This window comes from Clostridium sp. AF27-5AA (assembly GCF_003478415.1).
Classification (GTDB): Bacteria; Bacillota; Clostridia; order Lachnospirales; family Lachnospiraceae; genus Otoolea; species Otoolea fessa.
The window spans coordinates 43,942-101,612 of the sequence record NZ_QUFH01000008.1; the positions used below are offsets into that span (position 1 = coordinate 43,942).

Here is a 57,671-nt window from a genome sequence, read left to right on the forward strand (position 1 = left end):
GATCGATAAAAATTACAATCCAAAACAGAATACAGGAAAAAGCAAAGAGATTATGCGATATGCACAGAAAAATATAATGAAAACATGCATTTTTAAATATGAAATAGTATTGACATAAAATGAAAAATATGCTAATATTTAGCCATAGAAATTCACTGATATGAAAATTGAAAATAAAAAATTAGATTTTACGAAAATGAAGTGAGAAAAAAATTCATATCATAATCACGAATGAGACAAAATGTCAAAAAGGAGAGATGAACAATGAGCAATGGATATTTCAAAGTAGAGATGCCGAAAAATGAGCCGGTAAAAGCATATCTTCCAGGAAGCCCGGAGAGAGCCAGCTTAAAGAAAGAACTGGAGCGCCAGTCCGCACAGGTTGTTCAGGTTCCGATGATCATCGGTGGTAAGGAAGTTTGGACAGAGAGAAAAACCAAAGCAGTTATGCCGCATGACCATGCTCATGTAATCGCAGAAGCAGCTTCCGGCGGTGAGAAAGAGTTAAAGGATGCAATCGCAGCGGCTCTGGCAGCTAGAAAAGCATGGACTGAGATGCCGATGGAACACCGCGTATCTATCTTCTTAAAAGCAGCTGATTTAATCGCTGGTCCGATGAGAGATAAAGTAAATGCAGCTACCATGTTAGGACAGAGCAAGACCGCATATCAGGCTGAGATTGATACCTGCGAGCTGATTGATTTCCTTCGTTTTAACGTATACTACTTACAGCAGATTTATGACAGACAGCCGAACAACACACCGAATGTTTGGAACCGCATCGAGTACCGTCCACTGGAAGGTTTCGTAACCGCGATTTCCCCATTCAACTTCACATCCATCGGTGCTAACCTTCCGACCGCTCCGGCGATCGCAGGTAACGTAGTTCTCTGGAAACCGGCTACCACAGCAGTTCTTTCCAACTACTATGTAATGCAGGCCCTGATGGCTGCAGGGCTTCCGGCAGGTGTTATCAACTTCGTACCGAGCCGTGGTTCTGACATGAGCAAGTACGTATTAAGCGATCCGAACCTGGCAGGATTCCATTTCACAGGTTCTACCGAAGTATTCAGTGGTGTTTACTCCTTAGTAGGCGAGAACATCAAGAAATACAAAACATATCCGCGTCTGGTTGGCGAGACTGGTGGAAAGGACTTCATCTTTGCTCACAATTCCGCAGACGTACCGGGCCTGGTAGCAGCTCTGACAAGAGCATCCTACGAGTATCAGGGACAGAAGTGCTCCGCAGCTTCCCGTGCATTTGTTCCGGCAAGCATCTGGCCGCAGGTTAAAGAGGGTATGCTGGCAGAGATTGAGAAGATTAAAATTGGCGATATAACCGATTTCAGAAACCTGATGGGCGCTGTTATCGATGCATCCGCATTCAAGACCAACAAAGAGTACATCGACTATGCAAAAGCATCCGAGGATGCAGACGTTATCTGCGGCGGATACGATGATTCCAAGGGATATTTCATATATCCGACCCTGATTGAGGCTAAGAAGCCAGATTTCAAGACTATGGTAGAGGAAATTTTTGGACCGGTTATGACCGTATATGTATATCCGGATGACAAACTGGATGAGACTCTGGCAAGCTGCGATACCGCAACGTCCTATGGTCTGTCCGGAGCAATCTTTGCAGATGACCGCGAAGCTATCGTTAAGATGGAAGATGCACTTAAAGGAACAGCCGGAAACTTCTACATCAACGACAAGCCGACCGGTGCAGTTATCGGCCAGCAGCCGTTCGGTGGTGCAAGAGCATCCGGAACCAACGACAAAGCCGGCAGCGAGATCAACATGTATCGCTGGTTAAGCCCGAGAACCATCAAAGAACTCAGAGTACCGTGCCTGGATGTAACATATCCGTACATGGTTGAGGCATAAGCAGTGCAAAGCAGGGCAGTAAGACAGGAACGTTGTGCTTGCACATAAGGAACTGTCTTGCTGGACTGATTTATAGGGCGCAGCCCGTCCAGCGAAGAAAAGCGCAGCTTTTTTGAGCTGGGGCACTGAGCACGCTGAAGCCACTGAGCATGCTGGGGTGCAGCTCTTCCCCATAATTTACTAAATTAAAACCAACCACCCAGAGGATCGGCGCTGATCCGGAATCTGTGTAACGAAACACACGATTTCATATCGGTGCCGATCCTTTTTATAATTTAGAAAATCTGTCCGAGTATCCCAGCCACACCCGCTCAGATATTGTTCCGTTTGTTTGGAATGAAATTGCGGCATTCTGTTATTAAAAATCCCATTATGTTACTGCTCACACATGTGTGCCCAGCAACGGGATTTTGCCGATGCTGCGCATTCCAAATCGGCAAAATCTGCTGCGAGAACTGTATCGTACAGAATTTTCAGTTCAGAAAATTCCTATTTGTGAACAGTTACCCTATTATTCCTTACATTCATCTGATTTGAACCAGTCCTTGTATTTTTCATAAAGATCCAGTAAAATCAAATACGAAATATGGATTTGAGGATTTGTTTTTGTTCAAATTTTCTCGGTTCGATTTTAAATTCAAACAAAAAGGATGAGAAAGCAATGACGGTGATTGATGTATCTGGCTGCGGAAGCGGTGCGGTGTTTTTGATAAAGGGAAAAGCCAATCTCCTGTTCGAGGCGGGGATGGCGTATGCTGCCGATCAGATGGTGGAAAATATAAAAAGAGAACTGGGCGATGCAGAGTTAGACGCGGTTCTTTTATCCCATTCCCATTATGATCATGTAGCGGGGCTTCCGGCGGTGCGGAAAGCATGGCCGGGGGTGAAAACATATGCTTCCGAGCGCGCAAAAGAAATTTTAGTGAAACCGGGCGCTTTGAAGACGATCCGGCGTCTAAGCGGCGAGGCGGCAGAAGCGGCAGGGCTTCCATGGGATTCGGAATATGACGATGCAGATTTACAGATTGATGTATCGCTGGAGGACGGCGAGACGATCGAACTGGGCGACCATACGATCTACGCGTTTGCGACGATCGGCCACACGAAATGTTCCATGTCTTACCTGATTGATGATGAGTTGATGCTGTGCAGTGAGACGGTAGGCGTCATGGGGCATGATGGGAGTTATATGCCGTCGTTTCTGGTAGACTATAAGGCGGCAGAAGAATCGATAGAGTATTCATCGGAATTGGATGCAAAAGAGATTATTTTAAACCACTATGGCTTTGTCAGTGAAGCGGATAAGGCGGCGATCTGGGATGTCCTGATGCAGAAGCTTCGTGACAGCCGTGATGTCATGATTGATATTATGAACCGGTTCCCGGAAGAAGAGGCGGCGCTTCGGGAGATGGAGCGCGTGTTCCATTCTCATGTAGATAAGAAAGAACAGCCAGACGAGGCATTCTATATCAATGCGGCGAGCATGATGAAGACACTCAAAAGACAGTTTCCGGAACGGTTTCCGAGACATTTTCAGCTGATTGCGGCAGTGGATCGGAACTGGGGTATCGGCAATAAAGGGCAGATGCTGACGGTGATCCCGGCGGATCAGAAATTATTCCGGCAGGAAACGATGGGAAAAATCATCGTGATGGGCTATAAAACGTTTCTGACCTTCCCGGCTCAGCGACCGCTGGATGGCAGAATCAACCTGATTTTGACAAAAAAGAAGGCTCTGAGCGTAAAGGGGGCAGAGATCTGCCACAGTGTCGAGGAGGCGCTGGTGCGGATTGACGAGCTGAAACAGGAAAAACATCTGACAGATGTAGATGTCGTCATCATCGGCGGCGAGTCGGTTTACCGGCAGTTCCTTCCGTTCTGCGACACAGCGCAGATCACCTGGATTGATTTTTCCTATGTGGCAGACACACACATGGTTGATCTGGAGAAAGAAGGCTGGGAACTGGTAAGACGAAGCGGCGAGCAGACATTTTTCAATTTATGCTATGAATTCAGGGAATATCGGAAGCTGGAAAAGGAATCGCTCTAAGGTTGTCAAAAATAGGACAAAGTGGTAAAATAATCGAGAATTCTGAAAAGTCAAACAATAAAATGTTCATATAACAGTAAGGAGGAATAGAATGTACCCGATTTTAAAAGCTGAAAAACTGGCAGATAAGATTTATCTGATGGTTGTAGAAGCACCGCGTGTAGCGCGTGCATGTGAGCCGGGCGAATTTGTCATCGTCAAGATGGGCGAAGAGGGCGAGAGAATCCCGCTGACTATCTGTGATTTTGACCGTCAGGCAGGAACGATCACGATCGTATTCCAGACCGTGGGAGCTTCTACCGAGAAGATGAGCACCCTCAAGGCTGGGGATGCATTCCATGATTTCGTAGGACCGCTTGGAAATCCGTCCGAGTTTATCCATGAGGATGTAGAAGAGCTGAAAAAGAAGAAATACCTCTTCGTAGCCGGCGGTGTCGGTGCGGCTCCGGTTTATCCGCAGGTAAAATGGATGCATGAGCACGGCATTGATGTAGATGTTATCGTAGGTTCTAAGACCAAAGATCTGCTGATCCTGACCGAGGAGATGGAGAAGGCAGCCGGAAACCTTTACATCACAACCGATGATGGCAGCTTTGGCATTAAAGGTATGGTTACAGGTGTCATCGAGGATTTAGTTGAAAAACAGGGACGCAAGTACGATGTCTGTGTTGCAATCGGACCGATGATCATGATGAAATTTGTCTGCCTGCTGACGAAAAAACTGGAGATTCCGACGATTGTCAGCCTGAACCCGATCATGGTAGATGGAACCGGTATGTGTGGTGCCTGTCGTGTCACCGTAGGCGACCAGGTCAAATTTGCCTGCGTAGACGGACCGGAGTTTGATGGACATCTTGTTAATTTTGACGAGGCGATGGAACGTCAGAGAATTTATAAGACTCAGGAAGGCAGAGCGATGCTGCGCCTGAAAGAGGGCGATACTCATCACGGCGGATGCGGACAGTGCGGAGGTGACAAATAATGGAAGCAAAGAGAGATATGATGAAAAAGGTGCCGGTCAGAGAGCAGGATCCGAAGGTACGTGCGACTAATTTTAAAGAGGTATGTCTCGGCTATAATATGGAAGAAGCAGTTGCGGAGTCTGAGAGATGTCTGAACTGTAAAAATGCAAAATGTATCGCTGGATGCCCGGTTTCCATCAATATTCCGGCGTTTATCCAGGAAGTAAAAGCGGGAAATATTGAGGAGGCAGCGAAAGTCATCGCACTTTCTTCGGCACTTCCGGCAGTCTGTGGACGTGTCTGCCCACAGGAATCCCAGTGTGAGGGACAGTGTGTGCGCGGTATCAAGGGCGAGGCGGTTTCCATTGGTAAACTTGAGCGCTTCGTGGCAGACTGGTCCCGTGAGCATGGTTTTGTACCGGCAGCGCCGGAGAAGACAAACGGAAAGAAAGTAGCAGTCATCGGTTCCGGTCCTGCAGGTCTGACCTGTGCAGGCGATCTGGCAAAACTGGGCTATGAAGTAACCATTTTCGAGGCACTTCATGAGCCGGGCGGAGTATTGACCTACGGCATTCCGGAGTTCCGTCTTCCGAAGGACGGCGTTGTACAGCCGGAGATCGAGAATGTCCGCAAGCTGGGCGTTAAGATTGAGACAAACGTAGTTATCGGAAAATCTATCACAATCGACGAACTGATGGATGAAGAAGGTTTCCAGGCAGTATTCATCGGTTCTGGCGCCGGACTTCCGAAGTTCATGGGTATTCCGGGTGAAAATGCCAACGGCGTATTTTCTGCGAATGAGTACCTGACCAGAAATAACCTGATGAAGGCATTCCGCGATGATTATGACACACCGATCATGGAATCAAAGAAGGTAGTCGTAGTCGGCGGCGGAAACGTAGCGATGGATGCGGCAAGAACGGCTCTGCGTCTCGGTGCAGAAGTTCATATTGTATATAGAAGAAGTGAGAAAGAGCTTCCGGCACGTGTGGAGGAAGTACATCACGCAAAAGAGGAGGGCATCCATTTTGACCTTCTGACCAACCCGGTTGAGATTCTCGAGGATGAGAACGGATGGGTCAAAGGCATCGTATGCCGCCGTATGGAGCTTGGCGAGCCGGATGAATCTGGAAGAAGACGTCCGGTTGAGGTGGTCGGTTCTGATTTCACGATCGATGCAGATACCGTTATCATGGCGCTGGGTACTTCCCCGAACCCGCTGATTTCCAATACAACCAAAGGTCTGGAGATCAACCGCTGGAGATGTATCGTGGCGGATGAGAGCAATGGAAAGACAACGAAAGAGGGCGTTTACGCCGGAGGCGACGCAGTGACTGGCGCGGCTACGGTTATTCTCGCGATGGAAGCCGGACGAGCAGGTGCAAGAGGCATCGACGAGTATCTTTCTGCAAAATAATGAAATCTCATCATGTAGATTTGCTGAATGAAGCAATCGCCCCGGCACTGACCCGACTGGCTCTTCCGATCATGGCGACTTCTCTGGTTCAGATGCTTTACAATCTGACCGATATGGCGTGGATCGGACGCCTCGGGGCAGGTGCCGTCACAGCGGTGGGATCGGCAGGTATGTATACCTGGTTTTCCCAGGGATTTGCGATTTTGGCGAGAACGGGCGGTCAGGTAAAGACCGCCCATTGTCTTGGTGCGGGAGAAAATGACAGTGCGGCGCAGTATGCGAGAGGTGCGCTGCAGCTGGGGATTTTGTTTGCCGTGCTGTATGGGCTGGTTTCGCTCTTTGGAGCCAGTCGGTTAATTGGATTTTTTAAATTAAACAGCCCGGAGGTGATTGCACAGGCAGAATGGTATGTGCGGATCGCCTGTGGGCTTGTGATCTTTTCTTATCTAAATGCGATCTTGACAGGACTTTTGACGGCGGCGGGAAACAGCCGGACACCGTTTATCGTCAATGTGGCGGGGCTTGTCTTCAATGTTGTGCTGGATCCGGTGCTGATCTTTGGAATCGGACCATTTCCGGAACTGGGAGTCAGCGGAGCAGCGGCTGCGACGGTCACGGCACAGGCGCTCGTAAGCCTCCTGTTTTTCAAGGCAGTCCTGCGGGAAAAGGTGCTGTTTCCGCATCTGCGTCTCTGGGTGCTGTTTCCAGTGAAGGTTTGGAGGGAGATCGTGCGGATCGGTGTGCCGTCGGCGGTTCAGAACCTGATTTACGCAGGAATTTCGATGATTCTGACCCGCCTTATCACCGGATGGGGTGATCTGGCAGTGGCGGCACAGCGTGTTGGCAGTCAGATTGAATCCGTTTCCTGGATGGTCGGAGATGGCTTTTCGGCGGCAGTCAATGCATTCCTCGGACAGAATTATGGGGCGAAGCGGTATGACCGTGTGCGCCGCGGCTATTTCTGTGCGATCGCGATGACGGCGGCGTGGGGACTCTGCACGACATTTTTGCTGATCGGAATGGCGCGTCCGCTGTTCTCGATCTTTTTGCAGGAAGAAGAGGTCATGGCGCTCGGCGTCAATTACCTGCGGATCGTGGGACTGAGCCAGATGTTTATGATGGTGGAACAGACCTCGATCGGTGCGTTTTCCGGTCTGGGGCGGACGCTGTATCCGTCGATCGTCAGCGTGACCTTTACCTCCGCGCGCATCCCAGTGGCGGTGTTGTTGTCCTCTGTGATGGGACTTAGCGGTATCTGGTGGGCGTTAAGTATTTCCAGCATGGTAAAGGGATGTATTCTGTTCGTTAGTTTTGTCGTGTTTTTGTATGTTTTTTTGGAGAGAAAGAAAGATGAGAAAACCGTCTGAAAAGTTACAAAAAACATATGGACGAATTGAGAATTTCGTGAGATAATAGGGACAGGATTGATGTGATAAAATTAACAAAGTACAAAATCCAATCATTTCGAAAGGAGTCTTACAATGATTTATTCACAAGAAGTAGAAAATATGTGTCCAGTAGCCCAGGGCGTAAATCACGGCGCTGCTCCGATCCCGGAGGAAGCAAAGTGGGTTAAGTCCAAAGAAGTAAAGGATATTTCCGGTTTAACACACGGTGTTGGCTGGTGTGCGCCGCAGCAGGGTGCTTGTAAGCTGACCCTGAATGTTAAGGAAGGTATCATTCAGGAAGCTCTGGTAGAGACGATAGGATGTTCTGGTATGACCCATTCTGCAGCGATGGCAGCAGAGATTCTTCCGGGAAGAACCGTACTGGAAGCATTAAATACAGACCTTGTCTGTGATGCAATCAACACCGCCATGCGTGAGCTGTTCCTCCAGATCGCATATGGCAGAACGCAGAGTGCGTTTTCTGAAGAGGGGCTTCCGATTGGTGCCGGCCTTGAAGACCTTGGAAAAGGACTCCGCTCTCAGGTAGGTACGATGTACGGAACTCTGAAAAAAGGTCCGCGTTACCTTGAGATGGCAGAAGGCTATGTGACAGGAATTGCACTGGATGAAGAAGATCAGATCATTGGTTACCAGTTTGTAAACTTAGGTAAGATGACCGACTTCATCAAGAAGGGCGACGATCCGACCACTGCATATGAGAAGGCAAAAGGTCAGTACGGCCGTGTAGACGATGCAGTTAAGATTATCGATCCGAGACAGGAATAATCACAGGGTACATAGTTAAGGAGGAACATCACAATGGCATTATTTGAATCATACGAGAGACGAATTGACAAGATCAATTCCGTATTAAATAGCTATGGCATTGCTTCGATCGAAGAAGCTGAGAAGATCACGAAGGATGCCGGACTGGATGTATACGATCAGGTAAAGAAGATCCAGCCAATCTGTTTTGAAAATGCGTGCTGGGCTTACACGGTAGGCGCGGCAATCGCAATCAAGAAAGGCTGCCGCAGAGCTGCCGATGCGGCGGCAGCGATCGGCGAGGGACTGCAGGCATTCTGTATTCCGGGTTCCGTAGCAGATCAGCGTAAAGTGGGTCTGGGACATGGAAACTTAGGTAAGATGCTTCTGGAAGAAGAGACCGACTGCTTCTGCTTCCTGGCAGGTCATGAGTCCTTTGCAGCCGCAGAGGGTGCGATCGGTATCGCAGAGAAAGCAAACAAAGTTCGTAAAAAACCGCTTCGCGTTATCTTAAACGGTCTTGGCAAAGATGCGGCTCAGATCATTTCCCGTATCAACGGCTTTACATATGTAGAGACAGAGATGGATTATTACACAGGCGAAGTGAAAGAACTGTGGAGAAAATCTTACTCCAAGGGACTTCGTGCGAAAGTAAACTGTTATGGTGCAAATGACGTTACCGAGGGTGTAGCGATCATGTGGAAAGAGGGCGTAGACGTTTCCATCACCGGTAACTCCACCAACCCGACCCGTTTCCAGCATCCGGTAGCAGGTACATATAAGAAGGAATGCGTAGAGAAAGGCAAGAAATACTTCTCCGTAGCATCCGGCGGCGGTACAGGACGTACCCTTCACCCGGATAACATGGCAGCAGGTCCGGCTTCTTACGGTATGACTGATACCATGGGACGTATGCACTCCGATGCACAGTTCGCAGGTTCTTCCTCTGTACCGGCTCATGTAGAGATGATGGGTCTGATCGGTATGGGTAATAACCCGATGGTTGGCGCTACTGTGGCGGTTGCAGTTTCGATTGAGGAAGCAGCTACAGCTGGAAAATTCTAAAAAATATTGATTTTTCAAGGGTTTTAAGGGTGGTTAGATGTGGTAAAAAGCAGTAAAAAGTACATCATTTGTTAATTACTTGTTAACTATTTGTTAACCATACTTGTTAACCTAAGAAGAGTGGGAAAAGGGGTCGATTTCGATCCCTTTTCTCGTGAGAGCGTTTGGTTCCTTTTACGATGTATTGTAATCCTACATATTTTATATGGTTCTGAGGAAGCGTAGCTTGTACCTTTCCTAAGAACATGGTATCATAAAACTAGTATATGGATGAAACTGCTTTTATCAGGGCAGTTTCGAAGAAAAGGGGAAACGATATAATGTATAAGGATGATACCATTTTGGTTGTCGGTCAGGCGAAGCCGAGCAAGGAGGACGCGATTTACAGCCTGCATGGCGAGTTTTACGTGAGTTTTGTGGTGGAACGGGCGACGGGAAAGATCTTGGACCTGGAGTGCAATACGATTTTGTCGGTGACGCGCAATTTTGTTGTGTCGATGCTGCTTGGAAAGAGTTTGAAAACGGATTTGGACGAGATGCAGCAGAGTATCCGGGAAAGGTATTTTGCACTGACTCAGAAGCCGCTCATTGCCTGTCTGAAGGACGCACATAACCGTTATATGATGGTGACAGGGCAGAAGTGATGTGGGTATTGGCGATGTGCTTGTATAAACTATAAAGGCACGGTGCTGATAAAACGATTGGCAGAGAATTAACAGAATAAAGATGGCAGCTCATCAGCAGAAATTGATGGGCTGCCATTTTGGTTATCATAGAAACGTATTCTACAATATTATTCTTTTCCGTTCCAGCAATACGTACACAGCTTGCACGGTTCCAGACCAATCGATTCGATTAAATCGTCGAGGCGGTGGAACTGCAGGGAGGTAAAGTTTAAGCGTTTACGGATTTCTTCGACCATTTCCTTATAATTCTGGCTGTCTGGGTTTGCGTAATCATCCAGAAGCTCCGGGGAAACATTGTCGCCCTCACGGTCGCGGATGATGCGGCGTGTGATGAGGTCCAGCTCGGAATTGGAGCGGGAGAAGTTCAGATATTTACATCCAAACAGCAGCGGCGGACAAGCCGGACGGATATGTACTGCTTTGGCACCGCTCTGATACAGGAATTCGGTTGTTTCGCCGAGCTGGGTGCCGCGGACGATGGAATCGTCGATTAAGAGCAGACTCTTGTCGCGGATCAGGGCGTCTACCGGGATCAGCTTCATACGTGCGATCAGGTTTCTCTGGCTCTGGGTGGTCGGCATGAAGGAACGCGGCCAGGTCGGGGTATATTTGATGAATGGACGGGCAAATGGAATGCCGGATTCATTGGCGTAGCCGACTGCATGCGCGATGCCGGAATCCGGGATGCCGGCTACCAGATCGGCGTCGGACTGATCGCGTTTGGCAAGCATACGACCGCAGTGGTACCGCATTTCCTCGACGTTGATTCCTTCGTAGCAGGAGGTCGGATAACCGTAGTAAACCCACAAGAAAGAACAGATTTTCATTTCCTTGCGAGCCGGGTTGAGTACCTCTACGCCGTCGGCGTTCATGCGGACGATCTCGCCCGGTCCCAGTTCTTTGTAGTCCGTGTATCCAAGGTTGATGTATGCAAAGCTTTCAAAGGAAACACAGAACGCACCATCTTTGCGTCCGATGATCGCCGGGGTACGTCCGAGGCGGTCACGGGAGATATAGATGCCCTCCGGGGTCAGCAGGAGAATGGTCATGGAACCCTTGATTTTTTCCTGTGCCAGTTTCAGACCTTCAACAAGGGAATCTGCCTGACTGATGATGGCGCCGACCAGCTCGGTTGCATTGATCTTGCCGCCGCTCATTTCCATGAAATGAATATGCCCTTTCTTAAATGCTTCCTGAATCAGCTCTTTTTCATTATTGATCTTGCCGACTGTGGTGATGGCATAGCTTCCTAAGTGCGACTGAATTAACAGAGGCTGCGGTTCCATATCTGAGATACAGCCGATGCCCATGTTACCCTGCATTTCATCGACATCGTGCTCAAATTTTGTACGGAACGGGGAATTCTCGATATTGTGGATAGAACGGCTGAAACCGTTTTCTCCATAAACCGCCATACCACCGCGTCGTGTTCCCAGATGGGAATGATAGTCCGTACCAAAAAAAAGATCCAGTGTACAGTTTGTTTTTGATGTGACACCAAAAAATCCGCCCATTTGTTACTTCCTTTCAACTCTTTTGTCAATAAACTCCATGTGTTACGTTGCACGCGTTGTGATGCGTAACGACATCATTTTTATCATAGCATATATTAGGTGTATTACACAATATGAAATATTTATTAAAAATACTTATGAATATTCTTTGGAACTGTTTACAGGCACATTTGGGATCGAAAGCGTCATAAGAGAACGTGGCGGCAGCAGGAATTTGCCGTATTTAATTGCGAAGCCACGGCAAATTCCGTTACCGGGCACGTATGCGTGAACACTAACCTTGTCAGAAAAATGTAAGAAGTAAAATGGGACGAAGTGTTCTTAATAAAGAAAGAGTGTGATATAATAAAACCATTGTACGTGAGTATGTCACATGGTCGGCTGTTCCGGATTGCATCGGAATGGCAGAAGAAAAAGAAAACGATTTGGAGGGTTTGGAGCGGTATGAGAAAAACATGGAAAATGAGAGCAGCAGCACTGTTACTTACGGCGGTCTGTACGGTAGGGGCGTCGTTTGCGGCGTATGCGGATGATGTGCCGTCCGGACCGGCATCGGATATGGAGCTGATTCAGAGGCGGGAGCAGGCGTCCGGTTCCCAGAATGAGGCGGGGGATGCACAGACGGCTGCTGGCAGCGAGAATCATGCTGGCGCAGCGGAAGGACAGCAGACAACAGAGAACCAGGAGACAGGAAATAACGGACAGACTGCTTCTGAGACACAGGGAACGGAGCAGGGGGACAGCCAGGTTCCGGATGGAATGGTAGCCAGCGGCGGTCGTTATATCGATCCGAATGCACCGATGGTGGCACTGACCTTTGATGATGGTCCGTATGCCCCGGTTGGAAACCGCATCATGGATTGCGCGGAACAGTACGGCGGCCGTGTGACCTTTTATGTGGTCGGAAACCGTGTGAATTCCTATAAGAGTGAGATTCAGCGGATGTATGCCAATGGGCATGAGATTGGAAATCACACGCAGGATCACAAGTATCTCCAGAAGTTAGGCGCACAGGAGATTCGTCAGCAGGTGGAGGCCTGCAATCAGGCGGTTGCCGCGATCACAGGCGAGCCACCGAAAACAGTCCGTCTTCCGGGCGGTGGAAAAAACAGCACTGTGCTTGCCAATATCAGCCAGCCGATCGTACTCTGGGATGTGGATACGCTGGACTGGAAGACGCGCAATGCGGCTTCATCGGTGCAGACCGTGTTAAACCAGGTAAAAGATGGCTCGGTGGTTCTGATGCATGAGCTTTACAATGCTTCCGGTGATGCGGCAGTCACGATCATTCCGGCGCTTGTGGAGCGTGGCTATCAGCTGGTGACGGTCAGTGAGCTGGCGCAGTTCCGCGGTGGACTGGCAGGCGGAACCGTCTATTACAGCTTCCACAAATAAGAGGCTGCATTCACATACGGCGAAAGCCCCCATATTCTAACAGTAAGGGAAGAATATGGGGGCTTTTTCCTGTGAACCGGGCGAGAGAATGGATTCATTGTAATGAGGCGTACAGACGAGGACTGACAGGAAAAGGCGTCGGAGTGGCGATCCTGGACACAGGGGTATTTCTGCATCCGGATTTGGAAAATTGCGTTTACGGATTTCGGGATTTCCTTAAGAAAAAACAGCAGCCGTATGATGACAATGGGCATGGAACGCATGTGGCAGGGATGATTGCCGGCAGCGGCACGGCGTCGGCGGGACGCTATCAGGGTGTGGCGCCGGGGGCGCAGCTGGTCTGCCTGAAAGTGCTGGATCAGAGGGGAAATGGGTATGTATCGGATGTGCTGGCAGGGCTTCGCTGGGTGCGCCAGAATGGCAGCCAGTACGGGATCCGGATTATCAATATATCGGTTGGTTCCTTTACACCGAAGGGAATGAGTGAGGATTCGGCGCTGGTGCGCGGTGTCGATGCGGCGTGGGATGCCGGGTATGTGGTCGTGGTGGCAGCGGGAAATAATGGTCCAGCCGCGCACACGATCACAACGCCGGGGATCAGCCGGAAGGTCATCACGGTGGGATGTGCGGATGATGACCGGGAGGTAGAGGTGGCAGGCAGCCGGATGGTGGACTATTCGGGGCGGGGTCCGACGGACGCCTGCATCTGCAAGCCGGACATTGTGGCGCCTGGATCACGGATTGTGAGCTGTAACCTGCGGCGGAACGGGTACCGTTTTAAAAGCGGGACGTCCATGTCTACGCCGCTTGTCGCGGGGGCGGCGGCGCTTCTGCTGGAGCAGAACCCGGACATGACGAACCGGGATGTGAAGCTTCGCTTTAAAGAGCGGGCAGTGGATCTGGGGCTGCCGCGCAACCAGCAGGGCTGGGGGGCGCTGGATATCGGGCGGCTGTTAGAGTAGAAGCGGGGCGGTGCCAGATGGCGTGTACAGGCAGGCATTTTTGCAACGGAAGGTTTTGTGTGAACAGTAATGGTGGCAGCGTAACTGTGTCGTACGGAATTTTCCGAACTGAAAATTCCGTACGACACAGTTCGGGTAGCAGCTTTTCTCGGCAAAATAATAGACAGAACCAGCCGGAAAATGATATAATTGTAGATACTTTGAATCGCAGAATCAGGTTATAGATCCGGCAGCATCCTGCAGTGCGTCCGGGGGAAAACCAAAAGAAAACAGTTGACATTTACAGCCGGATCCGCTATGATAGAACTAAGTTTAGAACGTTTGTTCGTGATTGGCCGCGGAGCGGCGTTTTGGAGGGAAAGATGAATAAAGAAGACAAGCTGAAAGCATTGGATGCTGCGTTGACACAGATTGAGAAAGCATACGGAAAAGGCTCAGTGATGAAGCTGGGTGATTCTGGTGCGAATATGAATATAGAGACGATTCCGACCGGCTCCCTGAGCCTGGATATTGCACTGGGACTGGGCGGTGTTCCGAAGGGACGAATCATCGAGGTATACGGACCTGAGTCCAGTGGTAAGACGACGGTTGCCCTGCATATGGTGGCAGAAGTACAGAAGAGAGGCGGTATCGCTGGATTTATCGATGCAGAGCACGCACTCGATCCGGCATATGCGAAGAAGATCGGTGTTGATATCGATAATCTGTATATCTCCCAGCCGGACAACGGCGAGCAGGCGCTTGAGATTACCGAGACGATGGTGCGCTCCGGTGCGATCGATATCGTGATTGTGGACTCGGTTGCCGCACTGGTTCCGAAGGCAGAGATTGACGGCGAGATGGGTGATTCCCACGTAGGTCTGCAGGCACGTCTGATGTCGCAGGCACTCAGAAAGCTGACCGCAGCAATCAGCCGTTCAAATTGTATCGTTATTTTTATCAACCAGCTGCGTGAGAAGGTTGGTATCATGTTCGGAAACCCGGAGGTTACGACCGGTGGACGGGCACTCAAGTTCTATTCTTCTGTCCGCATGGATGTCCGCCGGATTGAGTCTCTGAAGCAGGGCGGCGAAGTGATTGGAAACCGTGTCCGCATCAAGGTTGTGAAGAACAAGATTGCTCCGCCATTCCGTGAGGCAGAGTTTGATATCATGTTCGGAAAAGGTATTTCCCGTGAGGGCGATATCCTGGATCTGGCGGCGAAGGAGAACATCGTGGAGAAGAGCGGCGCCTGGTATGCTTATGAGGGCAGCAAGATCGGTCAGGGACGCGAGAACGCGAAGAATTTCCTGGCAGCAAATCCGGAAATCTGCCTTGAGATTGAGAACAAGGTACGGGTCAAATACGGACTTTCCGAAGACACGATGATGCCGGAGGCGTCCAAGGAAGCACCGACGGAGCTTCCGCCGGTAGGAGTGGACGCAGAGGACGAAAAATAGAGTAAAATCCTGTTACAGGGCGCATATGTGTGAACAGTAACAGGAAAAGTTACAGCTGGCAGCGTGTGAACTGTAGCTATGAAAAGGGGCTGTATATGCGGATTGAACGCGTAGAATCCCTGGATAAGAGAAAGTGCAAAGTTTTCACGGATGAGGACTTTGCCTTTCTTTTATATAATGGGGAATTAGAAAAATACGGTGTCTGTGAAGGCGCGGTTTTGGAAGAAAGAACGGAGAGGGAGCTTTTGGATCTTTTAAGCCGCCGGGCACATGAGCGGGCGCTGAATCTTTTGAAGGTGCAGGACCGGACGGAAGGAGAAATGTGCCGCCGCCTTTTTCAGGACGGGTATCCGGATTCGATCGTGAAGGAGACGATTGGATTTTTGCAGGAATATCATTTTGTGGACGATGCCAGATATGCGGCGAATTACCTGCAGGTTCATGGAAAGCGGAAAAGCCAGGCGGAATTGAAGCTTTACCTGCAGCGAAAAGGCATATCGCGCGAGATCATCCGGGAGCAGCTGGAAGAGACAGAACATGATTCGGGCGAGGCAATCCGCGTCTTGCTTGAGAAGAAGCATTACAGGGCGGGAGAGACAGCGCCGGAGGAGGAAAAAAAGATCATTGCCTATCTGATGAGGCGGGGATTTTCATGGGAAGATATCCGGAGAGAGATGAAGGAGCAGGAGGATGCACTTGGTTGACTTTCAGGCGCAGAGTCATTTACCAAAGATAATTTTGAATGGATTCTGTTTCATGATTGTGAACGTGCAAATGTATTATAAAACAGAACAGAACGCTGTCTAAAGGTGTCCCAGGAAGCTGGTTAGGAAGCGCTTATTCTGCTTGACATACTGTATAAAACCGTTTAAAATTATAGTATTGTATTTTCGTACAATGAAAACTAAATAAGGAGGTGCTCCTGTGTCACAAGTAATAATTGCGGTTATCGTTACAGGTGTTATTGTAGCAGCTATTACTTGGGTCGTTGCGAATCAGCATCGCCAGAAGACATATGAGGCGAAGATTGGAAGCGCAGAAGAACGATCCAGGGAAATAATAGATGAAGCATTGAAAATTGCTGAGACAAAGAAGCGAGAAGCTCTCCTTGAAGCGAAGGAAGAGTCGTTAAAGACAAAGAATGAGCTTGAGAAAGAAACAAAGGAAAGAAGAGCTGAGCTTCAGCGCTATGAAAGACGTGTACTGAGCAAAGAAGAAAACCTGGACAAAAAAGCAGAAGCGATGGAAAAGCGTGAAGCGGGTATGAATGTCAAGGAGGAGGCACTTAAGAGAAAGACTGCGGAGGCAGAGGCTCTCTATGAGAAAGGTATGCTGGAACTGGAGAAGATCTCCGGTTTAACCTCTGAACAGGCAAAGGAATATCTGCTGCGTTCCGTGGAAGAAGATGTAAAGCATGATACGGCGAAGCTGATCAAAGATCTCGAGGCGAAAGCGAAAGAGGAAGCAGAGAAGAAAGCCAAGGATTATGTGGTAACAGCGATTCAGCGCTGTGCTGCGGATCATGTGGCTGAGACAACCGTATCAGTCGTACAGCTTCCGAATGATGAGATGAAGGGACGAATTATCGGACGTGAGGGAAGAAATATTCGTACACTGGAGACTCTGACGGGCGTGGAACTGATCATCGACGATACGCCGGAGGCAGTTGTCCTGTCTGGCTTCGATCCAATCCGGAGAGAGGTAGCGCGTATTGCACTGGAACGTCTGATTGTGGATGGACGGATTCATCCAGCCAGAATCGAAGAGATGGTAGAGAAGGCACAGAAAGAAGTGGAAAACATGATGCGCGAGGAGGGCGAAGCGGCTCTTCTGGAAGTTGGCATTCATGGTATCCATCCGGAACTTGTCAAGCTGCTTGGTAAGATGAAATTCCGGACAAGTTACGGTCAGAATGCATTGAAGCATTCGATTGAGGTTGCACAGTTAGCCGGACTTCTGGCGGCTGAGGTGGGCGTCGATGTACGGACCGCCAAACGTGCAGGTTTATTACATGATATTGGAAAGGCAGTCGATCACGAGCAGGAGGGAACCCACGTAGAACTGGGTGTGGCGCTCTGTAAGAAGTACAAAGAGTCCGCAACCGTTATCAATGCAGTGGAAGCCCATCACGGCGATGTAGAGCCACAGAGCTTGATTGCATGTCTGGTACAGGCAGCTGATACGATTTCAGCGGCACGTCCAGGTGCGAGACGAGAGACTCTGGAAACATATACCAACCGTCTGAAACAGCTGGAGGATATCACGAACTCCTATAAGGGTGTTGATAAATCCTACGCAATTCAGGCAGGTCGCGAGGTGCGTATCATGGTTGTACCGGAACAGGTCAGCGACGATGATATGGTTCTGATGGCGAGAGAGATTTCAAAGCGGATTCAGGAAGAGTTACAGTATCCGGGACAGATCAAGGTCAATGTAATCCGTGAATCGAGAGTTACCGAGTACGCCAAATAAAACCCGGCAGCAGGGCTGCATGGAGTAAACTTGAGCATGAAAATAAAAGTCTTATGGATGAAGATACATTACATTCATAAGACTTTTTTGTTTCATGGGAAATTGCGTCCTATGAAACAAAAAAACGCTCCGCGAGGATGCGCGCTCGCGCGAAGCAGAAACATGTCGCAAGCGACCGCGCGAGACGCCCGAATGTGCCAAAGCACATTCTTTACATCTTTTTTGAGAGAGAAAGAAATACAGAAAAATACAGTTTTTTTCATGAAGCGGAAAACGGAAACTCTGTTTTTCGGACAGACTGAAAATTTGCATGAGCAGGGTAAAATAAAGGGTCGTGAGCGTGAAGGCAGGCGGAGAAATTTTGCTTGCAAACTGTCCAAAAGACGAGTATTATAGCATGATAGAGTTGAAAAATAGTGATTATTTAGCAGCTTCATGCATTTATTGTGGCGTAATGGTAAGAAGATTGAACCGTTACCAAGATGCTGAATAGAAAGCCAGATGTGGCTGTTGGAAAGAGCAGCTGCAGTCAGACAACAAATGGAGGCTCATCCGGCAGGGAAGTGCCGGATGGCAGATGGAGGGAGACAAAGATTATGGCGAAAATTGGTTTTATCGGAATGGGAAATATCGGCTATGCGATCATGCGAAGCCTGCTGAACAAATATAAAACGGAAGACATCACTTTTACGGATCTGAACCGCCGGAGAGTGGCACAGATAGAGAAAGAGACAGGTGTCAAGGCGGTTGACACAAACCAGGATTGTGCGGAAAATGCAAAATATATCGTATTAGCTATAAAACCGCAGTTTTATGACAATGTACTGGCAGATATCAAGGACCATGTAACGAAAGAAAATATTATTATTTCGATTGCACCGGGTATCACGATTGACAGTGTCAACGAGAAGCTGGGCGGTGACCGCCGTATCGTGCGTGCGATGCCGAACACGCCGGCGCTGATCGGCGAGGGTATGACAGGTGTCTGCTACGACAAGAAGCTGTTTGAAGAGACAGAAAAGCAGATGATCAGCAATTTCTTTGAATCTTTTGGTATGATGGAGATCGTTCCGGAATATATGATGAATGCGGTTGTATGTATCAGTTCCAGTGCACCGGCATACATCTATATGTTTATCGAGGCGCTGGCAGATGCGGGCGTTAAGTACGGCATGCCGCGCGATGTGGCTTACCGGATGGCGGCGCAGGGCGTTGTCGGCAGTGCGAAGATGGTACTCGAGACCGGCAAGCATCCGGGCGCGCTCAAAGATGATGTCTGCTCGCCGGGTGGCACGACGATCTACGCGGTCAGCGTCCTGGAGGAGTATGGTTTGCGGAATGCGGTTATCAAGGCATGTGACGCATGCTATGAGAAGTGCATCGACCTGAAATAGTGAAAAAATGTTGAAAAAGAACCCAGAAGGAACCTGGACATAAGGGTGAGAAAATATGGAACAGAAAGTAGAAAAGCAGGCATCGCTGGAGTCCGTGCCGGTCAAACGCCTGAAACGAGAGTTAAAATATCAGGGAACCATCTTGAAAATGTACGAAGATACCGTCGAGGTAAACGGACATCAGGCAAAATGGGATTTTATCCATCATGACGGCGCGGCAGCGGTGCTTCCGGTTACGGAGGATGGAAAGATTCTCATGGTGCGTCAGTACCGCAATGCGCTGGACCGCTATACACTGGAGATTCCGGCTGGTAAGCTGGATTCGCCGGATGAGGCGAAGATTGACTGCGCGTACCGCGAGCTGGAGGAGGAGACGGGCTACCGTTGTGATCATCTGGAATATCTGATGAGCGTCAACACAACGATCGCGTTCTGTGATGAGGCGCTGGATATTTTTCTGGCACGCGATCTCAAGAAAACCCATCAGCATCTTGACCCGGACGAGGAGATTGAGGTAGAGGCGTGGGAACTTTCCGACCTTTTGAAACGGATCTACGCAGGAGAGCTGACGGATGGAAAGACTGTGTCCGCGATTCTGGCGTATGCCTGCAAAGCAGGACAGAAGTAAAAATAAGGATCAGCGAAGCACTGTGAGCATCTGTGATGAAATAAATATATGGATTAAACGCTGAAAGACGCATGAAGCTAACAGCATATAGAGGCAGATATAAAGGCATATTATAAAAAACACTGAATACAGATAAGGTAACAAAGGAATAGGCAGGGATTGCATGTGAAAAGGAGATTCCGGCTTCCGGCTTTAAGTACCTGGGATGTATCAGTGTTTTTTTGGATCCTTGGGATTGTATTGGGGACGATAGCAGCCGTTTGTTTTCAAATTTCGTCCGGGAGCGGACATGCCGGGCTGGAAAGTGTGCTGGCAGCGAGGCTTGGACAAGAAATTGGAGATCCATCGGGTGCCGGGTGGCATCTAAACGCCGGAATGAAGGCAGCCAGCCGGGGAACTTTGTTTTTTCAGGTCTGGCTGCAGCGGTCAGGGATGGCGCTGATGCTGTGGCTGGCAGGTATGACGCCGGTCGCATGCCTGGCTGCGTGGGGTGCTTGTCTCGTCTTAGGTCTGGAGCAGGCATGGCTGCTGGCAGGATTTACTGGCTGGGGCGGTTTTTGGGGACTGCCTGTATTTGTGGCGACGTTATTTCCACAGGTGGTGTTTTATATTCCTGTGTTCTGGCTGCTTCTTTCCTGGGCGCTTGCAAAGGAGAGGCGGATACGGACGGCTGGATTTTTAATCCTTTTATTGGTGCTGGGGATGGGAACTGCGCTGGAAGTGTGGCTGAATCCTGGTTTTGTATCATTACTGGTCTCACACTGCCCATTTTAATGGGGCTGTCCGAATAAAAATATAATTCAAAATTTACAACATATGGGGGTAAAAAAAGTGGACGCACCATATGTTGTATTTTTATGTAAATCAGTCGAAAAATGTAGGAAAAGTGGGGAAAATTATGTTTGATTTTATGGGAAAATGTAGATATAATGATACCTGCGGACGATAAAAGCCCTGTTTGTGGAGAAGAAGGTAAGTTGCAGATAGGGTGAGAAAACCTCAGGAGAATGGATGGTTCAGATGGAGGAATCGATAGGATTGCCGCGAAACGATATCTGCCCCACAGGCTGGGGCTTTGGCAGAAAATGCCGTGAATAAAAGAATGGCGGAAATGGTTACGAGAATAGATTGGGGAAGTATGAGAGGGGAAGTAGACAGATTTGAACAGTACCTGCGGGAGGTAAAACAGGCATCGGAAAATACCGTACAGTCATATCGGAGAGATCTGATGCAGATGATTACTTATCTGGAGGAGAAAGAGATCCGGGAGGCGGCGAAGGTGACAAAGACCAGCCTGCATGGATATATTCTTCATATGGAAGAGCAGGGAAAGGCGGCTACCACCATTTCACGGATGATGGCGGCGATGAAAGCGTTTTTTAATTATGAATGTATGCAGGCATGCATCCGGCGGAACCCGGCGGAAAGTCTGCATGCGCCGAAAGTGGAGAAAAAGGCGCCGGTGGTCCTGAGTGTCGATCAGGTATCAGCGCTTCTGGCACAGCCATCCGGGCAGACACCGAAGGAGATTCGGGACAAGGCGATGCTGGCTCTTTTATATGCGACCGGAATCCGGGTGTCAGAGCTTATAGGGATCCAGATGGAAGATATCAATATGAACATTGGATTTCTGGTCTGTCGCGACGGGGAGAGGGAGCGGACGATCCCATTTGGACGTTCGGCGAAAGCAGCGCTGGAGGAGTATTTGGAACATGCGAGAAACGAGCTGCTGCGTGGAAAGGGATCGGACTATTTCTTTGTCAACTGTACGGGCGGCGCGATGAGCCGGCAGGGATTCTGGAAGATTATCAAATATTACGGCGAGAAAGCCGGGATTGAGGAAGATATCACGCCGCACACGCTGCGCCATTCCTTTGCGGCGCACCTGATTGCGAGAGGTGCAGACATGCGGGCGGTTCAGACGATTCTTGGACATTCGGATATGGCGACGACGCAGATGTATGCGGCGTACCGGGGAGAATGAAAAATATCATATAAATTATAAAAGAACGTCAAATTCAAGCGAAAAACTTAGAATTTGACGTTCTTTTTGCATATTTATATTCGATTCGATGCTACTCAACCGTCCCGGCGTCTTTGATATAGGAAATGAAACTCTTCTTGATCGAGGTCACGATTTCTTTGCATTGTGTATATTCTTCGCTGTCGCTGGCATACTGCTCGTCGTAGTGCGGATCCAGAATGAAGATCTTGTTGCCGCAGAAGCCTAAGATGGTGCAGCCGTTTAAATCGCGGTAATGCGTGTCCTCAAATGCGAGAATGCGGAAGAGAAGTCCGCCTCCGTTGGCTTCATAGGCTGTTTTTTCATATACCTCGTAGGAATCCCCGCTCGGAACCATGATGAGTCTCGAAAATTCCTGGGATGGAAGTTTGAATGAAAAATTGTCGGTAATTACTTTAGAGCCGGTCAGCTCGATGGAGAGGTTGTCCGGGTCCTCCTGAGAAAAACTCACAACCTGTGCGGAATAATCAGCTGCATAAGACGGCGTCACGTAGAGAGCCGCAGCCAGAGCCGCGCAGAGGAATAATTTTGATTTCATCCTGAGATCTCCTTTTAGTCTGTCTTTTTGTTCCCCTATATAGAAGATAGGCTATGGAATCCATAGCCTATCTTAAACTCCATATAAATTTATTATATCACAGACGTCTTTAAAAGTCAGCTGGAAATTTTATCCAAAATCATCCAATTCTCGAATCTTTTTTTCCTTCTGACAGGTTCTTCTGTGCGGTGGAAAGCATCAGTTTGATACGATTCAACTGATTGACTTCACTGGCACCCGGATCGTAGTCTACGGCGATGATATTCGCCTCTGGATGGCTGGCGCGCAGTTCCTTGATGACGCCTTTTCCGACGATGTGGTTCGGCAGGCAACCGAACGGCTGGGTGCAGATGATGTTCGTCGTGCCGCTGTGAATCAGTTCCAGCATCTCGCCGGTCAGGAACCATCCCTCGCCGGTCTGATTGCCGAGGGAAACGTAATGCTTCGCCATCGACGCCAGATCCTGAATTCGTGCAGGCGGAAGGAAATGTGTGCTGCGTTCCAGTTCGCGGCGGCAGGTGCGGCGGAAATACTCCAGCAGGGAGATTCCCATGTTGCACAGATGTGCGGTGGAGCGCTTGCCGCCCAGATTGTCAGCTTTGAAGTTGCTGTTGTAGAAGCAGTAAAGCAGAAAATCGAGCAGATCCGGCATTACTGCCTCGGCACCCTCGGCTTCCAGAAGCTCTACCACGTGGTTGTTTGCTAACGGAGAGAATTTTACCAGGATCTCGCCGACGATGCCAACCTTCGGCTTTTGGACATTGCGTCTCGGAAGTTCGTCGAAGTCATGGATAATACCGCGGATGTTGCGGTTAAACTCTGCCATGGATAAAGAGTGTTTCTGCAGCGATTTGATGCAGATTGCTTTCCATTTCTCATGCAGGGCATTGGCGGAACCGGCTTTTGCCTCGTATGGGCGGGTCGCATAGAGAACCCGCATGAAGAGGTCACCGTAGACAACCGCCTGCATTGCCTTGGTGAGAAGCGGCAGGGTAATCTTGAAGCCCGGATTCGTCTCCATGCCGTTGGCATTTAACGAGATAACCGGAATCTGCGGCATACCGGCGCGCTCTAAGGCACGGCGGATAAAGCCGATATAGTTGGAAGCACGGCAGCCGCCGCCGGTCTGGCTCATGATAACAGCTGTATGCTCTAAGTCGTATTTGCCGGAGAGCAGCGCATCCATGATCTGACCAACCACGATCAGGGACGGGTAGCAGGCGTCGTTGTTGACGTACTTAAGTCCTGTGTCGATAGCGGTACGGTCGGAGTTCTGCAGCACCTCCAGGTTGTAACCACAGCTTCGGACTGCCGGTTCGATGAGGTCGAAATGGATCGGCGACATCTGCGGGCAGAGGATTGTGTAGTTTTTCTTCATTTCCTTCGTGAAATAAACACGGCTGTATGCGCTGGAAACGATCGGTTTATGGTAGTGGCGCATCTCGCGCACACGAATTGCGGCGATCAGGGAGCGCACACGGATACGTGCGGCGCCGAGGTTGTTGACCTCGTCGATCTTGAGCAGCGTATAAATTTTGCCAGAGCGGGTCAGAATATCATTGACCTGATCAGTAGTAACTGCATCCAGACCGCATCCGAAGGAGTTGAGCTGGATCAGATCCAGGTTTGGCTGTGTCTTCACATAGGAAGCTGCCTCGTAGAGGCGGGAGTGGTACATCCACTGGTCGGTGACGATCAGCGGACGGTCAACGCGTCCTAAATGGGAGACGGAGTCCTCGGTCAGCACGGCAAAACCGTAGGAAGTGATGAGTTCCGGAATACCATGGTTGATCTCCGGATCTACATGGTACGGTCGGCCTGCCAGCACGATGCCGTGGTGTCCGGTTTCTTTTAACCAGGTGATGACCTCCTCGCCCTTCTTTTCCATATCCTGACGGGAGGCGATGAGTTCCTGCCATGCCTTGTGAGCGGCGGCGCGGATCTCCTTCTCCGGGATCGACTGATCCCTGGTAAATTCTTCGACCAGACGTTTTGTCAGGATTTCCTCATTTGTAAATGCCATAAACGGATTCCGGAAATGTACCTTGTGATCCGTCAGGGATTCTACGTTGTTTTTGATGTTTTCCGCGTAGGATGTGACCATCGGGCAGTTGTAGTGATTTCCTGCTTCCGGGGTTTCGTTGCGCTCGTAGGGAACGCACGGATAGAAAATGTAGGTCAGTCCCTGGCGGATCAGCCATTCGATATGACCGTGCGCGAGTTTTGCCGGGTAGCACTCGGATTCGCTCGGGATTGATTCAATACCAAGTTCGTAGATCTGTCTTGTCGATTTCGGGGACAGAACGGTGCGGTACCCCAGTTCCTTGAAGAAGACTGCCCAGAACGGGTAGTTTTCATACATATTCAGGACACGTGGGATGCCGACGGTACCGCGCGGCGCCAGATCGGCGGTCAGCGGTTCATAATCGAACATACGGTGGTATTTATAGTCGAATAAGTTCGGAATGTCTTTTTTCTGTTTGTTGCCGCCCAGTCCGCGCTCACAGCGGTTTCCGGTCACGAACTGACGTCCGCCATCGAAACGGTTGATCGTCAGGACGCAGTGGTTTGTACAACCCTGGCAGCGTGCCATCGTCGTCTTGTAGGTCAGGCTTAAGATCTTGTCGATCGGCAGCATCGTGGTCGTCTTGGAAGCATCGTAGCGCTCACGGGCAATCAGAGCCGCGCCGTAGGCACCCATGATACCGGCAATGTCCGGGCGGACTGCCTCACAGCCGGAGATCTTCTCAAAACTGCGGAGAACCGCATCGTTGTAGAAGGTACCGCCCTGTACGACCACGTGTTTTCCGAGATCGGAGGCGTTGGTAATCTTGATAACCTTAAACAGGGCGTTTTTGATGACGGAGTAAGCCAGTCCGGCAGAAATATCTGCGACGGAAGCGCCCTCTTTCTGCGCCTGTTTGACGTTAGAGTTCATGAAAACAGTACAGCGAGTACCGAGGTCGGTCGGATTTTTGGCAAAGAGTGCCTCCTTGGCAAAATCCTGTACGCTGTAATTTAAGGATTTAGCAAATGTCTCGATAAAGGAGCCGCAGCCGGACGAGCAGGCTTCGTTGAGCTGTACGCTGTCTACGGTGCCGTCCTTGATCTTGATGCATTTCATATCCTGACCGCCGATATCAAGGATGCAGTCTACATCCGGCTCAAATGCCGCCGCTGCGTAGTAGTGGGAGATCGTCTCGACCTCGCCCTCATCCAGCATCAGGGCAGATTTTAAGAGCGCTTCACCGTAACCGGTGGAGCAGGAATAAGCGATCTGTGCTTTCTCAGGAAGCTGGTCGTGGATCTCCTGCATCGCGCGGATCGCCGTCGCCAGCGGGCTGCCGTTGTTGTTGCTGTAGAAGCGGTATAGAAGAGAGCCGTCCTCGCCGACAAGCGCCACCTTGGTTGTGGTGGAACCGGCGTCAATGCCGAGGTAGCAGTTGCCTTCGTAGGTTGCTAAATCACCTTTTTTGACGTCATGACTTGCATGGCGGGTTCTGAATTTTTCATAGTCGGCTTCATCAGTAAAGAGGGGTTCCATCCGCTTTACCTCGAAATCCATCTTGATGCCGTGGGACAGCCGTTCGATCAGATCGTGCAGGCTGGCAGTCGTCTTCGGATCAGAGTTCATCGCCGCGCCGATCGCCGCAAACAGATGCGAGTGATCCGGGGCAATGATCTGGTCCGCCCCCAGATTCAGGGTGCGGATAAATGCCGCGCGCAGCTCCGAGAGGAAATGAAGCGGTCCACCGAGAAACGCAACATTGCCGCGGATCGGCTTGCCACATGCCAGACCGCTGATGGTCTGGTTGACAACCGCCTGGAAAATGGAGGCGGACAGATCCTCTTTGGTTGCGCCTTCGTTGATGAGAGGCTGGATATCCGTCTTGGCGAAAACGCCGCAGCGCGCCGCGATCGGATAGATTGCCTTGTAATTTTTCGCGTACTCATTAAGACCGGATGCGTCCGTCTGAAGCAGCGAAGCCATCTGATCAATAAAAGAGCCGGTGCCTCCGGCGCAGATTCCGTTCATACGCTGGTCAATGCCGCCGGTAAAATAAATAATTTTCGCATCCTCGCCGCCAAGCTCGATGGCAACGTCGGTCTGCGGGGCATAATCCTTCAGGGATGTGGCAACCGCTACAACCTCCTGGACAAATGGAATGCCCAGATGCTTAGAAAGTGTTAAACCGCCGGAACCAGTGATGACCGGCTCGACGGTCAGTGCGCCAAGTTTCTCTTCACCCTCACGGAGCAGGTCCGCGAGCGTCTCCTGTATGTTTGCAAAATGACGTTTATAATCGGCGAAAAGAAGCTTACCGCCGTCTTCAATAATAGATACTTTAACCGTTGTGGAACCGATGTCGATTCCTAATTTTTTACAGGAATTCATGTACAATCGGGGCAGTGCCCCTTCCCTCCTTTGTATTACACATGTATTCGGCTATACTTTAACATAGAATAAGGAAGAAAACAATCGGTAGGGTGCGTTAAAAAGATGCTAAAAATGTGCAAAATTTGTTAATATCGCGCATAATGGGAGAAGGGCGTTCCTGTACAAGGAAAGGCATTTTCTGCGTGGAAAATACCGCTTTTTCTGAGTTGGAATGCAGCCATTACAGAACGCAGGCGTGCACTTTTGGAACCGAATGTGCCGTAAGATAACGTGGTGGAAGCGACAATATAATTTGACAAAGAATCCGCCGCTCTCTATAATGGAAGGAAAACGGAAAAGGATGTGAATTATGAATTTTTTTAGAAAATTAGAGCGCAAATTCGGTCGGTTTGCGATCCCGAATCTGATGTACTACATCATCATGATGTATGCGGCTGGATTTGTGATGAGCCTGTTTAATCCATATTTTTACGTGCAGTATCTGGCACTTGATGCGGCGGCGATCCTGCGGGGGCAGGTGTGGAGAATCGTGACCTTTCTCGTATGCCCGCCTCAGTCGGGCGTACTGTTTGCGCTGCTTGCGATGTATCTCTATTATTCGATTGGCTCGACGCTGGAGCGCGTGTGGGGAACCTTCCGATTTAATATGTTTTTCTTTATGGGCGTGCTGGGACACATCATCGCGGCATTTCTGGTGTACGGTGTGACCGGCTTTTCGGTGCCGATGTCCCCGTATTACTTAAATGAATCGCTGTTTCTGGCGTTTGCCTGCACTTTCCCGGAGATGCAGTTCCTTCTGATTTTTATTCCGATCCGGGCGAAATACCTCGGAATGATGTACGGAGCGCTTCTGGTCTACAGTTTCTTAACGGGTGGCATTATCGCGAAAATTGAGATTGTTGTTTCGATGCTCAATTTTATCATTTTCTTCCTGATGACGCGTAACTACCGGAAGATCAGCCCGAAAGAGGCGGTTCGCAAGCAGAAGTTCAAAAACGAGATGCAGAAAGCGCAGATCCAGAAAATTTCCCTGACCCGCCACAAATGCGCGGTCTGCGGACGTACCGAGAAGGACGATCCGAACCTGGAGTTCCGCTATTGTTCGAAGTGTGCGGGAAATCTGGAATATTGCATGGATCATCTGTATACGCACAAACACGTGACCGAAGAAGAATTGAAAGATTCTAAATAGAATCAGGCGGTGGATTGTTTTTTAGCAGGGGAGTAACTGTTCAGCAGGTCTGCGCATTTACTGAACAGTTACGCAGGGGATTTAAATAGGCTGGATAAAGCATACAAAAGAGCCTATAAATGATTCGCTGATGGGAAAATTCTTAAAAAAATGACAGAATATGAGGAGGAATAACGGCATGAAAAAGACAAAGATTGTCTGCACAATGGGACCAAACACCGATAACCGGGAGATTATGAAGGAGTTGGCGTTAAATGGCATGGATGTCGCACGTTTTAACTTTTCGCATGGCGATCATGCGGAGCATAGACATCGTTTGGAGATTCTGGAAAGTGTGCGCGAGGAGCTGGGGATTCCGATCGCATCGCTTCTGGATACCAAGGGACCGGAAATCCGTACCGGCAAATTAAAAGATGGAAAGAAAGTGACGCTGAAAGAGGGCGATCTGTATACTCTGACGACCGAGGAGATTGTGGGGGATGAGACACGCGGCTACATCAACTATGCGGGGCTGGCGGAGGATGTAAAGCCGGGCGACCGCATTTTGATCGATGATGGCCTGATTGAGCTGCACGTGCGGGAGGTCAATGGAACAGACATCGTCTGCCGGATTGAAAATGGCGGCGAGCTGGGCGAGAAGAAGGGTGTCAATGTACCGGGAGTACGGGTCAAGCTTCCGGCGCTGACCGATAAAGATAAGGAAGACATTCGTTTCGGCGTGGATGCAGGCTTTGATTTTGTGGCGGCTTCGTTCGTCCGCAATGCCGATGCGATCCGCGAGATCCGGGAGATTCTGGATGAAAAAGGTTCTACTATGCAAATTATCGCGAAAATCGAGAATGAAGAAGGAATTGAAAATATTGATTCCATCATTGAGGCGAGCGACGGCATCATGGTAGCCCGGGGCGATATGGGCGTGGAGATACCGGCAGAGAAGGTTCCGCACATTCAGAAGATGATCATCCGCAAGTGTAACTTAGCGTGCAAGGTCGTTATCACGGCGACCCAGATGCTCGATTCAATGATCCGCAACCCGCGACCAACGCGTGCCGAGGTATCGGATGTGGCGAATGCAGTGTATGAGGGAACCGATGCGGTCATGCTGTCCGGCGAGACGGCGATGGGAAGTTACCCGATCGAGGCAGTCCGCATGATGAGCCAGATCGCCGAGGAGTCGGAGAAATATCTGGATTATATGTTCTACCAGAGAAGAAAGGTATCGGCGGAAAATCTTCGAAATATATCTAATACGGTATGTTATTCGTCCGTAGCGACCGCCTCCGATCTGGAAGCGCCGGTCATTGTGGCGCCGAGTGTCAGCGGATTTACGACGAGAATGCTTTCGAAATGGCGTCCGAAAGCATTGATTGCAGGACTTTCCCCGAGCATGACGGCTGTCCGCCAGATGCAGCTCTACTGGGGTGTTAAGCCATTCCATGCAAAACGCGCCGAATCGACGGATGCGCTCTTATTTGCATCGGTGGAATTGCTGAAAGAGAAAGGTATCGTCAAAGAGGGTGAGATTGTGGTTGCAACCGCGGGTGTGGTGACACGTGCCAACCGCCATGAACCGGTAGCTGATACGAATATTATGCGTGTAATGGTGGTAGAGTAGAAACTGGATTCTGCGCCTGAATCTGTGCCCGGTTCATAGATGTATCTGGAAAATGATTCAATTTGTCCGGAGTTTGTGTCCTGGCGGAGAAAAGGAGAAAAATACCAGTTACTGTTCACAGGTAGGCACTTTTGGAACCGAAAGTGCCGTAAGAAAACGTGGTGGCAGCAGGAATTTGCCGTATTTAAATGCGAAGCCACGGCAAATTCCGTTACTGGGCACGTATGCGTGAACAGTAACAAATACCGCCCATTTGTGGGCGTTTTTCGGGAAATCAGTTGATAAAACACGATTTTTGGTGTATAAATAGTAGCAGGACAAAGGAGTCTGGGCGTGCCGGGAGTAGTGTATGTTCCCGGTAGTCCAGACTTTTAGGTTTTATATGTAGATTTTAGTTCGGAGGATGTAAAAGTGGAGAAGAAACCATTTGTAACACGGGAGCAGCTGGAGGAGATCAAGAAAACATACCCGACACCGTTCCACCTGTATGATGAAAAGGGAATCCGCGAGAATGGCGAGCGCCTGATGCGTGCATTTTCCTGGAACAAGGGATTCAGAGAGTATTTTGCTGTAAAGGCAACACCGAACCCATTTGTAATTGATATTTTAAAGAAACTTGGATGCGGCGTGGACTGCTCTTCGCTGACAGAGCTTATGATGGCAAAGGCGATGAAGTACGATGGAGAGAAGATCATGTTCTCCTCCAACGATACACCGCCGGAGGAATTCAAGATGGCTGCCGAGCTGGGCGCGATCATCAACCTTGATGATTTTACGCACATTGATTTCCTGGAGAAGACGATCGGTTATATTCCGGAGACGATCAGCTGCCGTTACAATCCGGGCGGACTGTTCAAGATCAGCAATGATATCATGGACAACCCAGGCGATGCGAAATACGGTATGACAACCGAGCAGTTATTTGAGGCATTCAAGGTGTTGAAAGCAAAAGGTGCGAAACATTTCGGTATCCATGCTTTCCTTGCAAGCAATACGGTTACAAATGAGTATTATCCGATGCTTGCGAAGGTATTATTTGAGGTGGCGGTCAAGCTGAAAGAAGAGACCGGCGCAGATATTAAATTTATCAACCTGTCTGGTGGCGTTGGCATTCCTTACCGCCCGGATCAGGAGCCGAACGATATCTTTGCAATCGGCGAGGGCGTCCGCAAGGTTTATGAGGAAGTTCTGGTTCCGGCTGGCATGGGCGATGTAGCGCTTTATACAGAGATGGGACGTTTCATGCTGGCGCCGTATGGCTGCCTTGTGACAACGGCAATCCATGAGAAACACACCTACAAAGAGTATATCGGTGTGGACGCGTGTGCAGTCAACCTGATGCGCCCGGCGATGTACGGCGCATACCATCACATCACGGTCATGGGAAAAGAGAACGAGCCGTGCGACCACAAATACGATGTAACCGGTTCCCTGTGCGAGAACAATGATAAATTTGCGATTGACCGGATGCTTCCGAAGATTGATATGGGCGATATCCTTGTCATCCATGATACCGGCGCACATGGTTTTTCGATGGGCTACAACTACAACGGAAAGCTGCGTTCGGCTGAACTGCTCCTGAAAGAGGATGGTTCCGTGGAGATGATCCGCCGGGCAGAGACACCGAAGGATTATTTTGCGACCTTTGATTTCTGTGATCTGTTTAAGAATATTTAGTCCATAAAAAATTGAAAAAGAACGGATTCTGTACAAGATGTGACAGAGTCCGTTCTTTTTATGCCATATTTTATCGAAAGCATTGACTTTTTTGTTCTTTCCTCTATACTTATCATATAACGTAATGACATTATATAACATAATGCTGCAAAAAGGAGGAAGTAGTATATGATTAAGAACACGGTGATTAACGCAGAGCTTGGATATGCATTAGCCACGGCCCGCCATAAGGATGCAATTGTGATTTGTGATGCTAATATGCCGATTCCGGATGGCTGCAATGTAATTGATGTGTCACTGATAAGAGGAGTTCCAACCCTTGAACAGACGATGTGCGCAATCATGAACGACCTGGTGGCAGAGCGTTACGAAGTGTTTGAGTTAATGCCCCAGTATAATGATGCTATGTATCAAAAGATTCAGTCGCTGCTGCCGCAGCTGCCTGGCGGAACCATCAGCCAGGATCGCTTAACGGAAACGATGCAGAAGGCCAAAGTCGTAGTGCGTACCGGTGATTTTGGCAGCTGCTGTACGATGGTATTATATTCAGCCTCCGGAATGGATAAATATGTAAAACAATATGACTGTTCTTTTTCACTGGAGAAGTAAGATAGGAGGACCATATGGCAGAAAAAAAATATACCCGGATTGTGGTAGAAGAAAATAATGAGCATGGTTTTGATTCCTATCGCGTACCGGGAATCGTGACAGCCTCCAATGGGGATTTGCTCCTGACCTATGAAGGAAGAAAAGGTGGAGGAAACAGCCGAACTCTGTTTTTAAGAAGATATCGCATGATAGGTGAAACGATAGAGCCAATCGGCGAGCGGGTTACGATGGTTTCTCCCAAAGACGATGAGCTGATTCATAATCCCTTGTTAATAGCAGCAGCGGAGGGAAAGCTCTATTTTTTCTGGTGTCAGGATTATAAGAGATTATTTTTGAAAGAAAGCGATGATAATGGTGTTTCATTTGGAACGGAAAGGGAGTTGACATCCCTGATTGACGGATTCCGGAAAGAATGGCCGGTTACATTGTGGGCGATTGCACCTGGTCATGGAATAAGCAAAAAAGATGGGACACTGATACTTCCATTGTGGCTGAGCCGTGGGGAAAATGCCCATCTCCCAGCTTGTTTTGCATGTCTATCCAGTCAGGATCAAGGAAAAACATGGAGATGCAGCAGTGTAGTTCCGGCGGGAAACGGGGTTGGCGATCCCACAGAAAGCTCCGTGGCAGAACGGAGTGATGGAACACTGCTTGCAACCATGCGCCATGAAATTCCGGGAGTCAGAAGAAGAGCTTTTTGTGAAAGCAAAAAAGAGATAGATGGGGAAGATACTATACGCTGGGGAGAACCCTGGTTAAATCAAGAACTTCCGGATCCAATCTGTGGAGGCGCTCTTTTGTCACTGTCAGATGGGAAGATGGCTTTTGTTAATTGTGCCTATGGAGATGAACCGGCGCTGGAACGGCAGAAACAGGGAGAGTCTGTTCGCTGGAGTCTTGACGCTCGTCAGAAGCTCACGATTCGGCTTAGTAAAGATGATGGTGTTACATGGAACGATGGACTTATGATAGCAGAAGAAGGGGGAGCATCGGATCTTGCAGGAAAGGATGCGATTGCTTGCTTTTACGAGGAAGGCTGGCAGGATGGAAACTGTATTTTTAATCAGAGATTATCGCTGGCGGTTATTCCTTTGGTTTTGTTATGACTGGGGCGGGAAAAGATACATTAGTGAAAGGGAAAAGGAGCTGTACTGTTCTGTTTTTTTCGGCTTATTTTATTTATTATGCGGTCTATTGTGTCTTTTCGAGTTTCATCGTTTTGTTTTTAACAGAGCAGGGCTATAGCGCCACAGTCTGCGGAATTATTACCAGTTTGACATTTTTGGCCAATCTTTTGATGGAACCGGTGGGAGGCTATATAACAGATACATTTCTGCCCACCAGAAGATACCTTTTAGTTTGTATCGGTATCGTATCAATGGTGTGTGCTTTTTGCACAAAATTCATGAACCAGTCATGGCTGCTTCTGCCGGGGCTGGTTCTGGCAGCCGGATTGGCCTATCCCTTTAGTCAGCTGATGGATGCCTGGGTTAATTTAAGTAAGGAAAGTTATCCGGGATTGATATACAGCCGGATTCGTGCCGGTGGTTCCATTGGATTTGCAGTGATGTCAGTGATTGGAGGATTTTATTTCAAACACTGGGGATGGAATCGTTATTTTCAGATGCAGATTCTTTTATTTCTTATGATGATTCCATTTCTCATCCTGCTTCCGGATACCAGGCTTGGCAATCATCGAAAGAAAGGGGAGGCAGAGAAAAGTCTTTCGTTTGTTCAGGCGTTTCAGTAATTGGTAAAAAGCCGTCGTTTTTTGTTTTGTTTAACAATAAGCACTCTTTATTGGTTCAGTCATCGGCCAGTTGGCAGCTTCCTGTCATTGATTATTGCGGAGCGTGGAGGAGATGCGGAATTATTTGGAAATGTTTGTGGAATAGGAGCTGCAGTAGAGTTTTTGAGTCTGCTTTTGTTAGCCTATATTGGAAAAAAGAAAACCTATCCGGCCCTCTGGGGGATGGCAGCAGCTTTGGGCACAAACCTGCTTCGTCCGATTTGCTTTCAGCTTTTTTCGGGTGAGTGGTCTCTTTATCTGGGGCAGATTCTTCAGTCCGTCAGTTTTGCCCTTTATATGAGTGCCAGCGTAGAGTGTTTTGCGGAAACATCGGATGAACGTCTGAAAAGCTTTAGTATTTCCATTGGTCTAACCATCAGCAGTGTGATCGGAACCGTATGTGCAAACATGGCAGGGGGGAAGCTGTGCGATCTGTTTTACCCGGAATTCTTGATTCTCTTTAGCTTTTTGTTGGGAAGCATGAACCTCCTATTTTTTATTCTTGTTTTTTTAAAAGAGAGGCTTGACAATAAAAAGATGCAGTGTTAGAATGAGAGACATCAAAAGATTATATAATGTTATAAGATGAAAGTGGAACTGCTCTCCAACGAAGGAGAGAGTTCCACTTTTTGCGTATAATAACGCAAATGAATCAAAAGTTGGCAAAATTTACAAAAAAGAAAGGAGAAAACCTATGATAATATAAAAAGCGACGATGAAAAATAAATTTATACTTGCAAAATGAATCAAAGTATGGTAAAAATAACATAACGATATATGATGTCTTTGAAGGTATTATAATATAAGGGGATCTGGACGAGTATTTGAATGGATAGGTCGGCCAGAGCAGAGAAAACCAGGAACCCCTTATAGCACATGACATTATATGATAGAAATTAATTTTAAAGGAAGGAGAGTACGTATTCGCAGCAGCGAAGCGCGGCAATTAGAGTATGAAGAAAAGTATCTATTCAATTGGTAAGGCTATGGATAAAGCGAATAGTGTGGTGGAAGTATTTACCGGATACATGATATTCGCTTTTATGGCACTATTGTTCCTTCAGGTATTGATGCGTTTTATATTTAAGCACCCTATATACGGAATTGATGAATGTGTAACAGCGTTGATGATATGGTCCATGTGTCTTGGATGGTGTACCGTTTATTGGGACAATGGTCATGCAGTTCTGGAGTTTATCATGAACCGTATGCCAAAGGCATTTCGCAGAGGAATGTTTACATTTACGAACTTTTTGATTGTTGTGATAAGCTGGGTTTATATTCCGGCATCCTGGCAGCTGTTTCAGATGCAGAAGAAGATGCCTCCCGTTGGAGGACTTCCTATCAGCAAGGGTTATTACTATGCATTGCCGGTTCTGGTGATGGGAGTGATTATGCTGGTAATGTCTGCATATAAGGCAATCGCATTTGTAATTACCGGAGATGAATCCATCTGTGTACCGGTAGAAAAGGAAGGAGGCGGTCTTCTTGACTAATCTGGATCCCTATTTAGCCGTCTATTTTATCACCTTTGTGGTATTAATTCTTCTGGAAGTACCGATTGCATACGCAATGCTGGCTTCAGCGTTTGAATTCATTGTATTTAACCATCAATCATTTGTTATGTTTGCACAGAAAACAGCAAACTCCCTGGCTGATTTCAACATGCTGGCATTACCGGCATTCCTCTTTGTAGGATGCTTTATGAATGAAGTGGGACTAACGGACCGACTATTTGGAATGTTTGAAAAATGGATCGGTCATCTCCCGGGAGGACTTGCACATGCCAATGTATTATCTTCCATGGTATTTGCCGGAATGTCCGGTTCCGCTCTGGCAGATGCCGGAGGACTTGGAACCATTGAGGTAAGTGCGATGTCAAAAGCCGGATACGATCCAGACTTCTCAGTAGCAGTAACGGCAGCATCCGCAGGTATCGGACCGATTATTCCGCCGTCCATCAACTTCGTTGTCTGGGCATTCTTAAGCCAGACCTCCACACTGGCTATGTTCCAGGCTGGTATGGGACCGGGTGTCCTGATGGGCGTGGCCATGATGATCTGGATTCCGATTGCAGTGAAAACCCAGCACATTGCCTGCCCGCGGGCACCGAAGGCATCCTGGGGCGAGCGATTCCACTCTCTGTATACATCACTTCCGGCACTGGGTGGCCCGGCTATCCTGGTACTTGGCATTATGACCGGTATCTTTACTCCTACAGAGTGTTCCGTTGTAGCAGCTATGTATTGCGTCATCCTGGCTATCTGCTTAAAACGTTTCAGCTTTAAGATGCTGACAAAGGCATTAAAGGATACATTAGCCAGCGCGGGTATGTCCATGTGTCTGTGTGCAACCGGTCTTGTATTTAACTGGGTAATTGTAACCAGTGGTCTGATTGGTTTTATGACAACTCTTCTGATGTCCTTAGGAAATAAAATCATCATTCTTTTAGTATTAAATGCAATGTTATTATTCCTGGGCTGCTTTATTGGTTCCATGCAGATTTTGATTATGGTGGCACCGCTTCTTATGAATCTGGCAACGGCTCTTGGTATGAGCTATGTTCAGATGGGTGTTATGGCCGTACTGAATGTAACACTTGGATTAATCACTCCGCCGATGGCACCAGCGTTGTTTGTAACAGCGAAGGCGACCGGTAATAAATTTGAAACTGCACTGAAATATACGGTACAGTTTCTGATCCCGATGTTTATTACACTGATGATTACAACATTCTGGGAGCCGCTGACCATGTTCCTTCCGAGACTGTTAGGATCCATGTAAGAGTAAGAGATTAAGATAGTATAAAGTACACAATTTAAGGAGGAAAGTTTATGAAGAAAAAAATTGCACTTGTCCTGACGGCAGCCATGGCAGTAGGCACATTAGCAGGCTGTGGATCGTCCACTGCACAGACAACCACATCGGAGCAGGCCTCCGCACAGACCACCGATAAGACTGAAGGAGGAGCTGATACAGTAGAAACAAAACCGGCTCCGGCTGGAGCTAAGGTTGTCAAATTCGGTAACTCCGGAGCCATCGGAGAGCCGGCACCGCAGTCCTGTGAAGAGTTCTGTGATCTGGTAAATGATAAGATCGGTGACAGATATTACTTTGAGTTTTATCCCGCAGAGCAGCTTGGCAATGAGACCACGATGCTGGAGAACCTTCAGGTAGGACTGCAGGAGGGCATGATGTGTGCCTTAGATACCCTGGCAACTTATGAATCTGATTTAAACATTCTTTCCATGGCATTTGCATTTAACAATTACGATTCCATGATTAATTACTTAAAGAGTGATGTGGCAGATCCAATCTGGGAGAGCCTGGATAATCAGGGAATTCACGTAGTAAACTTCGAATTCCAGAAGAATCCGCGTATCTTCTTTGCAAACAAAGAGATCAAGAGCCCGAAAGATATGGTTGGCATGAAATATCGTATTCCGAACCTTCCGATCTTTGAGAAAAATGCGAGAGCGATGGGAGCAACACCGGTTGTAGTTGCCTGGTCCGAATATCCATTTGCTTTAATGCAGGGCGTAGTTGACGGTGGTGAGTGTTCGAAAGACTCCTATCGTTCTGCAGGCCTCTATGAGTCTGCAAAATATGTAGCAGATGTGGATTACGCATATCCGGTTGAGCAGATCTGCTTCTCCACTCAGTTCTGGAACAGCTTATCGGAAGAAGATCAGAAAGTAATTTCTGATGCAGCAGCACAGGTAGCTTCTCATCATTCTGAAAGAACTCTCGACAAGTGGGAGGAAGATAAAGAGTGGTTAATTAACGAAGGCGGCGTAACATTCTGTGACATTGATCGCCAGGCATTTATTGATGCAGCAGAACCGTTAGGAAAAGAGCTTCAGGATGAAGGCTTCTTTACAACCAAGGATCTTTATGATCAGACTCGTCAGTTTAATAAATAAGTAAAATTTAAATTAAGAATAATGCTGCCGCTTGGGACAGAACTGCCAGGGAATGGCGGCCTCTTCCAGGCGGCCGCTTTTCGTTTCAAAACAAATTCAATCGATAAAAATACAGGAGGAAACAGAAAATGCTGAAAGTATTAGGTCTTGGAGATAATGTGTGTGATGTATATCTGCATACCGGAACCATGTATCCGGGTGGTCAGGCAGTAAATTTTGCGGTATATGCAAGAATGCTGGGAGCAGAATCGGATTTTATGGGAGTATTTGGAAAGGATGCAGTAGCGGATCACGTGCAGGCATCTTTAGATGCACACGGAGTCGGACACAGTCATTGCCGCATCTATGAAGGAGAAAATGGCTTTGCCAGAGTAACCCTTGTAGATGGAGATCGTGTATTTAAAGGAAGCAATAAAGGTGGTGTTCTGCAGCAGCATCCAATTTATCTGGAAAAAGAGGATTTGGAATATGCGGATGGTTTTAATTTGATTCATACAACCAACAATGGGTTTACCGATGGGCTGCTTCCAGCCCTGCATGGACTTTCTCCCTTGGTAAGCTATGATTTTTCGTATCGCTGGAATGAGGAAGACAGGGTGGAACGTGTATGCCCATATATTGATTTTGCATTTCTATCCTGTAGTGATCTGAATGATGAGGAGACAGAAAAACTGTGCCGGAAGCTGTATGAAAAGGGATGCAGTGTGGTGACAGCTACCCGTGGAAGTAAGGGAGCAACGGTTTTTGATGGGGAGCGGTTTTATTGCCAGCTGCCGGATTATGTCACTCCGGTGGATACCATGGGAGCCGGAGACAGCTTTGCCACTGCTATGCTGATTACCATCTTGAAAAAGCTGGAAACACAACCGGAGGGAAGCTGGAAAAACAGTGAGATAAGGGCAGAGATACTTCCGGAGGCATTGAAAGCGGCAGCTGTATTTTCAGCAGGAACCTGCTTGAAGAATGGTGCCTTTGGAGACGGTGTGCCGGTACCGAAGTCTGAGCATGACCGGATTTACAGAGAATTATAAAAACAAAAATAAAAAAGGAAGTGAGGGTCATGGTGCAGATATCAAAGGAACGATTTGCACTGGGGAGCTATCAGTATCTGCGGTATCCGTTCGAGTACTTTCTGGATACGGCTGTTTTACTGGGAATGCAAAATGTGGAACTCTGGGCAGCAGGTCCGTCCTTCTGTCTGGATACGATGGACGAAGCGCAGCTGAAAGAAAAAGCTGCTCAGATTCGGAGCCGTGAGCTTTCAGTATGCTGTATCACGCCGGAGCAATGCCAGTATCCGGTCAATCTGGCAGCAGAAGATGAAAAAATACGTGAATATAGCATACGCAATTTTGAACGTGCATTTTATGCAGCAGAAATATTGAACTGCCCAAAGGTGTTGGTTTCAGCTGGATGCGGTTATTTCAACAAACCAGTGGAGGATGCGTGGAAGCGGAGCGAAGAGAGCCTGCATCGTTTGTCAGAAAAGGCTCAGAAAATGGGTATTTTACTTGTGCTGGAGACATTGACACCTCTGTCTTCGAACGTGCTGAACACGCCGGAGCAGCAGAAAGAGATGATTTCCCTTATGCCTTCAGGAAGCATGAAGCCTATGCTGGATATAGGACAAATGGTTTATATGGACCAGAAGATAGAACGTTACTTAGCCCATGGAGCAGAATTATCACATATTCATCTCCATGATTCCCACCCGGCGGTTCACATGGCCCTTGGGGATGGGGATCTTCCCATCTGTGAATATCTGGATATTCTTGAATCAGCTGGATATAAGGGAATGTATGCGCTGGAGCAGAATGATCCGAGGTATCGCTCTAATCCAAGGCAGGCAGATATACAGAGCATAAGGTGGCTCAAAAAGCATGGAATTTTTGATTGAAAAAGTATTGACAAATGACGGAAAGAAGAGTATGTTATCAGTAAAGGAGATATGACGTTATATAACAATATAAACTGTATGATGTCAATATCCTGAAAAGTCCGGATGGGTAAACGACCATACCCGGAAGGTGCAGCTTGAAAAATACACTACATAGGAGGAAATACTATGTCATATATGATTGGCGTAGACGTTGGAGGAACGTTTACAGATTTTTCTGTTTTTAATCAGGAAACAGGTGAGTTGTTCAATTACAAGGATAGTTCCACACCGGCGGATCCGTCCAGAGCAATTGTAAAGGGCGTTCAGGATGTATTAGAGATTAAGAAAGCAGCTCCGGAAGAAGTTAGTTATCTGGCACACGGTACAACCGTAGGAACGAACGCATTAATCGAGAAGAAAGGTTGCCGCCTTGGCCTTATTACTACCAAAGGATTTAAGGATCTGATGGAAATCGGAACCCAGAGACGTCCTTCTCTTTACAATCTTCAGGCACAGAAACCGTATCCACTGGTTCCGTCCGGTTTAAACTGTACGGTAACAGAGAGAATCCGTTACGACGGAAGTGTTGAGACTCCGCTGGATGAGAACGAAACAAGAGAGGTCGTTCGATACTTAAAAGCACAGGGTGTGACAGCAATTGCAGTTTGTACTTTGTTCTCATTCATTAATCCGGTTCATGAAGAAAGAATTGAAGAGATCATTCATGAAGAGTTCCCGGAAGCATACGTTACGATTTCCAGTAAACTGGCACCGGAGTTCCGTGAGTTCAGCCGTATGAGTACAACGGTTATGAATAGTTATCTGGGACCGGTTATGGAAAAATATGTAAATAATTTCCGTGATTCCATTGCGAAGCTTGGTATTCAGGTAGAGCCCTATGTAACCCAGTCCAATGGTTCCATCATTTCAATAAAAGAAACCATCGACTGCCCGATTAAGACAGCATTGTCCGGACCGAGTGCCGGTGTTATCGCAGCTGCATATATTGGCAAACAGTGCGAAGCAGACAAGATTATTACCTTTGATATGGGTGGTACCAGCGCAGATATTTCCTTAATTGAAAATTATACACCGCAGGTATCGAATGAGCGTTATGTAGAAGGATATCCGGCCAGAATCCCGATGATTAATATTATTACCATCGGTGCCGGCGGCGGTTCCATTGCAAAGATTGATGAAGGCGGTGCCTTAAAGGTAGGACCTAAGAGTGCGGGTGCAACACCTGGACCGGCCTGCTATATGCGCGGCGGTGAGAATCCTTGCGTAACAGATGCCAATATTGTTCTTGGCAAGCTGAATCAGAAGAAGATTCTTGGCGGCAGAATGTATGTAGATATTGAACTGGCTAAAAACGCTGTCAAGACAAAAATTTGTGATAAATCCAATCTGGATATGAAACGTGCAGCGAACGGTATTATCACAGTCGTAAATTCCAACATGGTTCGTGCAATCCGAAGCGTATCCGTAGAAAAGGGATATGATGTCCGCGAATTTAGCCTGATGGCATTCGGAGGCGCCGGCCCGCTTCATGCATGCGAGGTGGCAAAAGAACTGGGAATGAAGGAAGTATTGATTCCGCCGCATCCAGGTACTCTTTGTAGTCTCGGACTTCTTCTGGCAGATACAAAATTCGACTTATCCAGAACTAAGATCATGAATGGTGAAGCCGGAAACTTAGATGACATCAATGAGCAGTTTGATAACATGGTAGAGCAGGGAACCGGTCTTCTGGATAAAGAAGGTGTTCCGGCAGACAGACGTTACTTTGAATTTGCCGTTGATATGCGTTATCAGCGTCAGAACTTTGAGATCAGCATTCCGGTTCCGGCAGGAAAGATGACGGAAGAGACTTTGAAGAAAGCACTGGCTGATTTCCATGCAGAGCATAAGAGAAGCTACGGCTATTGCAAAGAAGATGCGATTGTACAGTTTGTAAGTTATCGTGTATCCGCTATCGGCGTTATCGATAAACCGGACCTGAAAGCAGCAGAGCTTCATCCGGAGGCACCGATTCCAGAACCGATCGAAGTTCGTCAGGTTCTGTTCCAGAACAGTGATGAGTATGTTGAAACACCGGTCTATTTAAGAGATAAATTTGTTCCGGGTCAGTCGATTCCTGGTCCGTGCATCTGCGAACAGATGGATACTACGTTAGTGGTTCCGAAAGGATGGGTCATCCACGTAGATGGATATCACAACTTAAAGATTCATGATGAGGAGGCGAAGTAAGATGGCAAAACAGATTGATACCGTAACAGTTGAGGTTGTCCGCAATCTTCTGATGTCCATTGCTGAGGAGACTTATGGAATCATTGTCCGCAGTGCATATTCTACTAATATGAAGGAACGTCGCGACGTGTGTACTGCAGTAATCGATCCGGATGGAAATAGTGTTGCCCAGGTGGAAAGTTTAGCTGCACTTTTAGGCTCAATGCTGAGTGTAGTTCCTAATATTTATGAAAAATTTGGAAAGGAAAATGTTCAGCCAGGCGATATGTATATTGCCAATGACCCGTATCATGGCGGCGGCAATCATCTGCCGGATATCGTAATCGCAGCACCGGCCTTTGTGGGAGATAAACTGGTTGGCTGGATTGCCAATATTGCGCATCATTCAGATATCGGTGGTAAGGTACCTGGTTCTACCTCCGGAGATGCAGATAGCTTATTCCAGGAAGGTATTCGAATTCCGGTAATCCGTATCCGCCAGAATGGAAAACTGATTCCGAGTGTTATGGACCTTCTTCTTGATAATACCAGAGTTCCACAGGAAAGAGAGGGCGACCTGACCGCACAGATGTCAGCAAACCTGATCGGTGTACAGAGAATTCAGGAAGCTTATGCCCGTTATCAGGACGATTTGATTGAGTGCATGAAAGAGCTGGTAGGCTATTCGGAGCGCCGTGTCCGTGCAGTCGTTGCAGAACTTCCGGATGGAGAATACAGCTATACCGATTATGTGGATGGCTGCGGCGACAAATATCCGGATCCGCTTCCGATTAAAGTGAAAATTACCATTAAGGGTGATGACCTGACAATTGATTTTACAGGAACCGCTGAGCAGATTAAAGCACCGATCAATGTGCCGTACCCTTGTACGAAAGCAGCCGTATTCTTCTCCATTAAGGCATTAATGGGAGATGATATCCCAGCCAATGAGGGAATTAACCGTGCGATTAAGATCATTGCACCGAAGGGCTGTATCGTAAATCCGACAGAGCCAAGTCCGATTGGTGCACAGATTGACTGCCAGCAGCGAATCCCGGATGCAATTTTCGGAGCATTGGCACCAATCTTCCCGGATACCGTAGTAACCGCTGGTAATGGTGCTTGTACAACCACCATTTTAGCAGGCGAAGGCGCAATCGGAACAGACAGTGTGTTTATTTTCCACGAGGTTATTGCCGGAGGCGGCGGTGCTTCGAAGGGATTAGATGGTTTATCTGGTGTTCAGGTAAACATGACCAATACCTCTAATATGCCGATTGAGGCAACCGAGATGGAGTTCACAAAGATTCTTGCCAGAAAATATGAACTGAAGGAAGATACAGGCGGTGCCGGCCAGTTTAGAGGCGGTCTTGGTATCGAGCGTGAGTTAGAGATGATGCAGGATGATGTGGCATATACCGGATTAGGTGATCGTCATAAATTCCATCCATGGGGATTAGATGGCGGTAAAGAAGGCGCTGCCGGTGCATTCTACCGTGTAACTCCGGATGGAACTATCACAAAAATGGGACACAAGACAACCAGTTTTCCGTTAAAGAAGGGCGATATCATCCGGGTTGAAACTCCTGGTGCAGGCGGATATGGTGATCCGATGAAGCGTGAGCCGGAAAAGGTATTAAAGGATGTCATTGAGAAAAAGGTGTCTGTAGAGGCAGCGAAAAAAGATTATGGTGTGGTTGTTGTGTCAGATGGAGTTCATTATCAGGTAGACGAACAGGCAACCAAAGCCCTCAGAGGATAAGATACGGCAAAACGTAAGAAAGAGAGGATTAATTCTATGATTAAAGGTATGCAGGAAGTCATCGATGTGATGACAAAAGCCAAAGCAGATCTGGATAAAAATGGCGGATTAAAACAGGTTATTTTCGTGGCTTGCGGAGGATCCTTTGCATCCTCCTATCCGGCACGGTTTCTGTTAAATCAGGAGAGCTCTCTGCGTGTTCAGGGATATAACAGCAGTGAGTTCGTGAATGCAACTCCGAAGAATGTAGATAAGAATACACTTGTGATTGGAACCTCCACTAAGGCAACGGCAGAAACCGTGGAAGCATTAAAGGTGGCAAAAGAAAAAGGCGCCGTTACGGTTGGTTTATCCGGATATGCAGATTCTCTGACAGCGCAGACGGCTGATTATTATATTACCTACTATCATGCAGATGAGTGGTATAAGGATCCAACCTTGGTTCATTACAACAGCCAGGGCACGGCGTTAAAGATTGCGTTCTGGCTCTTAAAAGAATATGACAATTATGAGGCATATGACAAGGCTCTGGAAGGATTCGAGAAGCTGGAAACAATTTACGGAAAAGCATATACAGATGTACGTGCGGAGGCAGCTAAATTTGCCATGACCTACAAAGATGATACTGTATGGAATGTAATGTCAAGTGGTGCAGCCTGGGAGGTATCCTATTCAGATGCATTCTGCTTCTTTCAGGAGATGCAGACCGTACACTGTGTTCCGATTCATTCCGGTGAATATTTCCATGGTGCTTTTGAAACCTGTGACAAGGATCTTGCCATTCTCCTGTTCAAGAGCATTGGACGTACAAGACCGGTGGATGAGAGAGCAGAGCGCTTCTTAAATCAGTTTGGCGGCCATCATTGGGTTATCGATGCAGAGAAGCTTGGCTTAGGCGAACTGGATGAGAGAGTCGCAGAATACTTCAATTCACTTCTGTTCCATCCGATTTCCAAGCAGTTTATTTCAGCAATGGCAGATGTGAGAATGCATCCGATGACATATCGCCGTTATATGTGGAAATTTGATTATTAATAGTTGATGTAAAAACAAAAACATAATATGAAAGCAGGCCTGCAATCGTGTAGTTATTGTGGGTCTGCTTTTTTCTTTTTTTTATACCGAGTAAAAATAATGCAATTTCTTTGTTAAAATAACGAAAAAAGCTTGTAATGGAACAATACAAATAGTATGATAGTGTATATAACATTATATATCATTTTGACTATATAGATGTAGGGCTCAATTATTATAAAGAATGAAAAGGAGAAGGGTATGGAGATAAATACAAATCCAAACAGCATAGTTCCATTATATGCACAGATTGTGGAGAGTTTGAAACGAGATATTGAGAATGGGGGTTATAATGCAACGGAACGAATTCCGGCAGAGGCAGAGTTAGCAAAACAGTACAATGTGAGCCGGATCACAGTTCGGCGTGCAGTGGATGATCTGGTGAGCCAGGGCCTTGTGGAAAAGAAGCAGGGAAAAGGAACCTTCATCTGCCGACAGAAATTCGCGAAGGATATAAAAAATCTCCAGAGCTTTTCAGAAATGTGCCGTCATATGAATATGAAGCCTGGGGGACAGATGCTTGAAAATAAGCTGGTTCTGGCAGATGACAAGATTCAAAAACAGTTAAATCTGGAACCTGGATCCTATGTAGTTTATATTTCGCGTCTGCGTACAGCGGATGGGGAACCGGTAGCCATTGAGAAGAACTATTTCCCGGTAAAATATTCCTTCCTTCTGGAAAAGCAGTTTAATGATAATTCTCTGTTTGAGTGCCTGCAGGAAGAAGCCAAGGTAAGAGTTGCTTCTTCAGAGAAGCGGATTGAATTATGCCGGGCCACGGCTGAAGAAGCAAAACTGATGAAAGTTAAGAAGGGAACTCCGCTTCTTTATATTAAGAGTGTGACATATACATATGATAGAGAGCCTCTGTATGCAGGAGTACAGCTTTTTAATGGCGAAACCTGTTCTTTTTATGTATGTGAATCAATTGAACAATAAACCTAATATTCATTAATGCAGCAAATCGGATTTTTATTGCATCGAAATGGTGAATCTTAAGAATTTCTTCATAATTTATTTAAAGAGAATACAAACATTTTGGAGATAGGCATGATATACTATAACCATAATAAATGCATGATACAAAAGATTTAATCCTTTAACCTTTTTGAAATCCGAATTCCTAACGAAAAAAAGTCCGGCGGAGCTTTTCCACCGGACTTTTTTTCTGCATATTTCTATATTTTACAATCCTTCAGCCATTTCATACAGCAGACGCTCGGAATCCTCCCATCCCAGACACGGGTCGGTGATGGATTTTCCGTAGATGTGTTCGCCGACTTTCTGGCTGCCTGGTTCGATGTAGCTCTCGATCATGACGCCTTTGACGAAGTTACGGATATCGTCGGAGTGACGACGGCTGTGGAGTACTTCCTTGACGATACGGATCTGCTCCATGTATTTTTTGTTGGAGTTGGAGTGGTTTGCATCGATGATACAGGCCGGATTCTTCAGATCACGCTCGTTGTAGAGGTCTAAGAGCAGCTTCAGGTCTTCGTAGTGGTAGTTCGGCAGGCACTGGTCATGCTTGTTGACAGCACCACGCAGGATGGTGTGGGTCAGCGGGTTGCCCTGTGTCTTTACTTCCCAGCTGCGGTAGATGAACTCATGACCGTGCTGTGCTGCGTGTACGGCGTTCAGCATGACGGAGAGTGCGCCGCTGGTCGGATTCTTCATGCCGACCGGTACGTCGATGCCGCTGGCAACGAGGCGGTGCTGCTGGTTCTCAACGGAACGTGCGCCGACTGCAACATAGGACATAACGTCGGAAAGGTAGGTCAGGTTCTCCGGGTATAGCATCTCGTCTGCGGTCGAGAAGCCGGTTTCTTCGATCACACGCATATGAAGTTTGCGGATCGCGATCAGACCCTGGTATAAGTTTGGCTTACCTTCCGGATTTGGCTGGTGTAAAAGTCCCTTATAGCCGTCACCGGTTGTTCTAGGTTTGTTGGTGTAGATTCTAGGAACCAGAATCAGTTTGTCCTTCACTTTCTCCTGTACCTTGGCAAGGCGGTTTACATAATCAATAACCGCATCTTCCCGGTCAGCAGAGCACGGACCAATGATGACAAGAAACTTGTCGCTGTCGCCTGTAAAGACGTCACGGATAGCAGCGTCCTTTCGAGCTTTTTCTGCGGCCAGCTCCGGTGCCAGTGGAAACTGTGCACGAATCTCGTCCGGGGTCGGCAACTTGCTGACATATTCAAATCCCATGAGTTTCATCCTCCTGTATTGTCTAAAAGATTTTCGCACTTTAAAGCGTATGATGTTTATTATAGTATAGAAAAATCAAATCATCAATAGGTTGAGGGAAAAGAATTTTATTTCTTTTATGCTATTTTTACGCAGCTTTTATTAAATAGACCGTAGTCTATAAAAATGGTTGACGTATTTATTAAAAAAGTGTAGAATATATTCCATATCAGCAATATTTAATTTTAGTTTGATATAGTTCCATATGAAAACGGAACCGTTCATGCCTCGATTGACTGAGAGCAAGGGCGCGGCGGTCACTGTTTTTGTACGAATCCCGCACAAGCGGGAGCAGCGTTTGTTTGTTTGGTGCTGCATATGTTTGCGTGTTTTCCGAGAAAAACAGAACATTTAGCAGAAATCTGGCACTTCATTCGTCCCTATTATCTGGGGGCGTTTTTTTATGCCTTAGGAAATTGCGTCCTATGACACAAAAACGTTCAGATGAATGCGTACAGCCGACAGAAATGTGGAAAAATGAGATACTTATTTTAGGAGGAGAGCGCAGCATGAAAGGATATAAAAAGCTGATGGATATTGTGGCGATGGTTGAGAAAACTGTGCTGGTAGTCACGATGATCCTGATCCTTGTACTGACGGTGGGAAATGTATTTTCCCGTAAGGTGATTCACCAGTCCTGGTCCTTTACAGAGGAGCTGGTTGTTGCCATTTTCGTATTAATTACGCTGCTTGGCGCGGCGCTGTCTGCGCGTGAGGGCGGACTGGTAGGCTTAAATCTGGTAACAGAGCGTCTGCCAAAATCGGCAAAGAAGCCGGTCATGATTCTGATTACAATCTTTTCGGTTCTCTTTATGGGAATCTTATTTTACTATGGCATGGACAAGGTACTGGCGCAGCTTGCGAACCAGAAACGTACCTTTGTGCTGAACTGGCCGGAGTGGATCTTCTGGTCCTTTGTACCGATCGGTTCGGTGTGCATGATTCTCCATTTTATCGAGTTCTGTCTCGATGTGTGTACGAAAAAGGAGGACAAATAAATGGTTAGCGCAGTTCTTTTTATTACCTTTTTCGTATTATTAGTGTTGAATGTGCCGATCTCCGTCTGTCTGGGACTTTCTTCCGCGGCGGCGATCCTGTATTCCGGTACTTCTTTAACGATTGTAGCGACGAATATTTACTCCGGCATCAGTAAATTCCTGCTGCTGGCGATTCCGTTTTTCGTATTATCCGGAAATATCATGGCGAAGGCGGGGATTTCTACGCGCCTGATCCGTTTTGTTGACACATGTGTCGGTCACAGAAAAGGCGGCATTGCGAATGTGTGTATCATCGTAGCCTGCTTCTTCGGCGCGATCTCCGGTTCCGGTCCGGCGACGGTAGCGGCTCTGGGTGCGGTCCTGATTCCGGCGATGGTAGAGCGGGGCGGTTTCTCCGCAGCCTTCTCGACGGCATTGATGGCAACTTCCAGTTCCATCGCGATCGTCATCCCGCCGAGTATCGCGTTTGTCGTATACGCGTCGATCACAGGTGTTTCCATCGGAGATATGTTTATGGCAGGTATCATCCCGGGTATCCTGATGGGTCTGGCTCTGATAATTGTCGTTATGCTGGAGGTACGCAGCAATCATGTCGTGCCGTCCAACGTAGAGAAGGCATCCGCAAAAGAGCGCTGGAACGCATTTAAGGATGCTTTCTGGGGATTTTTGATGCCGGTCATCATTCTGGGCGGTATCTACGGAGGCATCTTTACACCGACCGAGGCGGCAGCCGTATCCGTTGTGTACGGTCTGTTTGTCGGCATGGTTATTTATAAGGAAGTAAAATTTAAAGACCTGTGGGAAATTCTGATTGATTCGGCAAAGACCACCGGCGGCATCATGCTGATCGTAGCGTGTGCGTCGCTGTTCTCCTTTGTCTGCACCCGTTTCGGTATTTCGACGGCTGCTTCCGAACTGTTAGCAAGAGTGGCAGGCAACCAGTTTACTTTCTTGCTGATTTGTAACATTATTTTCCTGATCGCGGGCTGCTTTATTGATGCAAATTCTGCAATGTACATTTTCATCCCGATCATGCTGCCGGTCTGCAAGGCACTGGGCTACAACGTGATCGCATTTGGTATCATGGCAACGGTCAACCTGGCAATTGGTCAGGTAACACCTCCGGTCGGTGTCAACCTGTTTGTCGCGATCGGCATCAAATTAAGAGACGGTATCCGCGTAACGCTGCAGGAGATTTCCAGGGCAGTCGTTCCGATGGTAGCCGCTTCCATTGTTGTTTTACTGATAATTACTTATATTCCGCAGATTTCGACCTGTCTGCCGGCGGCACTGGGAAGTGCGGCAGCCATTGAAAATGGCGAGACAGCCGGAGGCGACAGCGGAACCACCCAGACAGACAATGACGATTTCAACACGATCGGCGATTACAGCGATCTGGATTGGGCGGATATGACCTGGAACTTTACGTGTTCCACAACCGAGACAAGCACCTGGGCACAGGCGGGACGCAAGTTTGGCGAGCTCATGGAGCAGGCGACCGGCGGCAAGGTCAAAGTAGATGTTTACGCAGCCGATCAGCTGACCGGTGGAAACCAGTCTGAGGGCATCCAGGCACTGATGAACGGCGATCCGGTGCAGATTTCGATGCACAGCAACCTGATTTATTCGGCATTTGACCCGCGGTTCAATGTTGTATCACTGCCGTATCTATTTGATTCTGTTGAGACAGCGGATGCAGTCTTAGATGGTCCGGCGGGCGACAAGCTGGTTGAGATCCTGGAAAGCTATGGCCTGCATTGTATGGGTATGGCGGAGAATGGTTTCCGTCAGCTGACCAACAGCGAACATCCGGTTCGTTCCGTGGAAGATATGAAGAACCTGAAGCTGCGTGTGGCTGGTTCGAACCTTCTGATGAAGTGCTATGAGCTGTGGGGCGCAGATGCGACCAATATGAACTGGTCCGAGACGTATACGGCGCTGCAGCAGGGCACGGTAGACGGGCAGGAGAACCCGCTTCCGGCGATTGATGCGGCGAGTGTACAGGAAGTACAGAAATATGTTTCACTGTGGAACGCAAACTATGACTGCCTGTTCTTCTGCATCAATCAGAAGCTGTATGACAGCCTGACACCGGAGCAGCAGGCGGTTGTTGATGAGGCAGGCCGTAAGGCAGTGGCTTACGAGCGTGAGATCAACCGTGCAGGCGATGAGGAGATTCTGGATCGCTGGCAGACTAAGAACGGTGTGGAGGTGCTGAAATATGAGGATCTCGACATCGAATCCTTTAAGAAAGCAGCTGAGCCGGTAACGGAATGGTTTATCGGAGAACTGAAAAACCAGGGCTTTGATGATGCAGAGGATCTGGTAAACACCTTTACTGAAAATGCGGCTAGTGCAGTTAAGACGGCGGGCATTGAAAATTCTTCGACCTATCAGGTGGAAGATCACAGTGACCTGAACTGGCCGGAAATGACCTGGAACTTTACGTGTTCCACGACAGAAACCAGTACCTGGGCACAGGCAGGACGCAAGTTTGGCGAGCTCATGGATCAGGCAACGGGCGGCAAGGTCAAAGTAGATGTTTACGCAGCGGATCAGCTGACCGGTGGAAACCAGTCCGAGGGCATCCAGGCGCTGATGAACGGAGATCCGGTGCAGATTTCGATGCACAGCAACCTGATTTATTCGGCATTTGACCCGCGTTTCAACGTGGTATCGCTGCCGTATCTGTTTGATTCAGTGGAGGACGCCGACGCGAAGCTGGACGGCGAGGCTGGCCAGAAGATGGATGAGATTCTTTCTTCCTATGACCTGCATTGTATGGGTATGGCGGAAAATGGTTTCCGTCAGCTCACGAACGGCGTGCGCCCGGTTCATTCCGTGGAAGATATGAAGAACCTGAAAGTGCGTGTGGCTGGTTCAAACCTTCTGATGAAGTGCTACGAGCTGTGGGGCGCAGATGCGACCAACATGAACTGGTCCGAGACTTACACGGCATTGCAGCAGGGTACGGTAGACGGTCAGGAGAACCCGCTTCCGGCGATTGATGCGGCAAGCGTACAGGAAGTACAGAAATACGTTTCCATGTGGAATGCAAACTATGACTGCCTGTTCTTCTGCATCAACCAGGATATTTACGACAGCCTGACACCGGAGCAGCAGGAAGTAGTCGATGAGTGCGGCAAACTTGCTGTTCAGTACGAGCGCGAGATCAACCGCGCAGGCGACGACGAGATCCTTTCCAGATGGCAGTCCAAGAATGGCGTCGAGGTCATCCCGTATGAGGATCTGGATATCGATTCCTTCAAGGCAATTGTAGAACCAGTAACCGAGTGGTATATCGGGGAACTGAAAAAACAGGGTTATAAGGATGCGGAAGAGCTGGTTGCTGCATTCAAATAGGAAAATTAGAAGTTTGAAGTTAGAAGTTTGGTAAAATTGAATCATTGAGTTTGGTTTTCTGGCGGTTCTGGCCCTTGGGATCAGACCGCCAGATTGCGTATATGGGGAAATATTTCAATGTAAATTTTCAATCGGGCAAATATTGTGGTTGGCAGTTTGATATGATAAGATAGTTGGTATCGGTGCGCTGAAAAGCGAGATAAAAAGAAAGAAAAGGAAAAATATATGGGATGTGTACATCTGTACTGCGGCGACGGAAAAGGAAAGACGACGGCGGCGATCGGTCTGGCGGTCCGGGCAGCAGGAGCGGGAAAACAGGTAGTTGCTGCCCGCTTTTTAAAAACGGATCAGTCTGGGGAGGTGGAGATTTTAAAGCGGCTCCCGGAGGTGACGTTGATTCCCTGTGAAAAAACATTTGGATTCACGTGGAAAATGACCGATGAGGTGAAGCGGGAGGCGGCGGATTATTATAAAAGTATGTTTGAGACAGCGTGCTGTGAGGCAGTGAAGCGGTGTGGGAAAATGGAAGATTCAAGAAGCAGGAAAATACAGAATAATGAAACCTGCGATGTTCTGCTGGTGTTGGACGAGGTCTGTGCTTCTCTTTCTTCGGGACTTTTGGAGCTGACGGATATAGTGGATTTTCTGGATCACAGACCAGCGGATCTGGAAGTTGTGATGACGGGGCGGAAACCGCCGGAGGAGCTGCTTTTGCGGGCTGATTACGTGACAGAGATGGAAAAAATCAAGCATCCGTTTGACCGGAAAATCCTGGCGCGGCGGGGAATTGAATATTAGAGAGGGGACTCTGAATGGGATTTATAAAGAGAAAGCATCGTCCGGAGTACGCTGCAGTGCAGCGGGAATGGGCAATGTGGGTAAAACAGATGGAAAAAACACTTCCGGGTTACGGGGAGCAGAATGAGGCATTGCACTGGATGGTACGGATTCTGACGGGGGTGCGGGTTCTGTACTGCCTGTTTTATCTGATTATGACATTTGTCTATGGAATGGAGAAAACAAATGCGGTCATGACGCTTTTGGGACCGTTTATTTTTTATGGCTGGTATATGCTGATGCTGCGGGAGAGCCCGGTGCTTACGGGTGTTGATGCTGATCGGGCGTGGGGCGAGTATTGTGTGGGGCGGCGTATCGCTGCTTCAGATGAGCTGGTGGCTGCCATTTCCGCTGGTTTTCATGCTGGTGACGGCGGCGGCAATCGAATTTATAGAGGCGGTATTCTGCATCTATATGCTGTTTAACCCGCTGGCACGGCACACAATCCGCTTAAACCGGGCATTTGCACGTGGAATGCGCGTACAGGTGCCGGATGAGGGGCTGGAATAGATGGCGGCGTATCGGAATGAAGCGGACAATGAGGAAGTCAAGTCTTGATTTTTACAGAATACTCTGATACAGTGGAGTCAAGACAGGATTCCGCCAACGGATCTTGTGGGACGTAGAAAAGGCATAGAAAAGAAAGAGGTAAAATATGGCAGATAATAAGAATATGACGCAGGAAGAGATCGACAACGGCGAGGAGATGACCGTGACTCTGACATTGGATGACGGCAGAGAGATTGAGTGTGTTGTTCTGACGATTTTCCCGGCAGGCGGCAAGGATTATATTGCCCTTCTTCCGATGGATGACATCGAGGCAGAGGACGGCGAGGTATATCTGTACCGTTATAGCGAGGATGAGAACGGACAGCCGAACCTGGAAAACATCGAGGACGACGATGAGTATGAGATCGTGGCAGATGCGTTTGACGAGCTTCTGGACGAGCAGGAATATGATGAGCTGGTCGGCGAGGATGAGCTGGATCAGTAATTAGGAGGCAAAAGACAGGACGCCCAGGTACTTCGCAGGCAGAAACGGCGAGGCATCTGGGCGTTTTACATCTTTTCAGGGGTGGTACGATGGAACTGAAACAGGAGTTAAAGCTCAAACAGACCTTGTCCCAGAAAATGATACAATCCGCAAATATTCTTCAGATGGGGCAGATAGAGCTGAAAGAGTACATAGAAGAGATGGCGCTGGAAAATCCAGTGGTGGATCTGGAAGAGCGGGAGCCGGAGAACGGACGGCTGGAAGAAAATGGAGAGCTGAACGAGAAAATCCGCAGACTTGAAGAACTTGCCAGCCTTGACCGCCAGAACCAGACCTATTATCAGGATGAGGAAGAAGAGGCGGGACGATTAGAGCCGGGACGGAGTCAGGATGGGCTTTTGGAATCGCTTCTGGAACAGGCGTGTATGCTGCATCTGACGAAAAGAGAAGAAAAAATATTCCGCTATATGATCAAAAATCTGGATGCAAGCGGATATCTCAGCGTGAATTTTGGAGAACTCTGCGCTGGGCTGGGAATTGAGGAGACAGAAGGGGAGCGTATCTGGAAAAATTTTGGCAGGCTGGAACCGCGCGGGATCGGGGCGCGGTCGCTGAAGGAGTGTCTGTTGATGCAGCTGTCTTACCTGGCAGAAGACGGCGGCGCGGTGATTGATATTGTTCAGAATGGAACGATGCGAACCGAAATTCTGGCGGCACACATCATTTCCAACCATCTGGATCTGCTTGGAAAAAACCAGATGAAGCAGCTTGCCCGTGTATGCTCCTGCAATCTGGAGGAAGTGCTTCTGGCAGCAGCGCGGATCCGGGAGCTGAATCCCAAACCAGGAAGCGGATATGGGGATGAGAGCTATGATAAATATATCGTACCAGATATAATTATTACCCAGACGGAACACGGATTTGAAATGCAGCTTTCCGATGAGACACTGCCGCAGATTGCCATCAATCCGTATTATCTGTCATTGATGAAGCAGAAAGATACCGAGACGGAGGCAAAGGACTACATTGAGGGGAAAATCCGGCAGGCTGAATGGGTCTGCCAGTGCATTGGGAAGCGCAACCAGACATTGTTGCGGCTGGCAGAAGAGATTTTGTGCGTACAGGGGGAATTTTTCGCAAAAGGAAGTGGAAAACTGGCTCCGTGGACGCAGAAACAGGCGGCTAAATCGCTGGGGGTCAGCGATCCGACGCTGAGCCGGACAGTGCGTGAAAAATATCTGCAATGCCGCTGGGGGATTTTTCCGCTGTCATATTTCTTTTCAAGACACATGGCTGCGGAGGGATTCGGGACAACGGATAAGGGAAGAATGGCAGAACGGGAAGAGGCGGCGAATCAGGAAGAAACGGCGGTTCAGGCAGAAATGGTGAATCGGATGGAAACAGGCAAAGATCCGCGGGAGGCAATCCGCCATCTGATCAAAACGGAAAATCCGAGAAAGCCGTTCAGCGACCGCGTGCTGTCAGAAAAACTGGCGGAAGCGGGGATCACGCTGTCGCGGCGGACTGTGGCGAAATACCGGGAAGAAATGGGAATCCGGGATGCATCCGGGCGGAAGTGCTTTGGTATCTGACAGAAAACATAGACAGAAAGACAGAGGGAAAACTATGTCATTGCAATTTATAATCGGTGGTTCCGGTTCGGGAAAGACACGGACATTGTATGAAAATCTGATCCGTCAGTCGATGGAAGAGCCGGACGAACGTTTTTTTGCTCTGGTGCCGGAACAGTTTACGATGCAGACGCAGAAAGAGATCGTGATGCTGCATCCGAACCATGGCGTGATGAATATCGATATTGTCAGTTTTGAGCGTCTGGCATACCGGGTGTTTGAGGAACTAGCGATTGAAAATCTGGCGGTGCTGGATGATATGGGAAAATCGATGGTTCTGCGGCGCGTCTCATCGGGCGTCCGGGGAAATCTGCACCTGTTTGGAGGGCATCTGGACAAGGCGGGCTTTATCAGCGAGATCAAATCGATGCTGTCTGAGTTTTTCCAGTACGGCATCACGGAGGAAAAGCTGGAGACGCTGATCGGGGAGACGAAAAGCCCGCTGCTGCGCCAGAAGCTTCTGGATATGCAGGTTTTATACCGGGCATTCCAGGCGTATACCGAGGAAAAAGTGATCGTAAAAGAAGAAATTTTAAGCCTTCTCTGCCGGGTGCTGCCGCAGTCACAGCTCATCCGCGACAGCGTTGTGACGCTGGATGGCTATACGGGCTTTACGCCGATCCAGTATGAGCTTCTGGAACTCTTATTCCGGTGCTGCCGGAAGGTGATCGTGACGGTCACGATGGATCCGGAGGACAATCCGTACCGCGAGAGCGTGCAGCAGAAGCTCTTTTACATGAGCCGTCATACCGTCTGCCGTCTGATTGACCGTGCTGCAGCTGCCGGATGCAGCCGGGATGAGGATATTTTGTTGAAAGAAAAACCAATGTGGAGATTTAAGGACAGCCCGGAACTGGGATTTATTGAAAATGAATTATTCCGATATAGGGGAAAGGTGTATCATTCTGGGAGCGGGAACGAAAGCGGGGCTGCGGCTGAACACGACCGGGAAAGCCTGCGTCTAATTGAAGCAGCAACCCCGCAGGCGGAAATCTCTTTCTTATGCGGAGAAATCCGGCGTCTGGTGGCATCGGAGGGCATCCGTTACCGGGAGATCGCGGTGATTACCGGCGACTTGGAGACATATTCGCGGGAGATTCTGAGGCAGTTTGAGAAGAATCAGATCCCGTGTTTTATTGATTATAAGAAAAATATTTTAAGTAACCCGATGGTGGAACTAATCCGGGCGGCGCTGGAGGTGCTGCAATCGGGCTTTTCCTATGAATCGGTGTTTCGATTCCTAAAAACAGGGCTGGTGATGCCGCTTGCGGGGCTTTCACCGGAAGTGATCTATCAGGCGGAAAATTATGTGATTGCGCTTGGAATCCGCGGGTTTAAGCGGTGGAACAGTACATGGGAGCGCGTGTACCGGGGGGCAGAGCTTATCAATCTGGATGAGTTAAATCAGTTCCGTGAGGCGGTTGTCACACCATTTCTGCCGCTTCGGGAGGTGTTTTCCAACCGCAAAGCAACGGTGCGCGAGCGGACGGAGGCGCTGGTCCATTTTCTCGAAGCACTTGAGATGGAGCAGAAGCTGGCGGCGATGGCGCAGCAGTTTGAAGAAGTGGGCGATATGAGTCTTGCCAAGGAGTACGGGCAGGTGTATGGGCTGGTGATGGATCTGTTTGACCGGATTGTGGCGCTTCTCGGCGAGGAGATCATGGGACAGCGGGAGTATGCAGAGATTCTGGACGCCGGTTTTGCGGAGATCAAGGTAGGACTGATCCCCGCGGTCGTGGACCGGATCGTGGTCGGCGATATCACGCGAACCCGTCTTTCCAATATAAAAGTGTTGTTTTTTGCCGGAGTCAATGACGGGATAGTGCCGTCTGTTTCGGGACGCGGCGGGATCCTTTCGGAGGCGGATCGCCGGGCGCTGCGGGAAATGCAGGTAGAATTGGCGCCGACCGCGCGGGAGGAAAGCTTTTTGCAGCGATTTTATCTCTATCTGGCGCTGACAAAGCCATCGGACTATCTCTATCTGTCGTGTGCGGCGTCCTCTGCCGAGGGAAAAGCGATGCGTCCTTCGAGTCTGATGCTGCAGCTGCTTAAATTATTTCCGGAGAAACGTCTGGAACAGCCGAAGGAAGAGAAGGAAGCGCTCTGGTCGCCGGAGCTTGGCATGAGCTGGGTGCTTCGGGGACTGCAGGATGAAAAAAGCGGGGAAAATGACCAGTTTATATCGCTGTACCGATACTTTATTCAGTCAGAATCGTACCGGGATGAAATGCAGGCGCTCTCGGATGCTGCATTTTATACCTATCAGGATACGGGCATCGGGAAGGCGGCGGCGCGGGCGCTCTATAGCCCGATTCTGCGGGGCAGTGTGACGCGTATGGAGCTGTATGCGTCGTGTGCGTATGCACATTTTCTTTCGTATGGGCTGGAATTGTCGGAACGGCAGATGTACGAGATTGCCCCGTCGGATATCGGAAATCTGTTCCATGCGGCGATCGACATGTATTTCACGCGGATGAAAGAGGAAAATCGCCGGTTTTCCGGCATTTCGGAGGAAGACCGCCAGAAAATGGTGGCGGAGTGTGTGGCGTCGGTCACGGAGGAATACGGCAATGCGATTCTGGGAAGCTCGTACCGGAATCAGTATCTGGAACGGAAGGTATACCGGATCACGGATCGGACGATCTGGGCACTGACGGAACAGCTAAAAAAAGGTGATTTTGAGCCAGCCGGGTTTGAGGTCAGTTTTTCACCGATGGATCACCTGAGAGCGATGCGGATTCCGCTTTCAAGCGAGGAGGCGATCCATCTGCGCGGGCGGATTGACCGAATCGATCTCTGCGAGGATGGCGACCGGCTGTACCTTAAGATCATTGATTACAAGACGGGAAAAACGAAATT

General features: G+C 48.5%; 42 protein-coding genes and 1 pseudogene (1 of these 43 running past the window's edge). 39 read left to right on the forward strand and 4 right to left on the reverse strand.

The window, feature by feature from the left end:
• The first annotated feature begins 264 nt into the window (after positions 1-264).
• The 8 genes from pruA to DWY89_RS09340 all read left to right on the forward strand — a co-directional run bounded on the left by pruA (position 265) and on the right by DWY89_RS09340 (position 10,181).
• On the forward strand, positions 265-1,890 hold the full coding sequence (gene pruA / locus DWY89_RS09305; RefSeq protein ID WP_118523679.1) for an L-glutamate gamma-semialdehyde dehydrogenase: 1,626 nt from the start codon (positions 265-267) through the stop codon (positions 1,888-1,890).
• 661 nt (positions 1,891-2,551) lie between these two features.
• The gene (locus DWY89_RS14805; protein ID WP_333491429.1) at positions 2,552-3,940 is read left to right on the forward strand and encodes a dihydrofolate reductase; all 1,389 of its coding nucleotides are present in this window, start codon (positions 2,552-2,554) and stop codon (positions 3,938-3,940) included.
• 91 nt (positions 3,941-4,031) lie between these two features.
• A complete protein-coding gene (locus DWY89_RS09315; RefSeq protein ID WP_022359686.1) occupies positions 4,032-4,922 on the forward strand; it encodes a sulfide/dihydroorotate dehydrogenase-like FAD/NAD-binding protein in 891 nt (296 codons plus the stop codon).
• Positions 4,922-6,319, forward strand: a complete 1,398-nt coding sequence (gene gltA, locus DWY89_RS09320; RefSeq protein WP_107000348.1) for an NADPH-dependent glutamate synthase — start codon at positions 4,922-4,924, stop codon at positions 6,317-6,319. Before DWY89_RS09315 ends, gltA begins: the two co-directional genes overlap by 1 nt.
• A gap of 20 nt (positions 6,320-6,339) precedes the next feature.
• Positions 6,340-7,686: an MATE family efflux transporter gene (locus tag DWY89_RS09325; protein ID WP_333491430.1), complete on the forward strand. Its 1,347-nt coding sequence runs from the start codon at positions 6,340-6,342 to the stop codon at positions 7,684-7,686.
• A 114-nt stretch (positions 7,687-7,800) separates the two neighbouring features.
• The gene (locus DWY89_RS09330) at positions 7,801-8,493 is read left to right on the forward strand and encodes a hypothetical protein (RefSeq protein ID WP_022359683.1); all 693 of its coding nucleotides are present in this window, start codon (positions 7,801-7,803) and stop codon (positions 8,491-8,493) included.
• Positions 8,494-8,526: 33 nt separating this feature from the next.
• The gene (locus DWY89_RS09335) at positions 8,527-9,537 is read left to right on the forward strand and encodes a GGGtGRT protein (protein WP_107000346.1); all 1,011 of its coding nucleotides are present in this window, start codon (positions 8,527-8,529) and stop codon (positions 9,535-9,537) included.
• A gap of 320 nt (positions 9,538-9,857) precedes the next feature.
• Positions 9,858-10,181, forward strand: coding sequence for a DUF3870 domain-containing protein (locus DWY89_RS09340; protein WP_022359681.1), 324 nt, complete (start codon positions 9,858-9,860; stop codon positions 10,179-10,181).
• A 149-nt stretch (positions 10,182-10,330) separates the two neighbouring features.
• Here the strand turns inward: DWY89_RS09340 and DWY89_RS09345 are convergent, their stop codons facing one another.
• Positions 10,331-11,737 (reverse strand): amidophosphoribosyltransferase, encoded by a 1,407-nt coding sequence (locus tag DWY89_RS09345; RefSeq protein WP_118524617.1) that lies wholly within the window; start codon positions 11,735-11,737, stop codon positions 10,331-10,333.
• A gap of 444 nt (positions 11,738-12,181) precedes the next feature.
• On the opposite strand from DWY89_RS09345, the gene DWY89_RS09350 reads away from it, so the two are divergent.
• From DWY89_RS09350 to xerA, 9 genes are all read left to right on the forward strand, one after another.
• Positions 12,182-13,132 carry a polysaccharide deacetylase family protein gene (locus DWY89_RS09350; RefSeq protein ID WP_118523677.1) on the forward strand — a complete coding sequence of 317 codons (951 nt, stop codon included), beginning with the start codon at positions 12,182-12,184 and terminating at the stop codon, positions 13,130-13,132.
• A 71-nt stretch (positions 13,133-13,203) separates the two neighbouring features.
• Positions 13,204-14,094 carry a S8 family peptidase gene (locus DWY89_RS09355; protein ID WP_022359678.1) on the forward strand — a complete coding sequence of 297 codons (891 nt, stop codon included), beginning with the start codon at positions 13,204-13,206 and terminating at the stop codon, positions 14,092-14,094.
• Positions 14,095-14,456: 362 nt separating this feature from the next.
• On the forward strand, positions 14,457-15,533 hold the full coding sequence (gene recA / locus DWY89_RS09360) for a recombinase RecA (protein WP_022359677.1): 1,077 nt from the start codon (positions 14,457-14,459) through the stop codon (positions 15,531-15,533).
• Between the two features lie 95 nt (positions 15,534-15,628).
• Complete coding sequence (locus tag DWY89_RS09365) at positions 15,629-16,237, forward strand: regulatory protein RecX (protein ID WP_118523676.1); 609 nt, start codon at positions 15,629-15,631, stop codon at positions 16,235-16,237.
• Positions 16,238-16,457: 220 nt separating this feature from the next.
• Positions 16,458-18,005 (forward strand): ribonuclease Y, encoded by a 1,548-nt coding sequence (gene rny, locus DWY89_RS09370; protein ID WP_107000340.1) that lies wholly within the window; start codon positions 16,458-16,460, stop codon positions 18,003-18,005.
• Positions 18,006-18,601: 596 nt separating this feature from the next.
• Positions 18,602-19,399, forward strand: coding sequence for a pyrroline-5-carboxylate reductase (proC, locus tag DWY89_RS09380; protein ID WP_022359673.1), 798 nt, complete (start codon positions 18,602-18,604; stop codon positions 19,397-19,399).
• Positions 19,400-19,454: 55 nt separating this feature from the next.
• A complete protein-coding gene (locus DWY89_RS09385) occupies positions 19,455-20,027 on the forward strand; it encodes an NUDIX hydrolase (protein WP_022359672.1) in 573 nt (190 codons plus the stop codon).
• 213 nt (positions 20,028-20,240) lie between these two features.
• Positions 20,241-20,801, forward strand: a complete 561-nt coding sequence (locus DWY89_RS09390; RefSeq protein ID WP_147352797.1) for a hypothetical protein — start codon at positions 20,241-20,243, stop codon at positions 20,799-20,801.
• Positions 20,802-21,165: 364 nt separating this feature from the next.
• Positions 21,166-22,011 carry a site-specific tyrosine recombinase/integron integrase gene (gene xerA, locus DWY89_RS09395; RefSeq protein WP_118523673.1) on the forward strand — a complete coding sequence of 282 codons (846 nt, stop codon included), beginning with the start codon at positions 21,166-21,168 and terminating at the stop codon, positions 22,009-22,011.
• Between the two features lie 91 nt (positions 22,012-22,102).
• Here xerA and DWY89_RS09400 read toward each other — a convergent pair whose 3' ends face one another.
• Together DWY89_RS09400 and DWY89_RS09405 are read right to left on the reverse strand one after the other, a co-directional pair.
• The gene (locus DWY89_RS09400; protein ID WP_118523672.1) at positions 22,103-22,588 is read right to left on the reverse strand and encodes a hypothetical protein; all 486 of its coding nucleotides are present in this window, start codon (positions 22,586-22,588) and stop codon (positions 22,103-22,105) included.
• 139 nt (positions 22,589-22,727) lie between these two features.
• Entirely contained in the window at positions 22,728-26,984 is a 4,257-nt protein-coding gene (locus DWY89_RS09405) for a 2-hydroxyacyl-CoA dehydratase (RefSeq protein WP_118523671.1), read from the reverse strand.
• A 352-nt stretch (positions 26,985-27,336) separates the two neighbouring features.
• On the opposite strand from DWY89_RS09405, the gene DWY89_RS09410 reads away from it, so the two are divergent.
• The 15 genes and pseudogenes from DWY89_RS09410 to DWY89_RS09485 all read left to right on the forward strand — a co-directional run bounded on the left by DWY89_RS09410 (position 27,337) and on the right by DWY89_RS09485 (position 45,675).
• Positions 27,337-28,179: a hypothetical protein gene (locus tag DWY89_RS09410; RefSeq protein WP_107000332.1), complete on the forward strand. Its 843-nt coding sequence runs from the start codon at positions 27,337-27,339 to the stop codon at positions 28,177-28,179.
• A 160-nt stretch (positions 28,180-28,339) separates the two neighbouring features.
• Positions 28,340-29,794: a pyruvate kinase gene (gene pyk, locus DWY89_RS09415; RefSeq protein WP_270224268.1), complete on the forward strand. Its 1,455-nt coding sequence runs from the start codon at positions 28,340-28,342 to the stop codon at positions 29,792-29,794.
• Positions 29,795-30,205: 411 nt separating this feature from the next.
• Positions 30,206-31,471, forward strand: a complete 1,266-nt coding sequence (locus DWY89_RS09420) for a diaminopimelate decarboxylase (protein ID WP_118467901.1) — start codon at positions 30,206-30,208, stop codon at positions 31,469-31,471.
• A 168-nt stretch (positions 31,472-31,639) separates the two neighbouring features.
• A complete protein-coding gene (locus DWY89_RS09425; RefSeq protein ID WP_118472097.1) occupies positions 31,640-32,080 on the forward strand; it encodes an RbsD/FucU domain-containing protein in 441 nt (146 codons plus the stop codon).
• A 14-nt stretch (positions 32,081-32,094) separates the two neighbouring features.
• Positions 32,095-33,186: a sialidase family protein gene (locus tag DWY89_RS09430; RefSeq protein ID WP_118472096.1), complete on the forward strand. Its 1,092-nt coding sequence runs from the start codon at positions 32,095-32,097 to the stop codon at positions 33,184-33,186.
• Positions 33,183-34,418, forward strand: a pseudogene (locus tag DWY89_RS14810) (MFS transporter). The gene DWY89_RS09430 and the pseudogene DWY89_RS14810 overlap by 4 nt, the downstream one beginning before the upstream one ends.
• A gap of 494 nt (positions 34,419-34,912) precedes the next feature.
• Positions 34,913-35,365 (forward strand): TRAP transporter small permease subunit, encoded by a 453-nt coding sequence (locus DWY89_RS09445; protein ID WP_270224273.1) that lies wholly within the window; start codon positions 34,913-34,915, stop codon positions 35,363-35,365.
• Positions 35,358-36,653, forward strand: a complete 1,296-nt coding sequence (locus DWY89_RS09450) for a TRAP transporter large permease (RefSeq protein ID WP_118467911.1) — start codon at positions 35,358-35,360, stop codon at positions 36,651-36,653. Before DWY89_RS09445 ends, DWY89_RS09450 begins: the two co-directional genes overlap by 8 nt.
• Positions 36,654-36,703: 50 nt before the next feature.
• Positions 36,704-37,792 carry a TRAP transporter substrate-binding protein DctP gene (dctP, locus tag DWY89_RS09455; RefSeq protein ID WP_118467912.1) on the forward strand — a complete coding sequence of 363 codons (1,089 nt, stop codon included), beginning with the start codon at positions 36,704-36,706 and terminating at the stop codon, positions 37,790-37,792.
• Positions 37,793-37,920: 128 nt separating this feature from the next.
• Positions 37,921-38,823 (forward strand): fructoselysine 6-kinase, encoded by a 903-nt coding sequence (locus DWY89_RS09460; protein ID WP_118467914.1) that lies wholly within the window; start codon positions 37,921-37,923, stop codon positions 38,821-38,823.
• A 29-nt stretch (positions 38,824-38,852) separates the two neighbouring features.
• Positions 38,853-39,689, forward strand: a complete 837-nt coding sequence (locus DWY89_RS09465; RefSeq protein ID WP_118467916.1) for a sugar phosphate isomerase/epimerase family protein — start codon at positions 38,853-38,855, stop codon at positions 39,687-39,689.
• A gap of 168 nt (positions 39,690-39,857) precedes the next feature.
• On the forward strand, positions 39,858-41,921 hold the full coding sequence (locus tag DWY89_RS09470) for a hydantoinase/oxoprolinase family protein (protein WP_118467918.1): 2,064 nt from the start codon (positions 39,858-39,860) through the stop codon (positions 41,919-41,921).
• A 1-nt stretch (position 41,922) separates the two neighbouring features.
• The gene (locus tag DWY89_RS09475; protein WP_118467920.1) at positions 41,923-43,662 is read left to right on the forward strand and encodes a hydantoinase B/oxoprolinase family protein; all 1,740 of its coding nucleotides are present in this window, start codon (positions 41,923-41,925) and stop codon (positions 43,660-43,662) included.
• A 36-nt stretch (positions 43,663-43,698) separates the two neighbouring features.
• The gene (locus DWY89_RS09480) at positions 43,699-44,697 is read left to right on the forward strand and encodes an SIS domain-containing protein (RefSeq protein ID WP_118472095.1); all 999 of its coding nucleotides are present in this window, start codon (positions 43,699-43,701) and stop codon (positions 44,695-44,697) included.
• Between the two features lie 240 nt (positions 44,698-44,937).
• Positions 44,938-45,675, forward strand: coding sequence for a GntR family transcriptional regulator (locus tag DWY89_RS09485; RefSeq protein WP_118523666.1), 738 nt, complete (start codon positions 44,938-44,940; stop codon positions 45,673-45,675).
• A gap of 246 nt (positions 45,676-45,921) precedes the next feature.
• Here DWY89_RS09485 and DWY89_RS09490 read toward each other — a convergent pair whose 3' ends face one another.
• Complete coding sequence (locus tag DWY89_RS09490) at positions 45,922-46,950, reverse strand: 3-deoxy-7-phosphoheptulonate synthase (protein ID WP_107000329.1); 1,029 nt, start codon at positions 46,948-46,950, stop codon at positions 45,922-45,924.
• A gap of 548 nt (positions 46,951-47,498) precedes the next feature.
• Between DWY89_RS09490 and DWY89_RS09495 the strand changes: the two genes are divergently transcribed.
• The 7 genes from DWY89_RS09495 to addB all read left to right on the forward strand — a co-directional run.
• Positions 47,499-47,987, forward strand: coding sequence for a TRAP transporter small permease (locus DWY89_RS09495; protein WP_118481861.1), 489 nt, complete (start codon positions 47,499-47,501; stop codon positions 47,985-47,987).
• The gene (locus tag DWY89_RS09500; protein ID WP_118481818.1) at positions 47,988-51,350 is read left to right on the forward strand and encodes a TRAP transporter large permease subunit; all 3,363 of its coding nucleotides are present in this window, start codon (positions 47,988-47,990) and stop codon (positions 51,348-51,350) included. It begins immediately after the preceding gene.
• 225 nt (positions 51,351-51,575) lie between these two features.
• Complete coding sequence (locus DWY89_RS09505) at positions 51,576-52,148, forward strand: cob(I)yrinic acid a,c-diamide adenosyltransferase (protein WP_118467926.1); 573 nt, start codon at positions 51,576-51,578, stop codon at positions 52,146-52,148.
• A 14-nt stretch (positions 52,149-52,162) separates the two neighbouring features.
• Positions 52,163-52,612 (forward strand): hypothetical protein, encoded by a 450-nt coding sequence (locus DWY89_RS09510; protein ID WP_118523665.1) that lies wholly within the window; start codon positions 52,163-52,165, stop codon positions 52,610-52,612.
• 230 nt (positions 52,613-52,842) lie between these two features.
• Complete coding sequence (locus DWY89_RS09515; RefSeq protein WP_022358993.1) at positions 52,843-53,181, forward strand: DUF1292 domain-containing protein; 339 nt, start codon at positions 52,843-52,845, stop codon at positions 53,179-53,181.
• An 89-nt stretch (positions 53,182-53,270) separates the two neighbouring features.
• The gene (rpoN, locus tag DWY89_RS09520; RefSeq protein WP_118467930.1) at positions 53,271-54,773 is read left to right on the forward strand and encodes an RNA polymerase factor sigma-54; all 1,503 of its coding nucleotides are present in this window, start codon (positions 53,271-53,273) and stop codon (positions 54,771-54,773) included.
• 34 nt (positions 54,774-54,807) lie between these two features.
• Positions 54,808-57,671: the 5' portion of a helicase-exonuclease AddAB subunit AddB gene (gene addB / locus DWY89_RS09525; RefSeq protein ID WP_118524620.1), read on the forward strand. It continues 604 nt past the right edge of the window; only the first 2,864 of its 3,468 coding nucleotides appear in the window; the start codon lies at positions 54,808-54,810; its stop codon lies off the right edge, out of view.

Excerpts from the sequence above, each read along its gene's own strand:
- pruA (WP_118523679.1), top strand. The coding sequence starts at position 265 with ATGAGCAATGGATATTTCAAAGTAGAGATGCCGAAAAATGAGCCGGTA.
- DWY89_RS14805 (WP_333491429.1), top strand. The coding sequence starts at position 2,552 with ATGACGGTGATTGATGTATCTGGCTGCGGAAGCGGTGCGGTGTTTTTG.
- DWY89_RS09315 (WP_022359686.1), top strand. The coding sequence starts at position 4,032 with ATGTACCCGATTTTAAAAGCTGAAAAACTGGCAGATAAGATTTATCTG.
- gltA (WP_107000348.1), top strand. The coding sequence starts at position 4,922 with ATGGAAGCAAAGAGAGATATGATGAAAAAGGTGCCGGTCAGAGAGCAG.
- DWY89_RS09330 (WP_022359683.1), top strand. The coding sequence starts at position 7,801 with ATGATTTATTCACAAGAAGTAGAAAATATGTGTCCAGTAGCCCAGGGC.
- DWY89_RS09335 (WP_107000346.1), top strand. The coding sequence starts at position 8,527 with ATGGCATTATTTGAATCATACGAGAGACGAATTGACAAGATCAATTCC.
- DWY89_RS09340 (WP_022359681.1), top strand. The coding sequence starts at position 9,858 with ATGTATAAGGATGATACCATTTTGGTTGTCGGTCAGGCGAAGCCGAGC.
- DWY89_RS09345 (WP_118524617.1), bottom strand. The coding sequence starts at position 11,737 with ATGGGCGGATTTTTTGGTGTCACATCAAAAACAAACTGTACACTGGAT.
- DWY89_RS09350 (WP_118523677.1), top strand. The coding sequence starts at position 12,182 with ATGAGAAAAACATGGAAAATGAGAGCAGCAGCACTGTTACTTACGGCG.
- recA (WP_022359677.1), top strand. The coding sequence starts at position 14,457 with ATGAATAAAGAAGACAAGCTGAAAGCATTGGATGCTGCGTTGACACAG.
- DWY89_RS09365 (WP_118523676.1), top strand. The coding sequence starts at position 15,629 with ATGCGGATTGAACGCGTAGAATCCCTGGATAAGAGAAAGTGCAAAGTT.
- proC (WP_022359673.1), top strand. The coding sequence starts at position 18,602 with ATGGCGAAAATTGGTTTTATCGGAATGGGAAATATCGGCTATGCGATC.
- DWY89_RS09385 (WP_022359672.1), top strand. The coding sequence starts at position 19,455 with ATGGAACAGAAAGTAGAAAAGCAGGCATCGCTGGAGTCCGTGCCGGTC.
- xerA (WP_118523673.1), top strand. The coding sequence starts at position 21,166 with ATGAGAGGGGAAGTAGACAGATTTGAACAGTACCTGCGGGAGGTAAAA.
- DWY89_RS09400 (WP_118523672.1), bottom strand. The coding sequence starts at position 22,588 with ATGAAATCAAAATTATTCCTCTGCGCGGCTCTGGCTGCGGCTCTCTAC.
- DWY89_RS09405 (WP_118523671.1), bottom strand. The coding sequence starts at position 26,984 with ATGAATTCCTGTAAAAAATTAGGAATCGACATCGGTTCCACAACGGTT.
- DWY89_RS09410 (WP_107000332.1), top strand. The coding sequence starts at position 27,337 with ATGAATTTTTTTAGAAAATTAGAGCGCAAATTCGGTCGGTTTGCGATC.
- pyk (WP_270224268.1), top strand. The coding sequence starts at position 28,340 with ATGAGGAGGAATAACGGCATGAAAAAGACAAAGATTGTCTGCACAATG.
- DWY89_RS09425 (WP_118472097.1), top strand. The coding sequence starts at position 31,640 with ATGATTAAGAACACGGTGATTAACGCAGAGCTTGGATATGCATTAGCC.
- DWY89_RS09430 (WP_118472096.1), top strand. The coding sequence starts at position 32,095 with ATGGCAGAAAAAAAATATACCCGGATTGTGGTAGAAGAAAATAATGAG.
- DWY89_RS09445 (WP_270224273.1), top strand. The coding sequence starts at position 34,913 with ATGGCACTATTGTTCCTTCAGGTATTGATGCGTTTTATATTTAAGCAC.
- dctP (WP_118467912.1), top strand. The coding sequence starts at position 36,704 with ATGAAGAAAAAAATTGCACTTGTCCTGACGGCAGCCATGGCAGTAGGC.
- DWY89_RS09460 (WP_118467914.1), top strand. The coding sequence starts at position 37,921 with ATGCTGAAAGTATTAGGTCTTGGAGATAATGTGTGTGATGTATATCTG.
- DWY89_RS09465 (WP_118467916.1), top strand. The coding sequence starts at position 38,853 with ATGGTGCAGATATCAAAGGAACGATTTGCACTGGGGAGCTATCAGTAT.
- DWY89_RS09470 (WP_118467918.1), top strand. The coding sequence starts at position 39,858 with ATGTCATATATGATTGGCGTAGACGTTGGAGGAACGTTTACAGATTTT.
- DWY89_RS09475 (WP_118467920.1), top strand. The coding sequence starts at position 41,923 with ATGGCAAAACAGATTGATACCGTAACAGTTGAGGTTGTCCGCAATCTT.
- DWY89_RS09480 (WP_118472095.1), top strand. The coding sequence starts at position 43,699 with ATGATTAAAGGTATGCAGGAAGTCATCGATGTGATGACAAAAGCCAAA.
- DWY89_RS09485 (WP_118523666.1), top strand. The coding sequence starts at position 44,938 with ATGGAGATAAATACAAATCCAAACAGCATAGTTCCATTATATGCACAG.
- DWY89_RS09490 (WP_107000329.1), bottom strand. The coding sequence starts at position 46,950 with ATGGGATTTGAATATGTCAGCAAGTTGCCGACCCCGGACGAGATTCGT.
- DWY89_RS09495 (WP_118481861.1), top strand. The coding sequence starts at position 47,499 with ATGAAAGGATATAAAAAGCTGATGGATATTGTGGCGATGGTTGAGAAA.
- DWY89_RS09500 (WP_118481818.1), top strand. The coding sequence starts at position 47,988 with ATGGTTAGCGCAGTTCTTTTTATTACCTTTTTCGTATTATTAGTGTTG.
- DWY89_RS09505 (WP_118467926.1), top strand. The coding sequence starts at position 51,576 with ATGGGATGTGTACATCTGTACTGCGGCGACGGAAAAGGAAAGACGACG.
- DWY89_RS09510 (WP_118523665.1), top strand. The coding sequence starts at position 52,163 with ATGGGATTTATAAAGAGAAAGCATCGTCCGGAGTACGCTGCAGTGCAG.
- DWY89_RS09515 (WP_022358993.1), top strand. The coding sequence starts at position 52,843 with ATGGCAGATAATAAGAATATGACGCAGGAAGAGATCGACAACGGCGAG.
- rpoN (WP_118467930.1), top strand. The coding sequence starts at position 53,271 with ATGGAACTGAAACAGGAGTTAAAGCTCAAACAGACCTTGTCCCAGAAA.